At 23.7% G+C, this 57,671-nt stretch carries 57 protein-coding genes and 2 pseudogenes (2 of these 59 running past the window's edge); 45 read left to right on the forward strand and 14 right to left on the reverse strand.

Annotation, left to right across the window (positions count from 1 at the left end; translation table 4 throughout):
- Positions 1-414, forward strand: partial view of a ribonuclease HII gene (locus tag AAHM95_RS08375; protein ID WP_342274633.1) — the 3' portion only. It extends 204 nt beyond the left edge of the window; 414 of the gene's 618 nt are visible here — the last part of the coding sequence; the start codon falls outside the window, past its left edge; its stop codon occupies positions 412-414.
- Here AAHM95_RS08375 and AAHM95_RS08380 read toward each other — a convergent pair.
- Positions 407-982 carry a hypothetical protein gene (locus tag AAHM95_RS08380; RefSeq protein WP_338974998.1) on the reverse strand — a complete coding sequence of 192 codons (576 nt, stop codon included), beginning with the start codon at positions 980-982 and terminating at the stop codon, positions 407-409. The genes AAHM95_RS08375 and AAHM95_RS08380 overlap by 8 nt on opposite strands.
- Positions 983-1,289: 307 nt before the next feature.
- Here AAHM95_RS08380 and AAHM95_RS08385 point away from each other — a divergent pair, with 307 nt between their 5' ends.
- Positions 1,290-2,093 (forward strand): hypothetical protein, encoded by an 804-nt coding sequence (locus tag AAHM95_RS08385; RefSeq protein WP_342274634.1) that lies wholly within the window; start codon positions 1,290-1,292, stop codon positions 2,091-2,093.
- Between the two features lie 117 nt (positions 2,094-2,210).
- On the opposite strand, the gene AAHM95_RS08390 is transcribed toward AAHM95_RS08385, so the two are convergent.
- Positions 2,211-3,140, reverse strand: coding sequence for a hypothetical protein (locus AAHM95_RS08390; protein WP_342274635.1), 930 nt, complete (start codon positions 3,138-3,140; stop codon positions 2,211-2,213).
- A 385-nt stretch (positions 3,141-3,525) separates the two neighbouring features.
- On the opposite strand from AAHM95_RS08390, the gene AAHM95_RS08395 reads away from it, so the two are divergent.
- Positions 3,526-3,990, forward strand: coding sequence for a hypothetical protein (locus AAHM95_RS08395; RefSeq protein WP_342274636.1), 465 nt, complete (start codon positions 3,526-3,528; stop codon positions 3,988-3,990).
- A 74-nt stretch (positions 3,991-4,064) separates the two neighbouring features.
- Here AAHM95_RS08395 and AAHM95_RS08400 read toward each other — a convergent pair whose 3' ends face one another.
- Positions 4,065-5,558 carry a YfcC family protein gene (locus AAHM95_RS08400; RefSeq protein WP_252319388.1) on the reverse strand — a complete coding sequence of 498 codons (1,494 nt, stop codon included), beginning with the start codon at positions 5,556-5,558 and terminating at the stop codon, positions 4,065-4,067.
- Between the two features lie 342 nt (positions 5,559-5,900).
- Between AAHM95_RS08400 and AAHM95_RS08405 the strand changes: the two genes are divergently transcribed.
- From AAHM95_RS08405 to AAHM95_RS08420, 4 genes are all read left to right on the forward strand, one after another.
- Entirely contained in the window at positions 5,901-7,661 is a 1,761-nt protein-coding gene (locus AAHM95_RS08405) for an APC family permease (RefSeq protein ID WP_342274637.1), read from the forward strand.
- A gap of 256 nt (positions 7,662-7,917) precedes the next feature.
- The gene (locus AAHM95_RS08410) at positions 7,918-8,757 is read left to right on the forward strand and encodes a hypothetical protein (RefSeq protein ID WP_342274638.1); all 840 of its coding nucleotides are present in this window, start codon (positions 7,918-7,920) and stop codon (positions 8,755-8,757) included.
- Positions 8,758-8,972: 215 nt separating this feature from the next.
- Positions 8,973-9,845 carry a hypothetical protein gene (locus AAHM95_RS08415; RefSeq protein ID WP_342274639.1) on the forward strand — a complete coding sequence of 291 codons (873 nt, stop codon included), beginning with the start codon at positions 8,973-8,975 and terminating at the stop codon, positions 9,843-9,845.
- A gap of 186 nt (positions 9,846-10,031) precedes the next feature.
- Positions 10,032-10,496, forward strand: a complete 465-nt coding sequence (locus AAHM95_RS08420) for a hypothetical protein (RefSeq protein ID WP_338976152.1) — start codon at positions 10,032-10,034, stop codon at positions 10,494-10,496.
- A gap of 73 nt (positions 10,497-10,569) precedes the next feature.
- On the opposite strand, the gene AAHM95_RS08425 is transcribed toward AAHM95_RS08420, so the two are convergent.
- Positions 10,570-10,962, reverse strand: a complete 393-nt coding sequence (locus AAHM95_RS08425) for a hypothetical protein (protein WP_342274640.1) — start codon at positions 10,960-10,962, stop codon at positions 10,570-10,572.
- A gap of 133 nt (positions 10,963-11,095) precedes the next feature.
- Here AAHM95_RS08425 and AAHM95_RS08430 point away from each other — a divergent pair.
- Positions 11,096-12,213 (forward strand): IS3 family transposase gene (locus tag AAHM95_RS08430; protein WP_338975281.1). Its coding sequence is split into 2 segments (ribosomal slippage): positions 11,096-11,366 and positions 11,366-12,213, totalling 1,119 coding nucleotides; the frame shifts between segments, so codons are not numbered across the junction.
- Between the two features lie 454 nt (positions 12,214-12,667).
- Here AAHM95_RS08430 and AAHM95_RS08435 read toward each other — a convergent pair.
- Positions 12,668-13,902: pseudogene (locus AAHM95_RS08435) on the reverse strand (ISNCY family transposase).
- A gap of 163 nt (positions 13,903-14,065) precedes the next feature.
- Positions 14,066-15,181, reverse strand: a complete 1,116-nt coding sequence (gene mnmA, locus AAHM95_RS08445) for a tRNA 2-thiouridine(34) synthase MnmA (protein WP_342274642.1) — start codon at positions 15,179-15,181, stop codon at positions 14,066-14,068.
- 195 nt (positions 15,182-15,376) lie between these two features.
- On the opposite strand from mnmA, the gene AAHM95_RS08450 reads away from it, so the two are divergent.
- Positions 15,377-15,802, forward strand: coding sequence for a hypothetical protein (locus tag AAHM95_RS08450; RefSeq protein WP_342274643.1), 426 nt, complete (start codon positions 15,377-15,379; stop codon positions 15,800-15,802).
- On the opposite strand, the pseudogene AAHM95_RS08455 reads toward AAHM95_RS08450, so the two are convergent.
- A pseudogene (locus tag AAHM95_RS08455) lies at positions 15,758-16,875 on the reverse strand (IS3 family transposase). The gene AAHM95_RS08450 and the pseudogene AAHM95_RS08455 sit on opposite strands and share 45 nt — an antisense overlap.
- Positions 16,876-17,509: 634 nt before the next feature.
- Between AAHM95_RS08455 and AAHM95_RS08460 the strand changes: the two are divergent.
- The 20 genes from AAHM95_RS08460 to AAHM95_RS08555 all read left to right on the forward strand — a co-directional run bounded on the left by AAHM95_RS08460 (position 17,510) and on the right by AAHM95_RS08555 (position 32,306).
- Entirely contained in the window at positions 17,510-18,022 is a 513-nt protein-coding gene (locus AAHM95_RS08460; protein ID WP_338979028.1) for a hypothetical protein, read from the forward strand.
- Positions 18,023-18,230: 208 nt separating this feature from the next.
- Complete coding sequence (locus AAHM95_RS08465; RefSeq protein ID WP_338975224.1) at positions 18,231-18,392, forward strand: hypothetical protein; 162 nt, start codon at positions 18,231-18,233, stop codon at positions 18,390-18,392.
- A gap of 8 nt (positions 18,393-18,400) precedes the next feature.
- Positions 18,401-18,874, forward strand: coding sequence for a hypothetical protein (locus AAHM95_RS08470; protein ID WP_338975223.1), 474 nt, complete (start codon positions 18,401-18,403; stop codon positions 18,872-18,874).
- On the forward strand, positions 18,828-19,121 hold the full coding sequence (locus AAHM95_RS08475; RefSeq protein ID WP_338975222.1) for a hypothetical protein: 294 nt from the start codon (positions 18,828-18,830) through the stop codon (positions 19,119-19,121). Before AAHM95_RS08470 ends, AAHM95_RS08475 begins: the two co-directional genes overlap by 47 nt.
- A gap of 3 nt (positions 19,122-19,124) precedes the next feature.
- The gene (locus AAHM95_RS08480) at positions 19,125-19,283 is read left to right on the forward strand and encodes a hypothetical protein (protein ID WP_342273952.1); all 159 of its coding nucleotides are present in this window, start codon (positions 19,125-19,127) and stop codon (positions 19,281-19,283) included.
- A 1-nt stretch (position 19,284) separates the two neighbouring features.
- Positions 19,285-19,428 (forward strand): hypothetical protein, encoded by a 144-nt coding sequence (locus AAHM95_RS08485; RefSeq protein WP_342273888.1) that lies wholly within the window; start codon positions 19,285-19,287, stop codon positions 19,426-19,428.
- On the forward strand, positions 19,415-19,732 hold the full coding sequence (locus tag AAHM95_RS08490) for a hypothetical protein (protein WP_342273889.1): 318 nt from the start codon (positions 19,415-19,417) through the stop codon (positions 19,730-19,732). The genes AAHM95_RS08485 and AAHM95_RS08490 overlap by 14 nt, the downstream gene beginning before the upstream one ends.
- Positions 19,725-20,000, forward strand: coding sequence for a hypothetical protein (locus AAHM95_RS08495; protein ID WP_342273890.1), 276 nt, complete (start codon positions 19,725-19,727; stop codon positions 19,998-20,000). The genes AAHM95_RS08490 and AAHM95_RS08495 overlap by 8 nt, the downstream gene beginning before the upstream one ends.
- Entirely contained in the window at positions 19,969-20,730 is a 762-nt protein-coding gene (locus AAHM95_RS08500; protein ID WP_342273891.1) for a hypothetical protein, read from the forward strand. Before AAHM95_RS08495 ends, AAHM95_RS08500 begins: the two co-directional genes overlap by 32 nt.
- Before the next feature lie 16 nt (positions 20,731-20,746).
- A complete protein-coding gene (locus tag AAHM95_RS08505; RefSeq protein ID WP_174480523.1) occupies positions 20,747-20,905 on the forward strand; it encodes a hypothetical protein in 159 nt (52 codons plus the stop codon).
- Positions 20,906-20,939: 34 nt separating this feature from the next.
- The gene (locus AAHM95_RS08510; RefSeq protein ID WP_338975562.1) at positions 20,940-21,128 is read left to right on the forward strand and encodes a hypothetical protein; all 189 of its coding nucleotides are present in this window, start codon (positions 20,940-20,942) and stop codon (positions 21,126-21,128) included.
- Between the two features lie 13 nt (positions 21,129-21,141).
- Positions 21,142-21,519 (forward strand): hypothetical protein, encoded by a 378-nt coding sequence (locus AAHM95_RS08515; protein ID WP_338975557.1) that lies wholly within the window; start codon positions 21,142-21,144, stop codon positions 21,517-21,519.
- 17 nt (positions 21,520-21,536) lie between these two features.
- Positions 21,537-22,721: a hypothetical protein gene (locus AAHM95_RS08520; protein ID WP_342273892.1), complete on the forward strand. Its 1,185-nt coding sequence runs from the start codon at positions 21,537-21,539 to the stop codon at positions 22,719-22,721.
- 14 nt (positions 22,722-22,735) lie between these two features.
- Positions 22,736-24,454: a hypothetical protein gene (locus tag AAHM95_RS08525; protein ID WP_342274644.1), complete on the forward strand. Its 1,719-nt coding sequence runs from the start codon at positions 22,736-22,738 to the stop codon at positions 24,452-24,454.
- 3 nt (positions 24,455-24,457) lie between these two features.
- Positions 24,458-26,320, forward strand: coding sequence for a hypothetical protein (locus AAHM95_RS08530; RefSeq protein WP_342274645.1), 1,863 nt, complete (start codon positions 24,458-24,460; stop codon positions 26,318-26,320).
- Between the two features lie 39 nt (positions 26,321-26,359).
- Positions 26,360-27,477, forward strand: a protein-coding gene (locus AAHM95_RS08535) for an IS3 family transposase (RefSeq protein ID WP_338975281.1) whose coding sequence is annotated in 2 segments (ribosomal slippage) — positions 26,360-26,630 and positions 26,630-27,477 — 1,119 coding nt in all. Because the reading frame shifts where the segments join, the coding sequence is not laid out codon by codon here.
- A gap of 284 nt (positions 27,478-27,761) precedes the next feature.
- A complete protein-coding gene (locus AAHM95_RS08540; RefSeq protein ID WP_338977759.1) occupies positions 27,762-27,884 on the forward strand; it encodes a hypothetical protein in 123 nt (40 codons plus the stop codon).
- An 18-nt stretch (positions 27,885-27,902) separates the two neighbouring features.
- Positions 27,903-29,144 carry a hypothetical protein gene (locus AAHM95_RS08545; protein ID WP_338975553.1) on the forward strand — a complete coding sequence of 414 codons (1,242 nt, stop codon included), beginning with the start codon at positions 27,903-27,905 and terminating at the stop codon, positions 29,142-29,144.
- Positions 29,095-31,107 carry a hypothetical protein gene (locus tag AAHM95_RS08550; RefSeq protein WP_342273791.1) on the forward strand — a complete coding sequence of 671 codons (2,013 nt, stop codon included), beginning with the start codon at positions 29,095-29,097 and terminating at the stop codon, positions 31,105-31,107. The genes AAHM95_RS08545 and AAHM95_RS08550 overlap by 50 nt, the downstream gene beginning before the upstream one ends.
- Before the next feature lie 81 nt (positions 31,108-31,188).
- A protein-coding gene (locus tag AAHM95_RS08555) for an IS3 family transposase (protein WP_342274002.1) occupies positions 31,189-32,306 on the forward strand; the annotation gives its coding sequence in 2 pieces (ribosomal slippage) (positions 31,189-31,459 and positions 31,459-32,306; 1,119 coding nt in all).
- A 24-nt stretch (positions 32,307-32,330) separates the two neighbouring features.
- Here the strand turns inward: AAHM95_RS08555 and AAHM95_RS08560 are convergent.
- The 3 genes from AAHM95_RS08560 to AAHM95_RS08570 all read right to left on the reverse strand — a co-directional run bounded on the left by AAHM95_RS08560 (position 32,331) and on the right by AAHM95_RS08570 (position 34,525).
- Positions 32,331-32,573, reverse strand: coding sequence for a hypothetical protein (locus AAHM95_RS08560; RefSeq protein ID WP_281749131.1), 243 nt, complete (start codon positions 32,571-32,573; stop codon positions 32,331-32,333).
- Entirely contained in the window at positions 32,534-32,668 is a 135-nt protein-coding gene (locus AAHM95_RS08565) for a hypothetical protein (protein ID WP_342273790.1), read from the reverse strand. Before AAHM95_RS08565 ends, AAHM95_RS08560 begins: the two co-directional genes overlap by 40 nt.
- A gap of 150 nt (positions 32,669-32,818) precedes the next feature.
- Complete coding sequence (locus tag AAHM95_RS08570) at positions 32,819-34,525, reverse strand: hypothetical protein (protein ID WP_342274646.1); 1,707 nt, start codon at positions 34,523-34,525, stop codon at positions 32,819-32,821.
- A gap of 72 nt (positions 34,526-34,597) precedes the next feature.
- Between AAHM95_RS08570 and AAHM95_RS08575 the strand changes: the two genes are divergently transcribed.
- Complete coding sequence (locus tag AAHM95_RS08575; protein ID WP_338975594.1) at positions 34,598-35,758, forward strand: Mbov_0401 family ICE element transposase-like protein; 1,161 nt, start codon at positions 34,598-34,600, stop codon at positions 35,756-35,758.
- Between the two features lie 189 nt (positions 35,759-35,947).
- Positions 35,948-36,613 carry an IS3 family transposase gene (locus AAHM95_RS08580; protein WP_342274647.1) on the forward strand — a complete coding sequence of 222 codons (666 nt, stop codon included), beginning with the start codon at positions 35,948-35,950 and terminating at the stop codon, positions 36,611-36,613.
- A gap of 43 nt (positions 36,614-36,656) precedes the next feature.
- Here the strand turns inward: AAHM95_RS08580 and AAHM95_RS08585 are convergent, their stop codons facing one another.
- The 3 genes from AAHM95_RS08585 to AAHM95_RS08595 all read right to left on the reverse strand — a co-directional run bounded on the left by AAHM95_RS08585 (position 36,657) and on the right by AAHM95_RS08595 (position 40,700).
- A complete protein-coding gene (locus AAHM95_RS08585; protein ID WP_342274648.1) occupies positions 36,657-38,018 on the reverse strand; it encodes a Sapep family Mn(2+)-dependent dipeptidase in 1,362 nt (453 codons plus the stop codon).
- A gap of 26 nt (positions 38,019-38,044) precedes the next feature.
- Positions 38,045-39,055: a hypothetical protein gene (locus AAHM95_RS08590; protein WP_338976159.1), complete on the reverse strand. Its 1,011-nt coding sequence runs from the start codon at positions 39,053-39,055 to the stop codon at positions 38,045-38,047.
- A gap of 94 nt (positions 39,056-39,149) precedes the next feature.
- Positions 39,150-40,700, reverse strand: a complete 1,551-nt coding sequence (locus tag AAHM95_RS08595; RefSeq protein WP_342274649.1) for a TLC domain-containing protein — start codon at positions 40,698-40,700, stop codon at positions 39,150-39,152.
- Positions 40,701-41,214: 514 nt separating this feature from the next.
- Here AAHM95_RS08595 and AAHM95_RS08600 point away from each other — a divergent pair.
- The 11 genes from AAHM95_RS08600 (at position 41,215) to AAHM95_RS08650 (ending at position 52,859) form a co-directional block, all read left to right on the forward strand.
- Positions 41,215-41,817 carry a hypothetical protein gene (locus AAHM95_RS08600; RefSeq protein ID WP_342274650.1) on the forward strand — a complete coding sequence of 201 codons (603 nt, stop codon included), beginning with the start codon at positions 41,215-41,217 and terminating at the stop codon, positions 41,815-41,817.
- A 749-nt stretch (positions 41,818-42,566) separates the two neighbouring features.
- The gene (locus AAHM95_RS08605; RefSeq protein ID WP_342274651.1) at positions 42,567-43,208 is read left to right on the forward strand and encodes a hypothetical protein; all 642 of its coding nucleotides are present in this window, start codon (positions 42,567-42,569) and stop codon (positions 43,206-43,208) included.
- Positions 43,209-43,389: 181 nt separating this feature from the next.
- Positions 43,390-44,601, forward strand: coding sequence for an AEC family transporter (locus AAHM95_RS08610; protein ID WP_342274652.1), 1,212 nt, complete (start codon positions 43,390-43,392; stop codon positions 44,599-44,601).
- 29 nt (positions 44,602-44,630) lie between these two features.
- The gene (locus AAHM95_RS08615) at positions 44,631-45,635 is read left to right on the forward strand and encodes an NAD(P)-dependent oxidoreductase (protein WP_338977719.1); all 1,005 of its coding nucleotides are present in this window, start codon (positions 44,631-44,633) and stop codon (positions 45,633-45,635) included.
- Between the two features lie 182 nt (positions 45,636-45,817).
- Positions 45,818-46,213 (forward strand): hypothetical protein, encoded by a 396-nt coding sequence (locus AAHM95_RS08620; protein WP_338975021.1) that lies wholly within the window; start codon positions 45,818-45,820, stop codon positions 46,211-46,213.
- Positions 46,214-46,564: 351 nt separating this feature from the next.
- Positions 46,565-47,098 carry a helix-turn-helix domain-containing protein gene (locus AAHM95_RS08625; RefSeq protein ID WP_174481534.1) on the forward strand — a complete coding sequence of 178 codons (534 nt, stop codon included), beginning with the start codon at positions 46,565-46,567 and terminating at the stop codon, positions 47,096-47,098.
- Between the two features lie 20 nt (positions 47,099-47,118).
- Positions 47,119-48,171 carry a spermidine/putrescine ABC transporter ATP-binding protein gene (gene potA, locus AAHM95_RS08630; protein WP_286640486.1) on the forward strand — a complete coding sequence of 351 codons (1,053 nt, stop codon included), beginning with the start codon at positions 47,119-47,121 and terminating at the stop codon, positions 48,169-48,171.
- Positions 48,172-48,359: 188 nt separating this feature from the next.
- Complete coding sequence (gene potB / locus AAHM95_RS08635; RefSeq protein ID WP_342274653.1) at positions 48,360-49,277, forward strand: spermidine/putrescine ABC transporter permease; 918 nt, start codon at positions 48,360-48,362, stop codon at positions 49,275-49,277.
- Positions 49,277-51,679 carry an extracellular solute-binding protein gene (locus tag AAHM95_RS08640; RefSeq protein ID WP_342274654.1) on the forward strand — a complete coding sequence of 801 codons (2,403 nt, stop codon included), beginning with the start codon at positions 49,277-49,279 and terminating at the stop codon, positions 51,677-51,679. Before potB ends, AAHM95_RS08640 begins: the two co-directional genes overlap by 1 nt.
- 88 nt (positions 51,680-51,767) lie before the next feature.
- A complete protein-coding gene (locus tag AAHM95_RS08645; RefSeq protein ID WP_252319983.1) occupies positions 51,768-52,052 on the forward strand; it encodes an HNH endonuclease signature motif containing protein in 285 nt (94 codons plus the stop codon).
- Between the two features lie 399 nt (positions 52,053-52,451).
- The gene (locus AAHM95_RS08650) at positions 52,452-52,859 is read left to right on the forward strand and encodes a hypothetical protein (protein WP_342273977.1); all 408 of its coding nucleotides are present in this window, start codon (positions 52,452-52,454) and stop codon (positions 52,857-52,859) included.
- Between the two features lie 156 nt (positions 52,860-53,015).
- Here AAHM95_RS08650 and AAHM95_RS08655 read toward each other — a convergent pair whose 3' ends face one another.
- Complete coding sequence (locus AAHM95_RS08655) at positions 53,016-54,263, reverse strand: ISNCY family transposase (RefSeq protein WP_342274655.1); 1,248 nt, start codon at positions 54,261-54,263, stop codon at positions 53,016-53,018.
- A 400-nt stretch (positions 54,264-54,663) separates the two neighbouring features.
- On the opposite strand from AAHM95_RS08655, the gene AAHM95_RS08660 reads away from it, so the two are divergent.
- The 3 genes in view from AAHM95_RS08660 to AAHM95_RS08670 are tightly spaced (at most 34 nt apart) and all read left to right on the forward strand, a layout consistent with a single transcriptional unit that may run on beyond the window.
- Entirely contained in the window at positions 54,664-56,655 is a 1,992-nt protein-coding gene (locus AAHM95_RS08660) for a hypothetical protein (RefSeq protein ID WP_342274656.1), read from the forward strand.
- A gap of 17 nt (positions 56,656-56,672) precedes the next feature.
- Positions 56,673-57,398: a hypothetical protein gene (locus tag AAHM95_RS08665; protein ID WP_342274657.1), complete on the forward strand. Its 726-nt coding sequence runs from the start codon at positions 56,673-56,675 to the stop codon at positions 57,396-57,398.
- 34 nt (positions 57,399-57,432) lie between these two features.
- On the forward strand, positions 57,433-57,671 hold the 5' end (the start) of the coding sequence (locus tag AAHM95_RS08670; RefSeq protein WP_342274658.1) for a hypothetical protein. The gene runs 331 nt beyond the window's last position; 239 of the gene's 570 nt are visible here — the first part of the coding sequence; the start codon lies at positions 57,433-57,435; the stop codon falls past the right edge of the window.

Here is a 57,671-nt window from a genome sequence, read left to right on the forward strand (position 1 = left end):
GATAATGCACTAACAGTTGCTGTTAGTATTAAAAGTCATCAATTTGTTAATATTCATAATCCTAAGCAGACTAGTATTTTAGCAATGATAGAAGCATTTAATAAATTAAAAATAGTACCTGATGTGTGTTTAGTTGATTTTGAAAAACCACAATTTCCTAATTTTCTAGGAAAAGTTGAAGCAATAGTTAAAGGTGATCAAAAATCACTTAATATTGCTAGCGCTTCGATTATTGCTAAAGTAGTAAGAGATAAAATTATGATTAATTATGATACTAAATATCCTAATTATGGGTTTAAAAATCATAAAGGGTATTATACAAAAAATCATCAGATAGCATTACAAAATTATGGTATTTGTGATATTCATCGTATTAGTTGTGCGCCCGTTAAAAAATATAGTGGGATTATATAATAGAGAAACTTTTATTATTACAATTATTTATTGGTAATAAGTTATTATCTAATTTATTTATATCTGTTGCTAATAATTTATTATTTTGAATATTAAAAATTTCTTTAATTGGTTTAGTTCCTTGATTTATTAAAATATTTTTAAATGATTGAAGGCCATGTTTTTGTAAATTCTTTTCTAATTGGCTTGTAGGTGTTTTAATATTATAGGCAACTTCTAAATAAAAGAATCTTTTTTGAAAGTCATGGTCAAAATCTTGATATTTTTTATAGATTTTTTCTATTTTATTTATTATATTTTTATTTAATATTTTTTGAAAGGCATTATTGTTAATAATGTCTTTGCTAATATTTTCTAATAAATAGTGTAGTGGAAATAATTCAGTAGAATAACTAGTAACATTTTTATATGGTAATAATAAGTCATTGATTATTTCTTTTTTAATATTGTATTTTTGTCTAATTTTATTAGAAGTTTTAATTATATTTATTTTAAAACAAAATTTATTATCTTTATTATCAATTACTAACATAGTTGAAAATATTTCTTTATATATTTTTTTTAACATTTTATTTTTCCTTTTTTATTTGGATATTTAATTTAATAAAAATCCTAATATAGAAAAATAGCTATATTAGATATATACATTTATTAAATTAAAATAATTATATCTAAAAATATGAAATAATACTATTTATTTTTTATTATTGCTTTTCTTCATAATTATGGACAAATCTTATTGAGATTTTTAATTTAATTTTTTTGAAATAAACTTATATGTTTATTAAATTTTCTAGTTCTGTTATAATTAAACTATATTAATTTAAAGTAAAATAGTTTTTAATTTATAATTTAAGATAGTCAGGGGAATTATAATGACAAAGAAATTCGGTTATAATTTACTAACATTTGTATATTTTTCAAATCAACGTCGCGGTACTGCTAAATTAGTTTTGAAAAAAAGTACATGTAAACATATTATTAAAATTTACAAGAAAAATAAAAATTTACAAATAAGTGATAAGGTAAGATTATTATCTAATTTTTTAAGTAGTAATATTGTTTCTAAAATTTCAGCTTTAGCAGAAGAATCTTCAATACCATATACTTTGATTGATGAAATAGTTTTTGTTATTCTTGAACAATGAGAACTATTTTTACAATGAAGTAAAAAAATAACAAATGCTCTTATTATTACTGTTAATAAAAATCTAGAATTTAGCGCTGATTGAGTAGGTAATGAGAATATTTTTGCAGAGTTAATAACCGAATATACTATTAATTATAAAGAATTAGGAATGAATACCATTATTTTTAATAATGGTTTTTCTTACGAAAGAGATGGTATTAAGTATAGTGATAATGGTATTGCTAAAATTATTTTAACACCATTTTTATGAAAACAATTAGATAAATTAAATAATAGTTTTGAGATATCGCAATATTTAAGGAATGAACAAATATTTTGTTATCTTTCTTTAGAACCAAATTCTGATAAAATTTTAAATTATGCTTTTGAACAATTGGCAGTTTTAATTTTTAATAATAAAAAATATGTTAATGATGCTTTTCTTAAGTTTAAAGTAGGTGTTGTTTTAGAATTTGAAGCAGTAGTGCATGAACAATTTCAATTAAAACAAATCTCAGCAATGAAAATTAATAGCGAAGAATTAAAATAATATATATTATTTTGAAGTAAAAATTAAGGTAATACTAGTCTAGTATTACCTTAATTAATATATTTTAGAAAAGTTGAATAATAATTTTATGCTAATCATATCATTATTATTTTACTATTAATTGTTTATTCTTATTATTATTGTTGACTTTAAAGAAATAGTTTCTTGGTTTTTTACTAAAGCAATAGAAAGTGTTAGTTCATCTCCGTCTGTTAAATTATTTGGACGAGGTATTCCTGTTCTTTCAAAATTTATAACATTAAATTTTGCTTTTCAACCAACCAATTGTTCAAAGTTATTAAATTTAATAGCTTTTTCAGTTCTGCTTTTGCTTATTAATGGTACTTCTGTTTTATCTTTTAATCATTTATTAACAGTTTCTTCTAATTTATAACCCGCTTGGAAATACTCAATAGAACTTCCTTCATAAACAAATTCATTATAACTTAACTTAGCAAGAGTATCACTTGCAAAAATATTAAATAAAGCATCAGTTCCAGTCATTACTTTTACTGTATATTTATCCCCTAAATTTGTTTTACCATCTTCTTTAAAGAATTGTAAATTATATGTCCCATCACCAACTACAAGTTTTTCATCATCATTTGGTTCTACAAATTTACTAGTAGAAACTTTTATATTAGATATTTTATTTTTAATTTTAGCAACTTCCGCTGCATCAAAAGTACCATCTTCAGGTGTTCTTTCTGATGTTAATTTCTGTTGTAAAACAGATTTTAAAAAATAGAAACTGTCTTTATCTTTAGCTTTGGCTTGACCAGTAGTTGCCTCTTTTTCTAATAATTTAGTAACCAAAATATCGGAATTATCAATTCAGAAAAAGGATGTATCTTTTTCTCAATTAAGTCTAATAGTTTTTAAACCGTTTCCTTCATCATTTGTTAAACCTAAATTTATTGATACTTGATCTAGTAATATTTTTACCTGATCTTCTTTGTTGTTACCACAAGCTATAACAGTAGTTACTGGTACTGTTGTTATGACACTAGCACCTAATAACTTTAATAAAGTTCTCATATTCCTCATTTTTCTCTTAACCTCCTCAGTTAAATCTAGAATAGATGTGAGAAATTATCTTCAATAATCTTATGTAAAACATATTATTTTAAATAACTCACTAACACTATTATAATACATAAAAAAAATTTTATTTTTTTTTTACACCTTTAAGAGTGTATTTGTAAATTATTAATAGTAAAATTAAATAAAAAAAACACTTATAATTTTAATTTTTAATATATTTTTATTATATTAAAAATTAAAATTATATTAGTATTTATTGTTATAAAGTAATATCTGAAAAAAATAAAAATAATAAAGTATAATATTTCTATAAATAAAAAAATATAAGTTTTTGACCTATTGTTTAAGTTTTAAGCAAGTAGGTTTTTTATTTTGAAAGGGGAAAAATATGAATTTAAAATCTTTACTATCTGAAATAAAATTTGATTATAAAGAAATTATAGAAATTTTTAGAAAAATAGCAGCAAAAAAGGAAAATATTAAATCATTATGAGATGAATTAAGTAAGTATAAACAGCAATTACAGAAAGAAAAAAGTGATGATAATATTAACCAAAAATTATTAATTATTTATAAAGTTTCTGCTTTTGTTGAAGAAATGTTGTTAAATTCTTATCAATCAACAGAATATGATCCTGCTACTGGAAAAATAATTAAAGACAGTAAAATGAGTGAAAATTTTGTAAATGATTGAAATAATATTAATAAAATATTAGAACAAATTTTTTTACCAGAAGATGAAGTTGTAGAAATTTCAGAATTAGCAGATGATCAATTAAGTCTACTAAATAATGAACAAACGCAAACAAATCGTGAAAGTGAATGTTTTCCCAAATACTGTTTAATTTTATAAAAATGAAATAAAAAATAAAAAAACTTTTCTCTAATTAGAGAAAAGTTTTAATTAACATAGTGCTTTAAATTCTACTAAAATATTGATTGAGGTAATAAAGTTCCAATACTTAACATTATTAAGGCAAAGACAGTAATACCAATAGTATATGGTCAAATTGCTCGATAAAAACTTGTTAGGGGAACTTTAGCAATGGCAAGTCCTGCCATCATTACACCTGCACTTGGTGCAAATAAATTAATTCAACCACTAGCCATAACAAAAGTAGTAATCATTCCTGAACCTAATCCTAAAGGAATTACTATTTTTGAAACAATAGGGAAAACGGCTTTTGCAAATCCTGATGTTGAAGGAATAACAAAGGCAATCAAAAGAAAAGCAAAAAAACCAATAATAACAATAGCAAATCTTGGTAATTTATCAATACTTTGCAATTGTCCAACAACAACATGTTGCATTCCTGAATGTTGTAATGATCAGCCAATTCCACCAGCAACAGCAATTATTAAAGCAACACCTAATAATTCTGAAGAACCACTAATAAAATTACGAACATATTGTTCTTCGCCTTTTCAATCAATTGCTGCAATGATAATTGAAACAAAGAAAAATAAGAAAGCTAACATTTCAATGTTTCAGTCACCAAATGCATTAATTTGACTTGTGAAATATGGAAAATATTTAATTAATGTATTGTGAAAATCATCAAAAATAGTTGTTCCTGTAATTTTACCTCATGGAATAATACAAAGCACCATAATTAAAAATGTTAATCCAAATAGTGCTAAAATAATTTTACGACGTTTAGTAAATTCAGGTATTTCTTCTTTATTAATAAATTCTTCATGATGCTCGCTATGTAAGTGAAAAACAACTGATTTTTCAGGATTACGTTTAACACGGATTGCATATCACATAACAAAAGCAATAGTACCGATAGTTGCTAAAAATCAACAAATTAAACGTCAGATGATTCCATCACCAGGATTTAAACCACTAGCTTGTGAAGCTGTAGCAATAGCAAAGGGATTAAGTGTTGAAAACATAACACCAACACCAGCACCCAATAAAATCATTAATACAGCTGTAACAACATCAAAACCAGCAGCTAACATTGCTGGAATAATAATTAAATAGTAAGGAATAGTTTCTTCACACATTCCTTCAACTGTTCCACCAATCGATAGGATAGTCATAATTGAAGGAATAATTCAAATTTCTTTTCCGTTTAGACGTTTAACTAAACGACCAATTCCTGCATCTAGTGCACCTGATTTCATAACTATGCCAATATATCCACCAATTACTAAAACAAAAACAATAATATCACTGCTACCAATGAAACCTTTAATTGGAGCCAAAAATAAGTCCATGATACCTAATGGCCCACCGTCTTGTCAAGGGTTATCGGTGCTTACAGGCTTTGATTCATCTTCTAATCATTTACCTGTTGTTCCTGGAATCCAAGAAATAATGATAATTAGAGCAATAATAAAGAATAAGACTGTAATTGCTGTTGGCATTTTAAATGGAAATAAACGAAATTTTTTCTTTTTGGTAATTCCCATATATGATTAATACCTCCTTCTTTATTTTTTTAAAAGTATTATTATATAATACACTATTTATCATGTAGAATAAAAGATGTTTAAGCTTATTTTTTAAAATAACTTATTAAAAAAGTAGTATTTTTATTTAAGTAACACTATTATAATAATAGTTTTTAAAAAAATGTTATTTTTTTATTAGTATTATTTGAAAATTTAATTAAATATTAGTAGTATTTTAAAATAAAATTAGTTATTATAAATTACATATATTTTTTTATTTTTTTGATTTTATTGACTATTTTATTAATTAATGAAATCACTTTAAAGGTATATAATTATTATAATTGAAAGGAGAATATTATGTTAAAACTTTTTAAGAAAAAAGAAAGGACAAATCATAAATTAACTTTATCAGAATTAGTCTGGTTTGGTTTTAATTATACTGTTGGAATTACTTTTACTGCTAACTTTGCAATTTTAATTAATAAAGATAGTTTAAATTTAGGTTCTCATATGATTTGAATTTTTTTAGTAGAAGGATTAATTGCAGGAACTTGTGCTTGAGCTTTTTCAAGACTTTCAAGAGTACATCCGGGTAATAATGGTGCTGCTTATATTTATGTTAGAAGTAGTTATGGTCGCTTCTGAGGTTGATTAATTTCTTTTTTACAGTATGCTACTTTACCTGTTATAGTTAGTTCACAAATTGTATCAATGATTAGAATTAACTTTACTGATCCATCTTCTTTTTTATATGCTAATTGAGGAGTATGACAACATTTAGGATTAGATTTGATTGGAATTCTAATTTATGGTTTAGCTTCTTGTGTATTATTTTTAGGAATGGCTGCATTTAAAAAATTTGTGAATATTTCTAGTTATTTAAAATGAGGAACAACTTTTTTATTAATCATAGCAACTATTATATTATTTGTGATGGCAGGAACTTCAAATTGAGATATGACTACTTCTCATCAACAATTAACTGCCAATAACTTTTCACAAGCTTTTGTCATGTGTTTCTTTTTCTTTTTAGGATTTGAAACCTATTCAACAATTGGTAAAAATGTTAGAAATCCTGAAAAAAATATTAGTCGTTCATTAGTTATTGTTATGATTTTATCTACTATTTTTTATATGGCAGTAACAATTCTTATGATTGGTGCTGTTGCTGGCAATTTTTCAGATAATCCCAACTTAAGTATTTTTAAAATTTTAGGTGATAAAGCTCATGCACAATGATTAGGAATAATTGGTATCCTTGTAATGTTAATTTGTACTATTTCATTAAAGTCTAATGCTGGAATGCAAAATGCTTTATATAGTGGTGCTATTTTAGAACCATTATCTGTTGAAGGGTATATTTCACCTAAATATAAAGAATTATCAAAAGATAACATTCCGTTTAAAGCTTCTAGATTAAATTTAATTATTACTTTTTCTTCAGCTTTTGTATGATTAATTTTACCTGATATTATTGGAGTAATAGTTGATACGTTACATCCTGTTTATAAGGATGGACAATTAGTTTTAAGTTCGATTGTTAATTATGGAACATTAACTGCTGAAGCCGGTATTATTATGGTTATTATTTATGTTTTTGTACTTTCCATTGCAATTAAACTGTCTATAGAAAAGAAATTGAAAAAAAATATTTTTGAAATTATTATTTGACTTGCAGCAACACTTTTCTTAGTTTGACAATTTGAAGAATGATTAAGATCTTTAATCAATAGTTTAATTTCAGGAGCAAATCTTATTGGTAAAGGTGGAACTGATACTACAAAAGGAATATCTGATATAACTTCTAATGTTTTACAATTAGTTTATTTAATTGCTAGCATTGCATTTGCTCTAATTTGATACTTTGCTTATTATAAACCAATGCAAAGAAAAAGAGCACTTACAAATCCTAAATTACAAGAAGAATTGGATAGCGAATTTAGAGTGAAAGATGATTGACCTTTTGTTGCAAAAAATCTACAAAATGAAATTGAAAATTATTTAGTACGTAATGTTTTAATTAATGGTGATGATAAAAACCCTAATTATATAATTGCTAAAAATGTACGTAAAGAATTATTGATGTCAGAAGGCGAATGGCGTGAAGATGAAGAATAAAAAAAGTTTAAAAATGTATTAGTTATAATAACTAATACATTTTTAGTATTTATTATTTTTGACAAATTTTTATAGTAATATTAAAGGTGTTAATAATGAATATTTTTTTATATTATTATAAAGTATATTGATGGTAGAAAGTAAAATATGATGTATAATGTTAATTGGATTCATTTCAATATTATGTTTAGAAGTAATTCTAAATTGTGGTTATTGTATTTGTAGTTCAAAAGTCATATTATTGGAGGTACTATATATGAATATGAAAAATATATTAAGATTAATGGGTGCATTAACATTAACAACAGCAGCTACTACTTCAGTTGTTGCTTGTGGTGATAAAGCTGGTGTAGCCATGAACGTAGAAGTATCAAAACAATTAGGGTTAACAGATGATAAAGGAGAAGGTGTACAAGCAGCTTCACTTGATACAACTGTCAAGGATAATGTTACTTGAACTGTTGATGCTTTAAAAACACCAATTAAAGCTAGTGCATTATTAGGAGAAGATAATAAAGCTGCTAATCAAGCATGTGCTGATTTTCTTACTGGTAAATTAAAACAAACAGCTACAGATGGAAAATTTAATAAAGAAGAATTAGAAAAAATTACTGGTGCAGTTACTGATTTTAAACCAGAATTAGCTAAAATGGATGATGGTAAAGATTATGCTATTACTGGTGGTACTTTTAATTTCCAATTTAAAAAAGGTGAAGAGGCACTTGGTGATGTTTATGGTATTAAGTTAAAAGCTGATAAAACAAAAGGTGTTATTGCTGCTGCTCTTACTACAATAGCTGCTGAAATTAAAATAGTAGATACTGATGTTACTACAAATCAAAAAATTATGTTTGTAGATGGTACTATAATTCCAGAAACTGCAAAAAAACCAGGAGAACCAATACAAATTAAAGGAGAATCAGATCAAGTAAAACAGTTTACTGCTTTAAATACTCTAACTGCTTTAAAAATTGGGGCAAATTTAGGAACAATTACTGCTGCTGGTGATGCTTGAGCTGCTGGTGATAAATTAGAAATAACTTATAAAACTGGTGATGTTACTTTTGAAGCAAAAACTGAATTAACACTTGCATAATTTTATAAAATAAAAATAATATTAATACTCCTTTTAAATTAAAAGGAGTATTTTATTTTACAAAATGTTTATTTTTTTCATATTTTTAAACATTATAAACATATAAATATTGGATAACTTATTATATGATATTATATTTGGAAAAAAGTAACTAAGTTGTTAATTTATAGTTATTATAATAAGTTTAAATAATATTATTGGAGGTATATGTGAATATGAAAAATATATTAAGATTAATGGGTGCCCTTGCATTAACAGCAGGAGCAACTCCTTCAGTTGTTGCATGCGGTAATAATGGTTCAAATATTCCTAATAATCCGCAATTAAATGGCAAATATGCAGAATTATTAGGATGATATAGTGATGAAAATACAAGTATAATTGATGAAGTAATAAATTTTGATAATCTTGGAACTTGTATTATCACTACTGACTCTACTAATCTTATTAAAGATAAGTTGTTTAAAGAAAAGTTATTAGTTGAAGGTTCTACTGATGGTAAATGGAAAGCAAAAAATACTGATTCTGCAACCTTTTTAAGGGAATTGGGATTTACATCTGGTAATCAAGATAATGATTATTCAGAACCCGATGTTGATGCTATTACCAATTTAATTGTAACAATTAAAACTGCTGCTCCAGGTGAAATATCAGTTGCTGACACAACTGACTTTAAAGTAGCGGATGGTATTTGTCAAATTGATATTATGAGTAGCAAAACTGCTGCTAAGCTTGTTAAATCTTATAATATTAATATAAAGGCAGCAAATTTAAATGTTTCAAAGGTAATAACAAGTAATATTATAAAAGAACCTTTAAATGATTTAAAACTAACTGCTGATCAAGGATTCAAGGTCGATCAGCCAACTTCTGGTTTTAAATTAAAGTTTACTGATGAATTAAACAAAACAAAGTTTGAGTCTTTACTTAAAGTATTAAATACATCTTTTACAAATCATTTTTTTAGTTCACCTACCGGCACAGAAGAAATAAAAACTTTTAATGATGGTGAACCCGCATTTTTACAGTTACATTTTGATAGTGTTATTCTTGCACAAAAAATGGCTGTTGGAACTCCAGGCAAATAATAAATTTTCTAATTAATATAAATTAAATTTAAATCTATAATAAAATAATATATTTTATTATAGATTTACTTTATTTCTAAATAATTTAGTTGTAAAATTAAATAAGAACTAATACTTGATTTCTTAAATCTCTTTTCATTTATTTAAATTGAAAAAGGATTTATTTTATTTAAAGGTGGTAATCAAATGGCAAACAAATCATATTATGTTAATGATAACAATCAATTAAAAAATTATAAATTAGAAAAATATAAAATTGATAATGATTTAAAAATTTTATATAAAGTAACAACAACTTATAATGATACTGAACCTAAAATTTTAAAAGCATTACCAATTGAAGAGTTGGATAATAATACTATTGATTCTTTTTTTATGTTGATCAAACAAAATCAATGTGATAATTTTGCTGTGTATTATGAAAATAATTATGATATTAAAAAAATTAATGATTTGATTAGTAATCAAGAACTAAATTTTACATTTGAACAATTAGATTTTTTAAAGCAATTTTTTATTAGTATTAAAAATGTTGCTATTACTATATTTGATATGCGTATTAAGCCAATTATAAATAATACTATTGATAGTAATAGTAGTAATAATGGTATTAGTAATACTTTTCAATCTAAACCACGAATTTTAAATTAATATTTTTTTACAATTTAATTTTAGAAAAAAATATCACAATAAAAACTAAATATTACTTAATTATAATTAGGTTTTACTGATTAAATATTCCCATATTATCATTTTTATCTCATGATCCAATTCTATTTGTAATAATTTTTATACCTTGACCTTGTGATAAAGTTTTAAAAAATTGATTAATTTCTTCAAAATGTTCAATTATTATTGAAATTGCTGTAGTATAATCTGATTCTAAAATACTACCAGCAAACCCAGTCTCATCTTTTTTAGTAAAATCAATAATAATGTTATAAAATAATTTTTGAAAATTACTTTGATTTTCATCATTATATATTTGTTCCATATTCAAAAAAATATCATAACTAATTTTTATAATTATTGAATCGTGAGCAGCAAAACGATACGTTACTTGAAATTGATTTTCATCATTGAATGTTTGTTTATTACAAATTTCTTTAAAATTCATTTCATTAGCTAAGCATTTATAAGGATAATTTTTTTTAGCTAATACATAAATATTATCTGGATGGGTTACACTTTATTGGACACTAATTACATAGACAAGTGAACAAATTAGTTAAAAGAAAGGAATTATAATTATGGTCACTATTAACTCATATTCAGATGAATTTAAAAAACAAATAGTAGCTTTATATCAAAGTGGCAAATCAGTATCTTGCCTTGTTAAAGAATACAATGTTACAAGAGCAGCTACTTACAATTGAATTAAGCAATTTACTAATTCAGGTAGTTTTAAAACTAAAGATAATCTTTCAGATTTAGAAAAACAATTAATTCAAGCAAATAAAGAATTAAAACAGTTACGAATGGAAATTGATATTTTAAAGCAAGCAGCACTAATAATAGGCAGAAAGTAGAGATTATTGCAAATAATAAATCTAAATATAAAATTCGCACAATGTGTCATTTTTTAAAACTCTCTAAATCAACATATTATTTTAATTTAAAGAAAAAAAATAAAATTCAAAATAATATTTATGAACAAGCTGTTATTAGTGCTTTTAAAGAAAATAAAGAAGTTTATGGTACTAGAAGATTAAAAGTCATACTAGCAAACCAAGAAATTTATTTATCACGCAGAAAAATTAAAGAAATTATGAATAAGCATAATTTAATATCAAAATACACTAAATTATCATTCAAAAATTATCATAATAAAGTCAATGATAGTCAAATAACCAATCTTGTTAATAGAAACTTTAATAATAGAATTAAAAATGAAGTTATTGTTAGTGATTTAACTTATGTTCAAGTTAATGGTAAATGAAACTATATTTGCCTATTAATCGACCTATTTAACCGCGAAATTATTGGACATAGTGTTGGAGTTAAAAAAGATGCATCATTAGTATATCAAGCATTTATGCAATCAAATCACTGTTTAAAAGATATTGAAATATTTCATACTGATCGCGGTAATGAATTCAATAATAAAACTATTGATAAACTTTTATTAGCTTTCAACATAACTCGATCTTTAAGCAAAAAAGGATGTCCTTATGACAATGCTGTTGCTGAAGCAACTTTTAAAACTTTCAAAATTGAATTTATTAATGATAAAAATTTTACATCATTAATCCAATTAAAATTAGAATTATTTGATTACATCAATTGATATAACAACATAAGAATTCACAGTACTCTAAACTACCTAACTCCAATTAGTTATCAAAAACAAATGTCTACCAAAAAATAGTCCTAAAAAGGGTTGCCATTCCATAGAAAAACTAGAAATATATCTAAAAACATTAAATGAAAATTTAAAAAAGAAATATAAAATAATTCCATATATTGAAAAATTAAATATATATGATTTAGAAGATAAAATCGAATCAAAAGGACAAAAAAGGGTTGATAATGTAGGAAAATATTTAAAATTAAAATCAAGTTTAGATTATGATTTTGATTCAATTTTTGAACAATGAAAACGCAGTGCAAACAGTGAAAATCAACCTTTAACAAGTGGATATAAACCAAGCTCACCACAGATGTAAAAGGGGAAGATATTGCATTTGCAATATCTTTATATCTTTAAAATTGATTTTAAGACACCAAATTTGCTCATATACAAATGTTTTAAAATTTTATATGGTTTAGTATTAATAAAATAAATCTCTTCTAAAATATGTTTTTTTACTTTTAATTAAAAATTATTGATATCCATATCTTCAAGGATGGTCTTTATTTGGTATATAAACTTTTTTAGTTTTTATCAAATCTTCTTTAATAATTGGTTTTAATGCTATTTCTTTTAGTTCATATATTTTATTATTATAACTAAGATAGAATTCATTAATAAATGATTTAAGTACAATTACATCAGTTCTAGGTTGTATATATTGAACTTTGTTATTTTTATAAGGAAAATATTTTTTACCATAATATGTTATAGTTGAACCACTATCTGTTTTTCTTTTACAAAATCTTGAAAGATAAACATTTATTTCATTTTGTGTAGGAGCTTTAACCATAGCAGATTTATTATCATCAATAGGAAAAGCAAACTGATTATTAAAAATGTTTATATATGTTTTAAGAAATTTATTACCATCTTCTAAATTTTTAATTTTATTAAGTCGTAATTCACTAATTAAGCGACTTTGAAGTGTTCCAAATAATCGTTCAATTCTGCCTTTAGCTTGTGGAATTGAGGTTCTAATTACTTCAACACCTAAATCATTACAGCATTTTTGAAATTGAGTATAAGTGTCATTTTCTGTGTTTATTTTACCTGAATCAATTTTTTTCTTATATCCAAAAACTGTTCTATTATCAGTATAAAATATCTTTGGTATGCCATATTTAGTTAAAATTTGATAAAAAACATTATAATAACCATCTAATGTCTCTTGGTGATCAAATCATAGTCCAACAATATTTCCTGTAGCATCATCAATTGCAGCATGTAAAAATGCTTTTGGTTTATCGTTACCAAATCAATGATGATTACTTGCATCCATTTGAATTAATTCACCAAAATTTGTTCTACGATTTCTTGTGGGATGCAAGTTATTTTTTTTATTCTTATGTCTTTTTGGTGAAGTGATTTTTTCTTGAATTAATAGATTATAAACTGTAATATATGCAATTTTAGTGTTTTCTTCATTAATTAATTTTTCCTGAAAATGTTGAAAATTAAAATTATAATATTTTGTTTTATATAAGTTTATAATTTTATTTTTGTTGCCTTATTAGAAATTTTATTGCGAGATTTATGAATAAAACCAACTTTACCTTCTTTATTAAAAATTTGAATTAATTGGTTAATTCTTCTAATAGTTAGGTTAAGTTTATTTTTGGCTTGATGTTTAGATAATTTATTAATAACAATGTCATTTATAATTTTGTATTTATATTTTTCTTTCATAGTCATGCTTCTTTCCATTTTTATTACCAAGTATATTTAACTTCACTTTTTGAGAAATTTTCACTCGATAACTAATAGGAAATTATCACTAAATAATGACATAGTAATTTTTGAATCTTGAAAATTATAAAAAAATATGTAATTAAAATTTTATTATTTATATTAGTTTTTTAATAATTGATTAGCGAAATATTTGGTCAATAACTCCACCACCAAGACAAATATCACCATCATAAAAAACAGCGGTTTGACCAGGCGTAATAGCGCGTATCTTTTCTGAAAATTCAACCTTAATTTCATCATTATTAATAAAATTAATAATAACAGCAACATCAGATTGACGATAGCGAAATTTTGCATTACATTTTAAAGAGTTTTTTAATGTACTATTATTAATTCAATTCAATGATTTAACAGTACAACCGCTATTCATTAGTCATTTATTTTCATTATCATTAGCAACATAAAGGATATTATTAGTAACATCTTTTTCAACAACAAAATACGGAACTTTCATTCCTGAAAGATTAATACCTTTTCTTTGGCCAAGTGTATAGTAGTAAACACCATTGTGATTACCAATAGTAGTTTTGGTATTAATATCAACAATTTTGCCCGGATTAGCTGGTAAATAATTTGTTAAAAATGTTTGAAAATTACGATTACCAATAAAACATATGCCAGTAGAATCTTTTTTTGTTGCTGTTGGTAAATTATATATTTTTGCTAATTCCCTAACTTCAGTTTTAGTTTTATTACCTAAAGGAAATAAACTATATTTTAATTGTTTTTGTGTTAATTGACATAAAAAATAACTTTGATCCTTATTATCATCAATTCCTTTTAATAACTGATATTGTTTAGTAATTGGGTTGTAGTTAATTCGTGCATAGTGCCCCATTGCAATATAATCTACTTGTAAATTTTTTTGTGCATATTTTAAAAAAGCATCGAATTTAATATATTTGTTACATAAAATATCGGGATTGGGAGTACGGCTTTTTTTAAATTCTTCAAGAAAATAAGTAAAAACATTATCTCAATATTCCTTAACAAAATCAATTCTTTCTAATTTAATATTTAATTTTTGGCAAACAGCTAAAGCATCAAGATAATCTTGTTCTTGTGGACAAATATCTTGATTATTGTTACCTTGTAAATCATTATTTAAAAGTGAATCTCAATTACGCATAAAAAGACCAATAACTTCATGGCCTTCTGCTTGTAAAAGTGCTGCTGTTACTGATGAATCAACTCCACCACTCATACCAACAACAATGCGTTTTTTTTCTGTCATTTTATTACTCCTTAGTACTTTTCATAAATGCTTAATAATTGTAACAAATATATAATAAATACCCAAATAAATATTTTTAAATTATTGAATTTACATATTGATTATTAAGTGATAATCCTTTATACTAATGTTAAAACACATAAAAGCAATTTAACAAAATATGGTTTATAACCACTTTTGTAAAGTTTGTTACTAATGTGTTTTTTATGTTTTAATAAAGAAATAGAGAGAAGAGAAAAAATGCCACAAGAAGAAGAGTTATTAATAAATAATGATATAGATAGTAATATAGAAGCAAATACTATTAATAATAGTTGAAGTAGTTTAATATGATCAGATACTAAAAAAATAATTGGAACAGCTGGTTTATTAACAGCAGCAGTTGGTTTGAAAACTGTACAACGAGTATTTCAGGTAGCAGTTACTAGTATTGGATCATTTGATTGAAATAAAGTAAATCCTTTAAATAATTTAGTTGATTTTGGAGTAACTCCAGTACAATTGGTAATTAGTACACAAGCAATGAATTTATGAAAATGGGGAGCAGAAAAAATGGAATGGCAACCCTTTTTAGGACTATTTTTTGGTAGACATTTGTTTTTGATAACTAATTGGAGTTAGGTAGTTTAGAGTACTGTGAATTCTTATGTTGTTATATCAATTGATGTAATCAAATAATTCTAATTTTAATTAGATTAATGATGTAAAATTTTTATCATTAATAAATTCAATTTTGAAAGTTTTAAAGGTTGCTTCAGCAACAGCATTGTCATAAGGACATCCTTTTTTGCTTAAAGATCGAGTTATGTTGAAAGCTAATAAAAGTTTATCAATAGTTTTATTATTGAATTCATTACCGCGATCAGTATGAAATATTTCAATATCTTTTAAACAGTGATTTGATTGCATAAATGCTTGATATACTAATGATGCATCTTTTTTAACTCCAACACTATGTCCAATAATTTCGCGGTTAAATAGGTCGATTAATAGGCAAATATAGTTTCATTTACCATTAACTTGAACATAAGTTAAATCACTAACAATAACTTCATTTTTAATTCTATTATTAAAGTTTCTATTAACAAGATTGGTTATTTGACTATCATTGACTTTATTATGATAATTTTTGAATGATAATTTAGTGTATTTTGATATTAAATTATGCTTATTCATAATTTCTTTAATTTTTCTGCGTGATAAATAAATTTCTTGGTTTGCTAGTATGACTTTTAATCTTCTAGTACCATAAACTTCTTTATTTTCTTTAAAAGCACTAATAACAGCTTGTTCATAAATATTATTTTGAATTTTATTTTTTTTCTTTAAATTAAAATAATATGTTGATTTAGAGAGTTTTAAAAAATGACACATTGTGCGAATTTTATATTTAGATTTATTATTTGCAATAATCTCTACTTTCTGCCTATTATTAGTGCTGCTTGCTTTAAAATATCAATTTCCATTCGTAACTGTTTTAATTCTTTATTTGCTTGAATTAATTGTTTTTCTAAATCTGAAAGATTATCTTTAGTTTTAAAACTACCTGAATTAGTAAATTGCTTAATTCAATTGTAAGTAGCTGCTCTTGTAACATTGTATTCTTTAACAAGGCAAGATACTGATTTGCCACTTTGATATAAAGCTACTATTTGTTTTTTAAATTCATCTGAATATGAGTTAATAGTGACCATAATTATAATTCCTTTCTTTTAACTAATTTGTTCACTTGTCTATGTAATTAGTGTCCAATAAAGTGTAACCCATCCAAATCTTCTTTAACGCTATTATCAACACGTGTTAGGGAACTAAAAAAGTGAACTACAACACAGTTGTTAAAAATAGTAGCTAGAACATGTGGACTTGCATGGATAAATAAAAAGTGGAGTGATACCTAATAAAATATACTAACCATTTAATGGTAATTCTTGGGGTGGGAGCGAATTGGAAACTAGTATATATAGACCTGTTGTAGGGACCTATTGTATTAATTCTATTCTTTATTTAACCAACCTTGCCACTCCCCAGTGAGCAAGTGTTGGTTTTATTTTTTATTTTTTTTGAAAAATTTTTTTGGGCGAGAAAATAAATTTCAAACTTGTAAAAAAAATTGAGCGGTGCCGGTTCAATTAAAATATTAATTTATTAAACATAAATTAAATAAATATTGAATCGAATGCCTCAATGTTTTTTAAAATTTCACAATTTATTTTTGAGCCCAGAATTTCTGGAATGAATAAAACTAATAATAGTATTATTAATAATTTAAAAATCAAAATATATGTCCTTTATGCTAGAAGCAACAGGACATATTAGGAAAGGATTATTATGCAAATAGAATTTAAAAAAGAACAAATTGTTAAAGATAAACCACAATCTATTCTTATTGATTATGTTGAATATAAATTATCACTTCCAAAATGAATGATTAAAAATAATTCTTTTATTGTTGATAATAATTACACATATTGGGTTTTTAATTCTGAAAATATTAAAAGAGAATTAAATGGTGATGAATTAACAAAATTATTAGAACCATATATTTCTGAACAGAAAATAACTGTTAATAAACCAGAAACACCCAAAGAATATTATCTTAATGATATAAAACTTGAACCATTAACATTTTATGAACAGCATAATAGTTGATTTATTGGTGAAATAACTGATAGTAAAACAAAGATTACTAATCCTTGTTTTAAATATAATGTTACATGAGAAGAAAACAGAAAAGGTTTTAAACTAAATAATCCATATAACCATAATGATTTGTCAATTAATTATATAGTCACTTCTTATAAACATATTTCAACTCATAATGAAAAGATATTTTATTTATAAAGAAAAAAACTATGAATAATAAAAATAAAAAATGTGAATTAAGAGTTTGTATGGATAAAGTTTGAAAAGAATGTATTAATAATTCTACTAAAACTATTAAATATAAAAATTGACCAATACCTTATTTAATATGTGACAGTTGTTATAACAAAATACCTAAATACCTTAAACAAACAGCAAAAATAATTGAAAAGGGATGATTTACATAATGGAAAAAAAGATTATTGAATATAAAGTAGGATTAATCAAACAAATTGATAGTTTACAAAAAAATAATTTAGTTTGTGGACATAAAGAGTTTATCGAAGAATGTAAATATTGCTGAAGTAATTGTGATTTAGAAATTATTAAAACAATTGTTAGAGGTTAATTTGATTAATGCAATATGACTTAATTATTGGAATTGACCCTGCTGGTATTGGTAGTAATGGAATTATTATATACTCAAATGAAACTAATAATATTGTTTTTAATGAAACATTTAAAACTAAAACAGTTTTAAAAAGCAAAAATCTATTTAAAGAATACTTTTTATTAATTAAAAAACATTTTGATAATAAAAAAATATTAGTTATTGTAGAAAATTTCTTTTTAAATTCAAAACAATTATTAACAAATCCATTAGCAACTCCTAAAATTATTGGTGCTTTAATAGTATTAGCAGAAGATGTTATGAATTGAGATTATTTAGAAAGTGAACCAAAAAATAAAAACAAAATAGAAAATTATAAAGGAAATATAAAATTAACAAAACATGAACAAGATGCATATAAGCATATTAAATATTATTTAAGGAATTATAAAAATGAAAGAGAAAGCCAATTATGTCAAATTAACAGTAAAACTGAGTAACACTATTGAAACAAAATATTACGAAAAAGGTAATAAAGAATTATATTATAGTGTTCGAGGTCAATGAAATGGATTAAACTATGTTACTTTAATTTTTAACAACCCAAAATTTTATAGACGCTGTATTTTATTAAACAAAAACGATGAAATTATTGTAACTGGTCAAATTTTTAACACTTTAAATATTCCTAAAAATCGTGCATTTTGTTCAATAAATGTTAAATGATTTAAAAAATGAAAAGAGTAAAAAATGATATTATGAAAAATTTTATTAATAATACCAATATTAATAACAAGCATAACACTAATAATATTTTTAATATTTATTAGTAAAGAATTAAAAAATGAATATAAAGTATTAAAAATATTAAGTGAAATTGCTAATCAAATTAAAAATAAGGAGAAATAATATGAAATATGAAGATAAATGTTCTATGTGCAATAAAGTAAAAGAAAACTTTTTATCCAATACCTGTAATAGTTGTTGATTAGAATCAGTTAATAAATGAAATAGAAGAAGTTGAAGAAATTTAGGAGACATTGATAATCAATAAAGAAAATATACCATGTTGTTTTAGTGAAGTTAATGAACTTGGTAAACATATAACAAATTGTAATAATTTACCAACAAAATTAGATAAAGATAATGTTCAAGTAAGATATTTTTGTGATAAACATATGATAAAAGTTGAAAATATAAGAAGAAAAATTGTCCAAAAATATATTAATGAATATAAAGAAAAATTAATTTTAGATATCGATGAAATTATAAATGATAAAAATCCACATAGAACTTATACAGAATATGTCTTTTCTTTAAAAGAAAGAATTGAAAATGGAGAATTTGATAATGATTAAATTAAAAGATTTATTTGGTGAAGATAAAATAGAAATATTTTCACCAAATCCCAAAGATTTAACAGATAGTAATGATATAAAAGCATTGATTTTATGAAAATATCCCAATGTCATTGCTAAATATTTAATTGTTTCTCAACCACATGCTAATACTGCAATTTTAGTTGGAGATAACTTTAATTATCAAGGTTGAATAGAAGTTTTTATTAAACAGAAAGTAGAAGGAGTAGAAGAAAATGCCAAATGACATAACTGTACAATCAAGTAATTACACTTTATTAAAATTAATAAGAACTGGAGCAAGTCCATTATTTGGTATGATAGGAACTTCTGCATACTATGGTCAACTTATTGGTAATCCAATATTAGGTAGTATAAATGCTTTATTATTTTCTAAAAAATTAGGAATTGATATATGAAATTTAAATCAAATGCCAAATTTAAAAAGTAAACTATTAAATTCAAGTAAAAAAATAGCATTAGGATTAGGAACAATTGGTTTAGCAAATTATAGTAAATTTACTGAAACAATAAATCCTATCACCCCAACTACAACCACTACAGAAACTCCGCCATGACCAGCATTAACATTATCAGTAACTAACAATAATGTTAATGACCAATCTTTAATGGATTGAGATACTTATATATCTTTAAATTCATATGGTATTGCAAATTTGGTTGCTGGAATTACAGAATTAATACCAAGTAAATTTGAAACTATACGTAAAATAGCAAATATGGCAACTGGTGGTTGTTTGATTAGTAGTGGTGTTGCTATGGGTATTAATAATGATTTTATGAATGCTTATGCAGTTCCGACTATTATTGCTGGTGCATCTGAAATTATCCATAATTTACTACCAATGGAAACAACTAATCATGTTGAAGAAATGCAAGAAACAACATTTACTAGTGAAAATGCAAGATTAATTAATGATGTTGTAGATAGAATATCACCAGTATATAGACCAACTACATATTATGACAGTTTATAAAGGAGGTGAGTAATTTATGAATAAAGAAAAATTAATTGAATATTATAATCACGAAATAAAAATACATAAAGAAAGGATGGAACAATTAAATAAAGAAATTTCTTTATTAGTAACTATTATAAGTAATTATCAGTCAATGGTTGAAAGAATTAATGGTGGTCAATTTGACGAATAATTAAAAAATAAATAATTGAAAGGAAAATATTGAAATGAAAGAATTATTGCATGAATTAATCATTATTGGAACAAGTGTAGGAACATTAATTTGCAGAGAATTAATTGTTTGATTTAAACGATTTATTACAACTCCAAAACATGTTCGAGCAAATAATAAAGTAATAAAACATCAAAAAAAATTAGCAAAATTAAATGAAAAAATTAATAAAGAAAATAAATAAAGGTGTAATGTAAATGTTAGAAAATGAAACTAATGTTCAAGAAACAACTGAACCTTTAACTGAAAATAATGATTTGCAAAAAGAACAAGAAACTAAGATTGTTGAATTAGAAAATAAGTTAAATAAACTTAATGAAGAAATTAAAGAAAAAGAAATGCTTAATATATTTAAAAAATATCAAGTTAAAAAAGAATTTTATGATTTTTTAAAATTTAAAACAAGTAATATAGAAAATTCAAAAGTAGAAGACACTATTAAAAAAATGATTAAAGAACAACCAGTATTTAAAGAACCAATTAATACAGGTGGTAAACAAGAAACAATATTAACAAATCAATCGAATTCAATAAAAAGTAGTTTATTGGATTATAAAAAGAAAAATAATTTATAACAGAAAGGAAAATAAAAATGGCAATTAATATTCAAACAAACTTAAATAATACAGAAAAACTAGTTGAAGCACCAGAATTTATTGAATTTTTCAAACAATCAAATAGTCCATGAGCAAACTTTTTTCCTATTGAAATAGTTAATTCTACTAAAATAGAATTTATTATTAAAGTTCCAAAAGACCCATCAATTAAAGTTATTGCATGAAATGATAAAAGTCAAAGAATAGATGTAACTTATGCACAAACTGATACTATTCCAAAAATAATTGAAAAATTATATGTTGCTGGTGAAACTATTGCAGCAATTGACTTAAATGCTGAAAATGGACAAAATTTATTAGAAAGTATGCAATATGAAGTCGCTAATGATTTAGCAGATAAATTAGCAACTGATGATATACAAGTAATTAGCGATAACGGAACTAAAGTAATAATTAGTGACACATCACCAACAGGGCATATACAGGCAATGTTATCTGCTTGAAATACTTTATTTCAATTAAGAAATAGTGCAAATTGTCGTTTCTTTATTACAAATAATCTTTATGATACTATTGTTTATTTGGCTAATAATAAAGGTTTAATTACAGATAACCAAATTGCTCAACAACTAAGATTAAATGGTAATGATTTATATATAAAAGGTGTATTATGTCAAATTGTAATGGATGATTATATGACATTTACTGATAGTGAAAATAAAAAACAAATTATACCTTTTATTTTAGCAACATCAAGAGCAATGAAAAGATATATGTTACAACAAACAATTGTTTATGTTCAAGAAATTGCTGATGGCAAACTTGGTAGAGCATATAAAGTTGGTGGTGAAGTACTAGGTCAATTAATTCCTTATATGTCAAAAAAAGAAACAACATCACGTTGAATGCTATGTGGAATTATTACTAAAACAGATTTAAGTAGTAAACTTACAATTTTAACAACTGATATTACTGCTAATACGAATAGAAAAAATCAATTACTAGATACAGCAATAAAAAATGCAAGAGAAATTACTGGTTTGAATCCAGCATTAGATTTAGTACATGCAAATATTAAATATTTTAGTGATGCACAAGGCAAAACTGATGTAAGTAATCAAAATCAAAAAGCAGGAGATTTATATGTAATTATTACTGCAGATATTAATGATGCAAATTATCAAGGTTCAACAAATCCTATAAAAATAACTCTTAAATAATAAGGACATTAATTATGCCTATTGGTACAGCAAATACAGCCACACTCTTAAAAATAAATAAACCCAAACATACTAGAATTAGTCAACAACAAGAACATAAAAGTTTATGATGAGAAATTTTAGAAATGATTGGTGTACAAGTTATAGCAGTAGTACTTGCTCCTTTTACTGGTGGTTTAAGTGAAGATTTAGCACTTGGATTAGGTGCAAGTGATTTAATTGCTAGTATTAGTGCTATTGGTGTAGAATTTTTAACTGATTTTACTATTAATCAAGTTTATGATTATTTAAAAGGAAATGTAACACCATTAAATACTTTTTTTAATATATTACCAGCATTTGCTGGACTTAATAAAATTAGTCGTGGTTATCGTACAACTAAATTTATTAAGTTAGCACAAAAAACTAAAACATTAGAACAAGTTGGTATTAAAGAAGCAAAAAACTTACAAGAAATTATTAGTCAAGTAAGTGGAAAAGAAATTTTAACAGATAAAATTATTGGTAATAAACGTTATTTAATGAAGTATAGTTTTACTCCTAATCGTGAAACAGTATTACGAGATTTAGGATATGTTGCTGAAAGACAATATAAGAATAATTTTCAAAAACTAGAAACAGAAAAATTAATGGAACACTTATTATTACAAAATACATTAATAAAATTAAGTCCACAATTAACTCCTAAATTTAAAATTAAAGATATTGAAAAAGCAAATAACTTTTTAAAAAAATTTAATACTGATTTAAAAGAAGTATTAAAAATGAATCAACATGATTGATTAAATTTAGTTCATACAATACATACAGAAAATAGATATGGAAAAACTTTAATTTTAGATTTACAAAAAATTCGTGCTAATGCTATTAAATTTAATTTTAAAAATAATGTTATTCATCAACTTGTTTTAAAAGCAAATCAAACTTTTAAATATTTTGATATTAGATTTTATTTAAAAAAAGGTTTAAATAAATTTTGAAAAGATACACCATATTTTGAAAAAATACGAGAAAGTATATATAAATTACAAGAAAAATTTGAAAAGTTAGAAAAACAAGTATTTGAAAAAATTCAGAAATTAAAAGAAAAAGCAACTGATTTATTTACTAGTGCAGAAAAAAGAGCAATTAAACATGCACAATTAATTCCATTAAATTCACCAGTATTTATGGGTTGTAAAATTCAACCTTTGTCATTAGATAAATGTGCAATTACTATTTATCATCGCAATCCTAAATATAAACCAATTACAGTTGTTGATAGTATTCTTAAAGCAAAAACTTTTGTTACTCAAATACATCCATTCCATTGATATCGTTGATATAGTGGTTGATACATTGGTTATGGAGTTAATCAAAATAAATGATTAAAAGCAATAGCATTTGCTCCACCAGTGGTGCAACAAGTAATTAGAGATAGTTTTAAAGTATATAGAGAAATATTTAGAACTATTAGAACTTATCATAAAGTAGTAAATGTTATTAATAATCCTATTGAAAATATTAACAAATCATTTAAAAATGTTGGTTTAAAATTTAGTGTTAATACTTTATTTGGTACTGGATTATTACATCATTTAGAAAAGTTTGCATATAGTCAAGTTGTAACAAAAAGTAAGAAAAAAATAAAAAAAGGTAAAAATAAAATACAAAAAGAAATTGAACATATAACACATAAAAAAACAAAAAAACATACTCATCATTATAAACAAGCATTTTTTAAGGAATGATAAATTATGATTAATAAACTTTGAACTGATGTCAGTCTTGAAAATTATAATAACTGATATCCATTAACTGGAAAAATTACAGAAACTCCACAACAATATATACAAACATGACCAAATATTAATGATTGATTTATAACTTTTGCTATTCGCGCGCAAAATGATATTAATGCTTATCTTGATTTTATTTTATCTAAATTTCCTTTTGATAGTTTTAAAGATGAATTAATTAAAGAAACATTAAGAGATATGGTTTATGTTATGGTTGAACATTGAGTATTTAATCGTACACCAATTGAATTTAATGTTGATGCTACTATTCAATTTAATAATGGTAATCAATTTAGTGCAAATAGTACTCCTACAATTAATGTTTGAGATTTAGCACCTAGTAGAATGAAAATATGAGCAAGATTAACAGAATTAAAACAAATATTTTCAAGTTATAATAATGATGAAATAGATGTTGAAAAAATTGACTTAAAAGCATTTTATACTAGAAATCAAGTTGATGAATTAATTAAAGAACAAAAAGAATTTACATTATTAAAACAAATTAAATTATATGATGATTTAGTTGATGATAATGAAAATGAAATATATAGAGGTCCTGTTAGTAAATTTGTTAATAAAGGTTATGTTGCAACTGGTTATGATAAAGAAACTGAAACAATGATTTTAGATTGACCAGATGAAATTGGAACATTACCACCAGAAGCATTACAAAATAATCCGCAAATTGGTGATTTTACTCATTCACCAACTTGTGATTTTTCTGCTAAACAACAAAAACGAATTACTACTAATGAAAATGAAATTACCAAATTAAATAGTGAATTAACTAAAACAAATGAAAACATTGATGATATCAAAAATAATTGATTTAATATTGAAACTAGTCCTTTATGAAAAAAAGTTGAAAATAATAATATAGAAATGTTGAAATGATATTTTATTAAAATCAGTTATCATTATTCAACAGAAAATAACTTTATGAAATTTTATAAAATAATTAAAATTTATTTAAATAATATTTTTCATGAATTTGAATTGTTAAATGTTGATTCCATGACTTATAAAGAACAAATACAAAATAAAAATATTTTAAATATTGGAACTATTTACTATGACAATAGAAATAAAAAATTTAGTGGTGGAGGTAATTCCTATCCTGAACGTGGAAAAATTAATTTAATTGGTGATATACAAGAAATATATCAATATCAAGGAATAGATACACCAACTGAATTTATAACAGAAGAAAGTACTGAACATGATTATTACACAAAACTAGAAACTAATAATTTATTAGATAAAAAGCAAAATATCAATGATGATGCTTTACAAACAGTTTCTAAACAAATCGTTCCTGCAATTAATGAAATCAATAATAAAATTCCTAATTTATCTGATTATTATAAAAAAGAAGAAGTAGATAAAAAATTAGAAGATGTAAAATCACAATTTCCTATTGCATTTCAAATAAATGCTATTAGTGCAGAAATTCCTAATTTAGAAACTACTGATAAAACTATTGCCGGTGCTATTAATGAATTAAAAGAAAAAATAAAAGATAAAAAATTTTCAAATGATTATTTTAAATATAAAACTGAAACAAATGAAATTGCATTAAATAATGAAGAAAATTCATTACTTTGTAAAGATTTATTAGAAAATAATGAATATAAATTATTAAAAACTCAAAATAAAAAATTATTACAAGCAATTAATGAAATATTAGAAAAACAACCACAACCCAGTCCAAGTGGTTCAAATTGAAAAGAAGTAGGTAAAGTCGTAGTAGATAAAAATAATATTACACATATAGAATATATTGGATGGGTTACACTTTATTGGACACTAATTACATAGACAAGTGAACAAATTAGTTAAAAGAAAGGAATTATAATTATGGTCACTATTAACTCATATTCAGATGAATTTAAAAAACAAATAGTAGCTTTATATCAAAGTGGCAAATCAGTATCTTGCCTTGTTAAAGAATACAATGTTACAAGAGCAGCTACTTACAATTGAATTAAGCAATTTACTAATTCAGGTAGTTTTAAAACTAAAGATAATCTTTCAGATTTAGAAAAACAATTAATTCAAGCAAATAAAGAATTAAAACAGTTACGAATGGAAATTGATATTTTAAAGCAAGCAGCACTAATAATAGGCAGAAAGTAGAGATTATTGCAAATAATAAATCTAAATATAAAATTCGCACAATGTGTCATTTTTTAAAACTCTCTAAATCAACATATTATTTTAATTTAAAGAAAAAAAATAAAATTCAAAATAATATTTATGAACAAGCTGTTATTAGTGCTTTTAAAGAAAATAAAGAAGTTTATGGTACTAGAAGATTAAAAGTCATACTAGCAAACCAAGAAATTTATTTATCACGCAGAAAAATTAAAGAAATTATGAATAAGCATAATTTAATATCAAAATACACTAAATTATCATTCAAAAATTATCATAATAAAGTCAATGATAGTCAAATAACCAATCTTGTTAATAGAAACTTTAATAATAGAATTAAAAATGAAGTTATTGTTAGTGATTTAACTTATGTTCAAGTTAATGGTAAATGAAACTATATTTGCCTATTAATCGACCTATTTAACCGCGAAATTATTGGACATAGTGTTGGAGTTAAAAAAGATGCATCATTAGTATATCAAGCATTTATGCAATCAAATCACTGTTTAAAAGATATTGAAATATTTCATACTGATCGCGGTAATGAATTCAATAATAAAACTATTGATAAACTTTTATTAGCTTTCAACATAACTCGATCTTTAAGCAAAAAAGGATGTCCTTATGACAATGCTGTTGCTGAAGCAACTTTTAAAACTTTCAAAATTGAATTTATTAATGATAAAAATTTTACATCATTAATCCAATTAAAATTAGAATTATTTGATTACATCAATTGATATAACAACATAAGAATTCACAGTACTCTAAACTACCTAACTCCAATTAGTTATCAAAAACAAATGTCTACCAAAAAATAGTCCTAAAAAGGGTTGCCATTCCAATATATTTAAAGATAAAACACATTATAGAATATATTATAGTTTTGGTGATTATACTAGTAAAGAAAATAATAAAAATTATAGTTGACAAATAATTAATTTTTATTATCAATTAGATACAAATGTTTTAAAAAGTAGTTTATGAATATCAAATAATAATGTTAATGCGGATACTGAAATTAATATTTATAATAATAGAATAATGTGGGGTATGGGTAGAGATTATATTTTTAAAAAATTAGAAGAATTACAGGAATAATATTATGTTTTTTAAAATTATAAAAATTATTTTAGGTTTAATAGGAGTAATTTTATCATCAGCAACAGCAGGTTTAATTATATTTATTATTATAAAAATTGTATTAAAAATTAATCAAATATTTTAAAAAAAGGTGGTGAATATTATGTTAAGTCTATTTAAAAGAAAAGAAAAAAGTAATATTAGTGATAATCAAAATGAAAAAGTAAAATTTTTAACTAATAAAAATAAAAGTACTCATGCTTCAATTTTAAATTATTTTGGTTTTAATGATTTTAACCATGAAACTTATTTCACTGATTTTGTAGCAGAAAATAATGCTAATTTATATAATGCTCCATTAGATATTAATAATGAAACTATTAAACAATATTTAATTCAACAAGAATTTTACAGAAAAAATTGAAATTCAATTTTTAAATTAAGTAAATTAGGAATTAGTGCTTATTTAATTTATATTGCTAATGATGACTTATATTTTCAAGTAGTAGATATACAACAAAGAGTTTATGATATTACTGGTAAATTAATTGAATGTACTATTTTTTATGATAGTTATGAACAAAATGCACAAATGGTAAGATTATTTGAAGTTTATACATTAAATAATGAACAAATAACTATTAATCGTGCAATTTATAGTATTAGTGATAATAAAAAACAATTTCCATTAGATTTTAAATCATTCATTAATAACCCTAATTTAGCACAAGAACAAACACTAAATATTAACTATATACCAATAGCAATTATGAGAAATAAAGCAAATGAGCTAGCAGATTGTAATAAAGTAATGGATAAAATTAAAGCATTAGATGTTATTTATGAACAAATTGTTTTAGATACTATTTTAAACTCACCTAAATTTATATTTAGTCAAACTTATGGCAATGTTCAATCTTTAATAGAAGACGCAGTAAGAACATTAGTTACTAAAAATTACATATTTAAAAGCGGTGGAGATAATAATGAACAAAACGAAAATATCAATATGACAAATAGTAATTTTAAAGGTAAAAATTTAACTGATATATATGATTGAAATGTTAATGAAATATTTAAACGTTGTGGTATTCATATACCAAGTCAAAAGAAATCAGCACAACAATCAGTTCCCGAAAGTACAGCAGTAAATATTTCAACTATTAATTATATTGAACAAAAATTATGACAATTTAATATTGATATTCTTAAATTTATTCAAATATTAGTAAGTGTAGATAAAGATTTATTAAATAGTAAAACATTTAATATTAATGATGATCAAGAAATTAATAATTTAACAGTTAAATTAAAATTATTTAATCCCGAAAATAACCAATTAATAGGAGAGAACAATGGAAAACAACAACAAACCACAAACGAAATTTCCACAGAAACAAACTAAACTTAATCAAGCAGAAGTAGAAAATGATTATTTAATTGATAACATTCCTTATGACTTTACTAATATGATGCGTGCTACTAGTGACCCAGATATTAATAGAGCATATGATGAATTTAAAAAAAGAACGATATATATTTATGAAATTGAACGTTTATTTAAAAATAATGAAAATAATAGTTTAAAATTTTCAGCAAATACTATTAAAATAGGTTTTATTGATATTGATAAAGTATTAAAAACTACTGCTGTTGAAACATCTGATTTTACTATGCAATTAAATCAAAGAGCAAGTACTAATATTAATGATAATACAATTGAATATAGTATGACTGATATTAAAAATTTAATATTTCAAGAAATAAATTTATTAAATCAATTTAAGTTATATGCTGTATCTATTAATGAACCTTTAACTGAAAATAATATTGATAATTTATATATCATTAATAATTATTCACAACCTTATCAAAATCCAAAAACAAGAAGTACTAAAAGTATAACTATTATTAAAATTAAAGATTTTAAAACAAGAGATGGTTATCCAATTATTATTAAATTACAAAAACCATTAGATAAAGATACCAAAGTAACTGGTTTAAAAATTAAAGCACCTAGAAGCATGATTTTTGGCAATATAAAGGTACTTGGTGAAGTTGACAATATGGAAGTATACCCAAAGTTATTTGTTAAAGATAAGATAGCATTTCCGCTATTATCAATGCCTATTGAAACTCAACCAAAAGTTAGAATATTACAACAATGATTTAGTGAACAAATATTACCTTGAAACTTAGCAAAACAATTTATTGGAGAAGAAAAATCAGTTTTAGATTTAATTGCTATTGGTGGAGGGACTGAAACAAGAAAAGAAATTATTAATAATGCAAGAGTAACAAATGCTAAATTAGGTTATGATGTTTCTAAAAATTTAAAAGTATGACCATTATCAGATGAAATAGAATTAAAAGATAAAAAATTAGAGTCATGATTTTTAGTAGGTAACTATAATTTATTTATTTCTACAACAAATAAATTTTATGATGTAGAAATTGAAATAAATGATAAACCACCAATTGATAGTTTACAACAGTTATTATTAGATATGCTAAGTTACACATATAACTATAATAGAAATTTTGATGGCGCAGATTATGATGATAAAAATGAAATAGCAAAATTACGTAATAAATTCTTAGGTCAAAAACCTGATGAAGTTATTACTAATTTATTTAGAAAATGAGAACTTGATTATCCAAATTACATAAATTTGCAACAAGTTAAAATATTTAAACAAGTATTTATTATGTTATCAAAGTATATTTATTCAACATTATCAATAAATAAAGGTCTAAATGATGATAATAAAATTTTATTACCTTATTATTTTGAATTAAAATCAAATCCTATACATTCTAATAAGGATAATAGTTGAAAATATAAAGATGTAAAAGTAATACTAAAATCTGAATATTTTGATTTTACAGATATGAATAATATTAAATTAAAAAATAATGATATTAGTCAAAATGAATTATTTAAACTTGATGATAATCAATTTAATTGATTATCTATTACAAATGAATTAGAAAGCAATAATATTCCGTCATTAATTCCAGCAGATTGAACATTAGGAAATGGCGAATATGGAAAATACTTTACAAGAGTAATTATTAGTAACAATAAAATTGAGAATGCTTTAAATTTATATGGTTCAAATAAATCTCAATTATTTTCTAAATTAGAATTTTATGAAGAGATATTACAAATTGATAATAAAAATGAATTTGAATTGCAAATTAAAAATCCAATTAATAATTTAAATCGGATTGAAATTAGTGGAATATTTGGTGCTGGTAATTATTATTTAATTTTAATAACTGACAAACAAGAAATAAACTTAACTAATATTAATTTATTTGACAAATATAATGAAAATATTTCTTATATTAATTTAGAAATTTAAATGTTTGGATGGGTTACACTTTATTGGACACTAATTACATAGACAAGTGAACAAATTAGTTAAAAGAAAGGAATTATAATTATGGTCACTATTAACTCATATTCAGATGAATTTAAAAAACAAATAGTAGCTTTATATCAAAGTGGCAAATCAGTATCTTGCCTTGTTAAAGAATACAATGTTACAAGAGCAGCTACTTACAATTGAATTAAGCAATTTACTAATTCAAGTAGTTTTAAAACTAAAGATAATCTTTCAGATTTAGAAAAACAATTAATTCAAGCAAATAAAGAATTAAAACAGTTACGAATGGAAATTGATATTTTAAAGCAAGCAGCACTAATAATAGGCAGAAAGTAGAGATTATTGCAAATAATAAATCTAAATATAAAATTCGCACAATGTGTCATTTTTTAAAACTCTCTAAATCAACATATTATTTTAATTTAAAGAAAAAAAATAAAATTCAAAATAATATTTATGAACAAGCTGTTATTAGTGCTTTTAAAGAAAATAAAGAAGTTTATGGTACTAGAAGATTAAAAGTCATACTAGCAAACCAAGAAATTTATTTATCACGCAGAAAAATTAAAGAAATTATGAATAAGCATAATTTAATATCAAAATACACTAAATTATCATTCAAAAATTATCATAATAAAGTCAATGATAGTCAAATAACCAATCTTGTTAATAGAAACTTTAATAATAGAATTAAAAATGAAGTTATTGTTAGTGATTTAACTTATGTTCAAGTTAATGGTAAATGAAACTATATTTGCCTATTAATCGACCTATTTAACCGCGAAATTATTGGACATAGTGTTGGAGTTAAAAAAGATGCATCATTAGTATATCAAGCATTTATGCAATCAAATCACTGTTTAAAAGATATTGAAATATTTCATACTGATCGCGGTAATGAATTCAATAATAAAACTATTGATAAACTTTTATTAGCTTTCAACATAACTCGATCTTTAAGCAAAAAAGGATGTCCTTATGACAATGCTGTTGCTGAAGCAACTTTTAAAACTTTCAAAATTGAATTTATTAATGATAAAAATTTTACATCATTAATCCAATTAAAATTAGAATTATTTGATTACATCAATTGATATAACAACATAAGAATTCACAGTACTCTAAACTACCTAACTCCAATTAGTTATCAAAAACAAATGTCTACCAAAAAATAGTCCTAAAAAGGGTTGCCATTCCAGTTATTTATTAAAATAACCATATGGATAATTGCCATCTCATGGTATATCTATTCTTTCAATAGTATCTCCACCATTATAAAATTTTGTTTTTTTAGGATTATCAGCAAAGTATATTTTAAATTCACTTTTTATAGAAACTGAAATACCATGAATGTCAGACATTCATATTTTCTGAACACCCATTATAGGTTTTTTATATGAATTTAAATAATATTTAAGTCCACTAAGATTATGGGTAAGCACCCCCCCATGATTAATCCTATTGTTCCAGTTGTAGCACCAGTTAGTGCTAATGCTAATGTTATTTTACTTAAATTTGCTTTTATTCATGTTTTCATATTAAATTACTCCTTTTTTCCTTGATTTTACTTATAAATTGTACTATTTTTGATTATTTTTACAAGTACGTTTTTAAACGCAAAATAACGCCTAAATAAAAGGCGTTTATTTTGTGATACCTATACTATTAATGATATTGTAGTTGTTTATTATATGGCAAATGTGAAGATGCTTTTTTTCACAGTAGCATTATTTTTACCCCTAATTACATTTTTATATGGATACAATGCATAAAATAATCCATCATACGGGTCTTGATACATATTTTTATCAGGAATGTTAGTTTTGGTTTGGTCATAACGTAATTCTTCTAAACATTGAGTAGTCTTTGGTAAATCATCTTTATTTGCATAAAAGTTTCCATAACTCATAATGTTTCTCATTCAAACTACTCTATTAGTTAATCCTGCTTCTTGATTTAAATTTGAAGCATGTTTAATAGCAGTTTGTGTGATTAAAATAGTATTATGTTCATCTATTAATTTTTGATTTAATCAATCAATGGCAGTTCGTGCTTTATCATCATAAAAATAAATTGCTTGTTCAAAATTTTCAAAATTATCAATTAATCCTAAAATTTCATTAACATAAGCATTAATTTTTTCATTTTCATTTATAAAATCATTTGGAGTAACTACTAATTCACAAATAATATAAGCATCATAATAACCAGTATTATTATATTCTTTAAAACCCACTACTATAAATACAGTATGGTCTTTATGACCAGTTGCTCAATCCACACCAACTGAATAAAAATCAAATTTATACATATCTTTTTTTGAATTATAAAATTCTTTTAAATCATATCGTTGTCAGCACTTTACAGTTTTTTGAAATGGGAAAATTGTTACATCACTATCTAAAAATTCAAAACCATAAAAAACAGTATTAAATTCATCAGGATTACTTTTTTTCATTTCTAATAATGTTCTTTTTTGAATATCTGGTAATTTATTTCAAAATGGTTGAATAGTAAATCTTAAAACAAATAAACCTAAACCACTAAACATATCTTGATTTTCATAATAAATTTTGCCATTTTTTTTAAGATTTTCCATCACTTTATCATTTAATGGTAAAAATGGCGTACAGTATTTTAAATAAAATGGATGATATTTATCATAAGGATTACATGTAAAAGTAATAAAGAAACTTTTATAAAAATAGCGAGTAATTTTTTTTCCAAAATTAGGACTATATATATTTTTATCAATAAACGTTCAACTTCATTCTTTAATAGGTTCTTTTGATACTTTAATACGATTACTTCTAAACATAGAGTTTTGTAAACGTTCATATCGATATGTTAATTGCTTTTCTGTTAGTGTTTCTTTTTCTTCTGCCATAATAATTTCATCTGTTCTTGAACCTAAAAAACTTGAACCACCGGCTTCTTTTCCAAAAATCTTATTACCATTAGCATAACCAATAAAGTCAATTTGTTGATTATTAGGAAAAATAATACATCCACCATCCTTAGTTATTTTTCATTTAATACCATGTGGATTATTAGGTAATAAATTAATATTATATGTATCTAATAAAACTTGACAAACATTCATTAAAGCACCAATTGTAGTTTCACTATGAGTATTTTCATATCTTCTTACTTCTTGAACACTACTATCACTAAAATTACAACATATAAATAAATCAAATGCTAAACAATTTCAAGTTTTTCTTGTTCCACGTGCTGTTGGTACAAAACGATAAAAACAATTGGTAGTAAAATATTCTGCTCATTCATCACCAACAAATTCTTTAAAAATATCCCAACTAAAACCATAATTATTATCACTAAAATTAAGATTATATTTTTTATTTAATTGTACATAACTAGTGATAAAAGCCATATTTACTCCTTATTTTTAAAAAAAATTAAACTTAAATTATTAACAAATAAAATTTTGAAAGGAACATTAAAAATGTTTATATTACCATTTGTAAATCATTTTGATTGAGACAAACACAATTTTAATCAAGATGAATTAAATTTACAACAAACAGAAGAATTATTTAAAAAAATAGATGATTATTTATGAAATGCATGTGATAAATCTGTATATAAGTCATATAGATTTAGAAAAAGAAAATTAAAAACAAAAAAAGGTTTATTAACTTATAAACGACGTATTTGTACATATTATAACCCAAAAACACAAAAAATGGAATTTCTTTCATTGTTAGATAATTATCTTGGTGTTAAAAAATATAGTAAACTTGCACCTAATGTTATTAAACAAATTTTGAAATATTTTGCAGATGGTAAAAAGTATCATGATGTTTGTGATACTTTTATTGAAGGTTTAATAAGTAATAGTACAGTTTGTAGAACATATAAAAAGTTTCAATTACCAAAAGCCAATATCCTCAAAATACCATTACAACCATATCAAAATTTATATGTAAATATTGATGATGGACATAGAAAATTTAAGTTTAATGAAAAACATAATACTAAAAATTGTAAAAAATGTTCAATGAGATTATTAGTATTTTGTACTGGTAAAAAGAAGAATGGAAAATTAATTAATAAAAGAGCTGTATGTAAAATTAGAGTATCAAAAACAGAAATTGGTGCTGAAAAAACTGCCAAATTAATTGAAAAATATGGTAATTTATTTTTTGAAAATTTTGACCAAGCAAATTTAATAGTTTGTGGAGATAGTGCAAAATGAATTAGAAAAACTGCTACAATTTTAAATGCTAAATTTATTTTAGATAAATTCCATGCTTTTCATGTTTTATTTCTTGGCATAATGGCTGGAAGAAGAAAAAATAAAATTGCTAAATTACACTATCAAAATGCAATAAATTTATTTTCCAAAGGTCAATATTATGAATTAATTGATTTTTTACAATCATTGACTTTACAATATAAAAAATTAAAAGTTGGTTATTTTGTTAATGCAAAAGATGGCGTATTAAATCAAGCATTAGTTGAAAATATTGGTTGCTTTACTGAAACTAATATTAAACAAATTTTAAAGCATATGATTGGTGATAGAACTTATAACATTGATATGTATACCAAAATGGTTAATTTTAAATGTTATCAAATAAATACAGCAATACAATTATTATAAATTAACCATTTCAATTTAAAGATAACTAAAAATAAAATAAAACTTATTAAAGTAAAATTTAATAAGAATTTTTGAGTTATAAAAGTAAGTATTATTGTTGACTAATATTTTACAAGTGTTAAGATTAACATACAATTGCATATTGAAGTCTAAATTATTCTCGTCTAATCTTATAATTTAAAGACAAATTTGAATATTATTGACAACATCGGTACGCTCCCAATTTATTTATCACGCAGAAAAATTAAAGAAATTATGAATAAGCATAATTTAATATCAAAATACACTAAATTATCATTCAAAAATTATCATAATAAAGTCAATGATAGTCAAATAACCAATCTTGTTAATAGAAACTTTAATAATAGAATTAAAAATGAAGTTATTGTTAGTGATTTAACTTATGTTCAAGTTAATGGTAAATGAAACTATATTTGCCTATTAATCGACCTATTTAACCGCGAAATTATTGGACATAGTGTTGGAGTTAAAAAAGATGCATCATTAGTATATCAAGCATTTATGCAATCAAATCACTGTTTAAAAGATATTGAAATATTTCATACTGATCGCGGTAATGAATTCAATAATAAAACTATTGATAAACTTTTATTAGCTTTCAACATAACTCGATCTTTAAGCAAAAAAGGATGTCCTTATGACAATGCTGTTGCTGAAGCAACTTTTAAAACTTTCAAAATTGAATTTATTAATGATAAAAATTTTACATCATTAATCCAATTAAAATTAGAATTATTTGATTACATCAATTGATATAACAACATAAGAATTCACAGTACTCTAAACTACCTAACTCCAGTTAGTTATCAAAAACAAATGTCTACCAAAAAATAGTCCTAAAAAGGGTTGCCATTCCAATAAACTATTCTAACTTTTTTTATAATTTACCAATTTCTAAACTTCCCAGTGTACTAATAGCACGTACATAAATTAACATTGATTTTCATAATTCGTCAACTTTAATACATTCATTATATTGATGTTCAGTTGAGTTAGTATGATCAAATATTGCACCAAATGCTACACAATTTGGCATTGCTCTAGCATAAGTTCCACCACCAATTGCAATTGGTTTTGCTTTTTTATCACCAGTAACTTCTTGATAAATTTCCATTAATTTAATAACAATTGTTGATTCTTGTGGCATATATAATGGTTTATCATAATGTTGTTGTTTTATTGTTAAATTATAAGGTTTTAATATTTTTGTTAATCTATTTAAAATTTCTTGTAAATCAGTTTTAACTGGAATACGGATATTACATCCTAATTTTGAATTTTTGCTATTAATTTCAACGATGCCAACATTAATAGTAAAACTTCCAGATTCATCATCTAAATCATCAAAATATTTTGTTAAAGCAGTATCTTCTTGTAAAATATCACCAACAAATTTAATTAGATTGTGTTCAACTTTAAGTTCATTTAAAATTAATAAACTTCTTAATCCTGCATTAATTCCTTCATCTGGTCGTGACCCATGTGCTGGTTTACCATGAATGGTAATTTGTTGATTATTATTTTCAATTCGATAGTTCTTATTTTTCCCAATTTTAACAAATGATTCAATATCAACACCATTAATATTACTAGTAGAACAAGTGACATTGTAAGCATCACCTGCATTAATAACAATGGATTTATGACCTATACCAATAATATCTAAGTTAATAATTCCTTTTTCAGCATATACTAGCGGAAACATACCATCAGGAGTAAAACCAAAAGTTGGAGTACCTTCTTGCTTCATATATGTGTTAATTGAATCTCATGTTGTTTCTTCAGTTAAACCAAAGATAACTCTAATTCGACGATTTGGTTGATAACCATGATCTTTTAAATATTTTAAACAGTATAGAATAATAATTGTTGGACCTTTATCATCTAATACACCTCGTCCATATAAAATATCATTAATAATTTCTGGCGAAAAAGGTGAAATTTTTCATTCTTCTAAATTACCTGGTGGTACAACATCAAGATGACCTAATATGGCAAATATTTCTTTACCCTCACCATATTCTAAATATCCATATTTATTGTTTTTGTCACGATAAGTTTTAAAACCTAATTCTTGCCCTAAATTAATAGCATAATCTAATACTTCTTTAACACCAGGCCCATAAGGTGCTGTTGTTGTGGGTGGTTGAGCATATGATTGAATTTTAACAATTTCTTTTATTTTTGTTAGTGCTTGCGGAAAATATTTTTCTTTTAACAATTTTTCATTGAATTTCATATTTATTCACTCCTTGATATATAAATTTAAATAGTAGTATTAGTTATAATATCAACTATTAAATCATTTAACAATAATCAGGAACTATTTGTGCAAGATAAATGATTATTTTTTATTTTTATTTGTTTATTTTTGATTAATTTACTAATCAGTGGCTGCTCTAGAATGTTATCACTTTTGTTAAATTTTATTCCCTTTTTTAGTAATAAACCTTGTATTAATTTTTGGATTAAAATTTCATTTGTTGATAAGATACTATTTTTTTGATTGTTATTATTAATGTTATTGCTATTAGTAATTATTATTGCTTTATCTTCTGTTTTAATATATGAAACAGCATTTGGACCAATTCCATAATAGTTTTCTAATAAACAATATGCAATAATATATTTTGATTGATTATTAGTATTTTTACTATAACTATAGTATTCATAGTTATCATATTTGTGTTTTTTTAAGAAATTATTAATGTATCTTTTAATAGTAAGATTTTGTTTGTGATTATAACTATCATAGCTAATATGAGGTGTTTTTAATTGCATACATATTTGTAAATCATTATTAACATCAATTACTGTTTGATGAGGAAGATTATATTTTAAATCAATTGAGAAATTATTAATTTTTAAGTTAATAGCATCATTAATAATTTTTATACTTTGTTGATAATTAAATTTGTTATTTAATTGATTTTGAAAACTAATTATTTTTCAAATTAAACGATTAATTTGAAATTTGGAAAATAATTGTAGAGTTGTGAAATTAGTATTATTAATAGTACATTCAAAGTTGTATTCTTTGATAGTGGTTGTCAATGGTTTAAGTAGTATTAATAATTGTTCTAAAAAAATAATTGGTAAAACTGACTTATTTTTGTTAGCAAGATAAATTGTTTTTAAGTTTAATTGGTATTTATTTATTATATTTGTTAATTCTTTTTTAATACTTTCTATAAAATAAGAATAGTTAGTATTTACTTCATGTTTAAAATTAGGTATTTCTATATATAAATGTTCAATAGTAGTTTGTGTATTCATAAATAAATGATACTATATTTATTTTAAATTACTATTAAATATTAAATATAATAAAAAAGATTTATTTTAAAATAAATCTTTTTTATTATATTTATTATGTTCTTGCTTTTCAATGTTGTTCTTTCGCAATATTTTTATTTCCTTTTGAAGAAATTTTAGTTTTTCAAGAAGGGTAATTTTCACCTTTACTTTTTGCATTAACAATATTCATTGGATCTAGATTATATAATTCAGTTGTTCCTTGTTGACTAGTAGGACGATGTAGAACAATAGTTCAAGAGTAAGTTTCTAAGTTATCTGCTGCGCTATAATCAGTGGTAAATGAATCACGAAACATTCAAGCACCACTATAATCTTTACGATATAATTTATCACTAACACCATCAATTATTTCCGCTTTTTCTCAAACAGCTTCAATTTGTTCTAATGTTCAATGGTGAGTAGTAACTTTTTGCACTTCGATTGTTTCTTTTTTTGTTTTTGTGTTTGTTTTCTCTATTATTGGTTGTGTTTCTTCAACAGTTATTGTTGTTGCTTGTTCATTAAAATTAGATGTTTCAGATTCAGAATAACTACTGTCTTTAACATCAAAACCACCTTGATTTTTTGGTTGGTAATTAGTTTCGGTATTAATATTACTTTCTGTTGTTGGTGATTTTGAATATATTGTTGTATCTTCTACACTTGTTTTTTCAACTGTTGGTTCTGAATATATTGTTATATTTTCAATATTATCATTTATTTCTTCTTCATTTGTAATAGATTCGGATTTAAGATTAGTAAGAGTACCTGGTGTTGGTGAAACAGTTTCGGCATGATAGGCACCTTGCGTTGGTGTTTGTGATAGTTCATGATTAGTATAATGGACAGTTGCTGTTGAAGGGTTAGTGATTATTTTTTCTTGTGTTAGATCTTGCTTAAGAACAGTATTGTTAGTTTCTTGGTTTGCTATTTGTTGTTCTTCATTATTTTGAGTTACTGGTATTGGTACGATGTTAGGAAGCGTTATCGTATCATCAACTTCTTGTTTTGCTATTACTGTTTCTTGTTTTGCTTTTGGTTTAGCAATAGGCATTAATAGTGTATTTGATTTGTATTTAGAGGTAATATTAATAATTAATCAAAGACTGTGGATTAATAAAAGTATTGCAAATAGCTCAGCCAACATTCATGGTAAAAAAGTTATTAGAAAGTTACCAGTTGTATTTATTATTTCGCCGTCTTTTTTATTAGCTAAGAAAGTAAAAGTTTTAAATCTAAAAATAAAAAATACAATAAGAAAGATAACAAATATTGCTGAAAAAATAAAACTTATTAAACAAAAAAGTGCTGATACACTATTTTTAGTTTTTAAAAAAATAAAAGGTACGACTACTAATGCTAAAGATAAACCAGAAACTATGAAAACAATAATACTTATTATATTGAAACTAATTTGTAAATTAGAATTAGGCTGTTGTGGATTATTGAATCATTTAATATAGTTATCAACTGCATCTCGACCAATAGTTGCTCATAAAGCCCAACCTATCATTAAACTTGTAGTAATTAGAAGACCATTAATAAGAATTGTTAATTTGCTATATAGACCAATACGATAAATTTTTGGTTCTTTCATTGAACTAGAATTTATTTCCTCTATCATAAAAATACCCCAATCTATTTTTAATATACTTACTCTTTTTATAATTATATCAAATTAAAAATTAAGATAGTGTCGTGTAATTAATTGGACTGGAAAAATGAATAATATTAATATATTATTCTAATTAATATTGGTTTTTTTAAATAAAATGAAAGTCTTTTTATTAAGATTATAATATTTACTTACATTTTATAGTGTTAATAAAATTAGTAACAAGCATATTTATTGATAGACTAAAAAAATAAACTATAATTTTAATTACTAATTTAATAAAGTTAATTCCTAATATAGAAATTTATCTATATTAGGAATTTTTATTAAATTAAAGTTTTAGAGAAAAGGAAGATAAAAAGATATGTTAAATAAAACAGTAAAATAAATAAAAATAATAATTTTCGAATAACTATGTTATTTAAATAATGAATTTATTAATAGTTAAAATATTAGGCATTAATGGAGAACTTGGTCATATAATAAAATTAAATAAGATTATTAATTTGAATGGAGAAAATTTATGAATAAAGAAAAAAGTCAAACAAAGATTAGTCATTTAGATAGATTAAAGTTAAAAACATCACCTAATAAAAAAGCGGCTGCGTTAAAAATACTTTGAGTAGCAGCAACACAAGTATTTCGTAAAGAATTAACAACAGAAATAACTATTTCAAAGCAATTATTAGGATTAGAAAAAGAATGTTTACAATCAGTAGTATTGAACTGTATTAATAAAGATTCTAAGCAAATAATTTGAACTAAAAATATTTCTTTACCCCTTGATGAACTATGTTTATCATTTGGCATGTATAAATTAAGTGTTACTTTGAAAAATCCAAATAAAGAGGAATCTAATTATTCTGGTTTATTAAATACAAATGATAAATCTGAAGAAACAATAGTATATGAATTACTATTTGATGGAAAATGATTTAAAATAAATGATATTGAAAGTTCCAATATAAATTTTGCAGAAAGATTAAAATACAAAATTAATGAATTAGAAAGTAATTTAGAATGTGATAGTGATTTTGATGACATTGAAAAAAAAGATATCAATGCAATTGATTTACAAACTCAATCATCAACAGTTAAATCTAAATTAAATTTACCAAACTTGTAAAAAATATTAAAAAGTTTATTGCATAATTTTAAAACTTTAGCAAAAATAAGTGTAAACTAAATAAACCTATTGTTTTTTATTTTTAAAATAATGGGTTTTTATTTAAATAAGGGGGAATCAAAATGAGTTTACAAACAAAAACTATTATTGAAGAAGAATTAAGAAATGTAGCAGATTTAACATAATTTACTAAAAATTTTATTAGGTGTCATCAAAATTGACATCATGGTGAAACATGTAAATTTGAAAATCATTTTGATGAAAAAGATAAAAAATGTTTTCAATTTAGAACAATTATTAAGAAACAAAATGAAGATTATTTTATTTATGATGAAATAATAAAAAGAGAAGATAAAACCTTTTTTTTATTAAGATTATATGATGATAAAAGAAAAAAAGTTTGAGAATTATTAATTTATTTTGAAAAAAATGAAATTGTTCAACAAATTAGACATTTACGTTATAAGCAATTTTTAAATGAAATTAAAAATAATGCAAAGCTTATAAAAAAAGAATCTAAACATACAACTATCATTAGAACACCATTTTTAGAATTTGTAAGAACTATTACAAATCAAAAACAAGATAATATTACAGAAGAAGTACAAGATAAATATTGAATTTTTAAAAGGTTTATATGAAAGATTTTTCATGGTTTAATATTTTTTATTGCGTGGGGTGCCACATCTCCTATTGCTAAAATAATTATCACACCAATAATTAGTACATTTGTTGTGTCAAGTGCTATTATGGGTTGATTACCTTTTACTATTGCTGGTATTGTTGCTGGTATTTGTTACAAAATTTTATGTGAATGTGCTAAAAAATTAAGACCAGTAATGTCTTTAATTGTAAAAGACAAGTATCAACTTGAATTAGAACAAAAAATAAAAGAACTAGAAAATAGATCAAATAATTTAGAAGAAGAAGTTCAATATTTAAAAGACATATCTTTAAATTCAAAAGAAGTAATAGAAGAAAGAATTTTAAACTGTTTGCTACAAACTAGAGAAAAAAATGAATCAAAAACTTTTGAAACTTGCAAAAAAGAATTAAATCGAAAATTTAAAAGAAATAAATTTTCAAAAAAATATTACCAATCAATCAATAAATGAAACGAAAAATGACAAGAAAATATTGCATTTTCAAAATATTTAGAACCTAAACATATAAAAAAAATAAAAGATGTTTTTACTGAAAATAAAAAAGAAAAGTATCAAATTGAATCCGAAGAAAAAACAAAAGAAATATGATCAGAATTTCAAGAATGAAAAAATAAACTAAAAGAGTTAGAAAAAGAAACTAGTGAAACTAGAGTAAATGGATTTATTCCAGAAGAAGATAATAGACAAAAATCACCAGCTAGAACTATGAAAAGAATGGGTCTGTAACTTTAAAAAAATATTACAACTTTAATTTACCAAATTTATTACTCTATACACAATATTGAAAATTTGGTAAATTAGTTTTATTTTTTATTTGAAAGTTATATAATAACACATAAGTAGTTACAAAATACTTAGATTTTAGAGAAAGGAGAAAGTATTAAAGAAGGGAGAAATAGAAAGAAATATGCAATTTTATTTACAAGCTGATGTTGGTCAAGCTGTTATAAATACATTAAAAGCTTGAGAATTTTGAAGTGCAATTTTAGCAACGATATTTGTAATTTTTTTAGGTTGATTTTTAACGAAGAGAGGGACATTTAAAAAAGACTGAGAAGCGGTTTTAATTAAAATTGTTATGGTTGTTGGTTTACCATCTTTAGCTTTTGATGGTTTTATGACAAATACAACAACAGAGCAAGTTAAAACGCAAGTTGCAATTTTACTAGTTGGTTTTTTATTCTATATGATACTGGGAATAGTTGCTAAATATTTTTATATTAAATATGATAAGGATATTCAAGATACATTAGCAATGTGTACTGTATTTGCTTCAACAACATTTTTTGGAATTCCTGTAGTAACAGCACTATTTGATAATGGAGCTGCCACCTTACCGGCTAATATTTTTAATATTCCATATCGAATATTTTTATATTCATTAGGGTTTATTGTAATGAGCAAACCTATTAAAGCAGCAGTAGTAACAAAAGGACAAACTGGTGCTGATTTTATTGTTGATACAAAACTAAATACTGATGGATATGCACAAATTAAATCAGAAATGAAAGTAATAAAAAGAGAAAATTTAATAAAGAATGTAAAGCAGATTTTTTTAAATCCAATTTTAATTGCAACTATGGTTGGATTTATTTTTTGAGTTACACAATTAATTCCTGGAATTGCTATTGTTCCTGATCAAAATGATATTACTAGTGGTCAATATTTTTCACCATTATGATTAGATAATACATTTCCACCATTGTTTAAAGTAACAAAAACTTTAGAGGCATTATGTACGCCATTAGCATGATTGGCAATTGGAATTACTTTAGCAAAAGGTAATTTTAAAGATGCTGCACAAGATAAAAAAGTATGATTTGGAATGGTAATGAAAATTATTTTTGCACCATTATTTGGATTAGCATTAGTTTGTGCAGTTGCGGCAATTGGAAAAGAAACTGGAGCATGAAAATTAGATACTTTTGGATTAGGCGTTATTGTAATCATGTTAGCAGCCCCCCCAGCATCAGTTATTGTTGCCTATTCAATTGCTTATAAAAAACAGCCATTGTTAACAAGTAATTTAACATTAATTGCTACATTATTTTCAATTATTTTATTACCATTTTGAGTAATTATTACTACAGCGATTGGCGCAACACCGTTATTTAGTTAAAATATAAACAAAAGAAAGGGAATAAAAATATGGCAAAAAAAATTAAAATGGTTTGTTATGGTGTTCGTAAAACAGAAAAGCTTTTTTTTGAAACATTAAATAAAAATTATGGATATGATTTAACGTTAATTGAAGAGTATTTAACAAAGGATAATATTGAAACGGCAAAGGGACATGAAGCAGTAATGGTTCGTGCTAATTGTGACTGTTATGAGCAAAATTTATTAAAAATGAAAGAATATGGCGTTAAATATTTATTAACTAGAACTGTTGGTTATAATCATATTGATTTAAAAAAAGCTCATGAATTAGGTTTTGAAATGGCATATGTACCTGGTTATTCGCCAAATGCTGTTAGTGAATTAGCAGTAAGTATGGGAAACGGCTTACTTCGAAATTTATTTTATAGTGCTAATCATCAACAAAATCATAATTTTAAAATTGATGATTTTATGTTTGCCAAAGAAATTCGTAATTCAACAATAGGTATTATTGGAACTGGCCGTATTGGTTATCAAGCAGCTAAGGCATGACATGGAATGGGAGCAAAGGTATTGGGATATGATATTTATGAAAGTGATCAAGCAAAAAGTATTCTAACTTATTGTGATTTAAAAACTTTACTTAAAGAATCGGATTTAATTTCATTACATTGTCCATATATTAAAGAAGAAAATTATCATTTAGTTGACAAGAGTTTTTTAGCAAAAATGAAGCCTGGATCAGTTTTAATTAATGTAGCTCGTGGTGAATTAATGGATTTACAAGCAGTTTATGATGCAGTTAAAAGTGGTCATTTAAAAGGTGTTGGTTTGGATGTTTTAGAAAATGAAAGCAAAGTTTTTTTCAAAGATTTTGCTGGAAAACCAACTCCCGATAATATTACAAATAAATTATTATCATTATATCCGCGTATTATTGTGACACCACATATTGGATCGTATACTGATGAAGCTATTAAAAATATGATTGAAATTACTTATGAAAATTTAAAAGTAATTTTATCTGGTCAAGAATGTAAAAATAAAATTTAATTTAATAATTGATTATAGTTATTTTACATACTGTATATGAAAAAGGTAATATAAATTTTAAAATATACTGATCTATTATGTTATAATAACATCAAACTTAATATAAGTTTTTTACCTATTTACTTTAAAATAAAGTAAATAGGTTTTTTATTCTAAATTTCAAATAAGAAAGATTAAAAGATATGTCCATTATAGAAAAAAGAGAAAAATTAAATAATAAAGTAAAAAATAATGTTACTCCCATTGAACTTATTGCAGTGGGTGCTGCAGCGGGTAGCACTATTGGAGTTATTACTGGTGCTGCAAAAGTTGTTGGTATTGGTGTTGCGGCTGTTAATTTAGTTGCTTCTACGGTTGCTAATGTTGCTACTAATGTGGCCTCTATTACTTGTGCAGCCGGAGGAGTTGCTATTCTTGGTGCTCCTACTATTATTGGTTTAGTTGCTGGGGGAGTTGCTGTTGGTGCCATTAGTGGTGCTATCGGTGGTGGTTTTGAAATAACTCAAATGTTAGCAAAAAAAGATGATGAAAAACAAGAAGAGCAAAAATTAGATTTTGAAGATTCAAAAAAATTATAAATTCAAATTTAGAAAATTTATATTCTTCAACAAGTGTATACAATTCTAATACATCAACAATGTAAAAGGTAATTTATTAAAACATATCAATTTCTTCTTTACTAAAAAATAAAATATATTTTTTAAATTTATTACTTTAAAATAAAGTAATAAATTTTATTTTAATTTTATAGTAGAAAAATGAAAAAATTATTCTTTTTATTACACATTTTTACACTAATAATTTTATATTTATTTTATTTTTTAAAAATAAAATAAATAATTGTTTTTTTAAAAAAATATTATATAATTTTATTTGTATTATTTAACTTAAAGTTTAGTATAAATAAACAAAAGGAGAAAATAATCAATATGAAAATTGGAAGAAAGTTAAAAACTTTAAGATTGAAACACAATTTAACTATGGAAGAGTTAGGGAAACGTTGTGATTTATCAAAGGGATTTATTAGTCAGTTAGAGCATGATGTTTCTTCACCCAGTATTGAAACACTAAAAAGTATTTTAGACATTTTTGATTGTCCATTATCAACCTTTTTTGCTGGTGAAGTAAAAGAAAAAATAGTTTTTAAATCACAAGATGTTACTGTTAGTGACGAAGAAGATTATCAAATAAAATGAATTATTCCTAATGCTCAAAAATTAACATTAGAACCAGTAATTTTAACTTTAAAACCATTTGGTAATTCAAATAAAATTCCGCCATTTCAAGGTCAGATCTTTGGATATGTATTAAGTGGAACAGTATTTGTTCATTATGGTGCAACGAGAGTAAAAGCAGTAGCTAATGAAGCATTTTATATTAAAGGTAATGAAAAACATTATTTAGAAAATCCCAATAATTCAATTGCAACTATTTTATGAGTTTCAAATCCACCAATTTTTTAAACCATTTAAAGGAGGAAATTATGAGTGTAAATATTTTAGAATTACGTAATATTACCAAAGAATATGATGGTAAAGTTGTTTTAAAAGGAATTAGTTTAAATATTCATGAAGGTGAATTTCTTACCATTCTTGGTCCTAGTGGTTGTGGAAAAACAACATTATTAAGGATTATTGCTGGTTTTGAACAACCAAACAATGGTCAATTATTGTTTAAAGGTAAGGATTTAACTAAAATTCCAATTCATAAAAGAGAAATAAATACTATTTTTCAAAATTATGCTTTATTTCCACATTTAAATGTTTTTGATAATATTGCTTATGGTTTAAAGTTAAGAAAAATTGATCGTGAAAAAATCAAAAAAGAAGTTAAAAAAGCTTTAGATTTGGTTAAATTAAATGGTATGGAAGATAAAGATGTTAATGATTTATCTGGTGGTCAAAAACAAAGAGTAGCAGTAGCTAGAGCATTAGTTCTTAATCCTAAAATTTTATTATTAGATGAACCTTTTGCTGCTTTGGATTTGAAATTACGTCAACAAATGCAAGTAGAATTAAAAAAAATTCAAGAAGAAATTAATATTACTTTTATCTTTATTACTCATGATCAAGAAGAAGCATTTATTATGTCAGATCGGGTAGTTGTTTTAAATCAAGGTCAAATTCAACAAATTGGGACACCACAAGATATTTACAATGAGCCTGAAAATAAATGAACATCACAGTTTGTTGGTAGCTCGAATGTTATTGAAAATGGTGTATTTGTTAATGATTATTGTGTTCGTTTTGACGGTAAAAAATTTGCATGCTCTGATACTGGTTTTGGTGAACAAGAACGTAATATTGATATTGTTATTCGACCAGAAGATATTGATTTAGTTAATGCAGGTAGTGGTTTTTTTGATGGAACTATTAAAACTATTGCTTTTAAAGGATTATTATGAGAAATTGAAATTATTGCTAATAAACGCAAATGGATAGTTCATACTACTGATAATTTTGAAGTAGGTAACCGTGTTGGTTTAAAATGAAATGTTGAAGATATTCATGTTATGTGAAAGGAAATTGAAGAGTAAAATGAAAAATTTGTTTAAACGTAATATTAAAACACAAATTTTAAAATCACAAGATATGTTAGTTAATAATTCAAATCCAGAAAAAATTATTGATAATCAAAATAAAAAAAAAGTATAGATTTAAAAAATGGTTTAAACTTAAAAAAAATAATGTTTCTTTACAAGAGGTAGCAAAAAATAAATCGAAAATGAAACGAGTAAAAAAGAAAAAAGCATTGTTATGTTGAAAAAAAACAAACCAAAAAATAAGTTTTATTAAAAATAAAATCAAAGATAAATCAGTAAATTTTGGTTTTAAATCATGAGTTACGCTTGCTTATCCATATTTATTGGTGATGGTAATTTTAATTGTATTGCCATTATTAATTGTAATTTTATATTCAATTATTAAAGCAACTAATAATGCTTGAATATTTCGTTTTACATTTAGTAATTTTAATGATTTTTTTAAAGAAAATAGTTATGTTATGGTTTTATTACGTTCAATTGGTTATTCATTTGTTGCCACTTTAATTGCTGTTATTTTTGGTTATCCCATTGCTTATATTATGGCTTTTATGTCCACAAAAATTGCTTCAAAAAATATTTGGGTTTTAGTTACTTTACCAATTTGAATTAACATTTTATTACGTACAATTGGATTACAAATTATTTTTAGTATTTTAGGTCCTAATGTTTTATTAGGAACTCCAATTGGTATTATTTTAGCAATGGTTTATATGTTTATGCCTTTCGTTATTTTACCAATTTATAATTCTTTAGAAAAAACAGATCGCAATTTATTAGAAGCAAGTCAAGATTTAGGAGCTTCTAAGATGAAAACATTTTGAAAAGTTACCTTTCGTTTTTCAGTGCCTGGTATTGTTTCTGGTTTTACTTTAATGATGTTAAGTGCTATGACTTCACTAGTAGTAGTTAAATATATTGGTGAAGGAAAAACTATTTTAATTGCAAATATTATTGAATCATATTTTTATCGTGGTGCTAATTTTGCTTATGGTGCTGCTATTTCTGTTATTTTAGGTATTATTGTTTTAATTATTATTTTTACTTTAAAAGCGATTGGTAGTTGAGCTACTGGTAAAAAAATAGGAGGTATTAATTAATGAGATCTTTTTTTAAAAATAGTTATTTAGCTATTATCTTTTTATTATTTTATACTCCAATTTTAGTTTTAATGATATTCTCTTTTAATGGTGGCGATTCAGTTCGCAGTTGAAATTCTTGATCATTGCAACCTTATTACGATTTATTTCAACAAAGTGAACTTTGAGAATCGGTTAGTGTAACATTAATTGTTGCTTTTATTTCTACTTTTGTTGCTGTTATTATTGGTACGTTTGCTGCTTTGGGTTTAAGTAAAACAAAAAAAATAACACGTAATATTACTTTAGGGATTACTAATATTCCTTTAGTTAATGCTGATATTGTTACTGCTGTTTCTTTAATGTTATTATTTATGGCATTTGGTTTTAGTTTTGGTCTTGGAACATTAATTTTCGCTCATATTTCTTTTAATATTCCTTATGTTATTATTACTGTTTTACCAAAAATTAGATCAATAAATATGTCACAATTAGAAGCAAGTCAAGATTTAGGAGCGACCCCTTGATATACGCTACGTAAAATTGTATTACCAACAATTAAACCGGCAATAATTGCCGGTGCAGCTATTGCGTTTGCTATGAGTTTTGATGATTTTTTAATTTCTTATTTTACTGGCGGTAATACTTCTAACGTTTCAACTTTTATTTATTCTTTAAAACGAATTAAGCCTTATATTAATGCTTTTTCAACAATAATTATTTTATTAATTGCAGTACTTATTATTTCTTGAAATACTTATATTCTTTGCAAAAAACAAATTAAACAACGTAATGAAAAAATTGATAAAGGTATTTATCATGATAAAAAAATTATTAAAACTGAGAAGTTGTTAACTAAATATTATTTACAATTAAATGGTTTTAACTATAAAAAGGTTAAGAGTAAAGGTAGAAAGCGTAAATCATTATATAGTGATGGTAATTTTGAAATTGTAACTGAGCAAGATATTATTAAAATTCAAGATTATATTAAAAATCACCCGAAACTTATTAATCAAATTTCTAAACTTGAAGCAAAACTTGAGATGGAATCAATTTGAATTGAACATATAAAGAATAAGATTAAAAAAAAGAAAGAGTTAAAAGAAGAACGCTCAAAATTAAGAAGAGAGAAGTATCGTTTTTTACTATGACCGTGAAAATTAATTATGATTAGTATCATCTTATTATCAAGTTTTATTAGTTTGGGTGCTTTCTACATTTATACTAATGTTTATGATTTATCAATTGCTAATTGAGGCGAATATATGAATCCCAATATTTTAAAAGAATTTGAAAATAAATATCAAGTTAAAATAAAATATTCAACTTTTGATGATAATGAATCATTGTATGCTAAATTGTATACTACTAGTTATGATGTAATGGTTCCTAGTGATTATATGGTGGCTAAATTAGCAAGTGAAGATAGACTTTTTCCAATTGCATCAAAAAATTCTGCAGGTGATATTGAATATGATAGTAGAATTGATTTTAATCCCAAAGAAGATATAAATCATGATTTATATGAATTAATGAATAATTATCGAGTTGAAAATAGTGATGGAATTTTAAATAAATTTGGTTTAAATAGTTATAGTATTCCTTATTTTTGAGGTGATGTTGTATTAGTAATTAATACTACTAATACAAATAATCTTAGTGATCTTGGTATTAAAGCTGATGGTTCAAATGTTCAATGAAGTGTTTTAACAAATGCTGCAAAATTGGGTAAACGTATCGTTTTAAATGATGATATGCATAACTTATTTATGACTGCGCTTACTGATTTACACTATAAAAATAAATGAGGAGAAAATACTGGTTCAGGTCAATATAATCAAGTAGGAAATGAATTTTCTGATAATATTAATGCTCATAGTCCAATTGAAATTAAAGATGCAAGTGATTGGTTAGAACCAGTTATCAAAAATAAAAATACAAAATTATTAAATGATGATATTGTTGATGAAATTAGTAATGAAAATAAGTGGGATGTAGCAATGATGTATAACGGTGATTTATTATCTGCAATTGCTGATGATCCTGCTTCTTATAATGGTAAGTACCTTGTTGTTAGACCATATATGGGGACTAATGTTTGAAATGATGATATGGTAATTAGTAAAGATTCTCCTCATAAAGATTTAGCTTTTAAATTTATTAATTATATAATGCAAAAACAAACACAAGTTGATTTAAGTAGTGAATTTGGTTATACCTCACCTTTACAAGCAGCTATGGATGAAGTTAGTACTAATTTTTCAGCAGAAATTTGAAAGCATGTATATATTCCAAAAAATGGTCAATTACCTGATCCATTAGATCCAAGTAAGCATCATGAAGGATATTTTAACGGTTTATATACTCGTAGTTTTGACCCACAAATGCAAACTGCTTATAATAGATTATTAGCACGTTAATAAAATAAATTGTAATATTAAGTTTAAAAAAATATAAAAAAATATTGTAACTTATAGTATAATTTAATACGAAAGGGGTTAATTCATTGTGGCACGTCGTAAAAAGTGAGAAAAAGAAGACAAAGAAAAAATATGAAACTATTCTATTCAAAAAATGGAGAAATATTTTAAAGGATTATCTGAATTTTGAACATTGAATGTGCAAGCTCCTTGTCCGTGATGTTGTTTGCCAATGATAAAAGGTGCTTATCAAGGTGAACAACCAACTTCAGCATTTGCTTGAAATATTGATCACATTGATGGTGATCCAAATAATAATAGTTTAGAAAATTTACAACCAATGCATGTTGAATGTAATATTAAAAAAAATTAATCATAAATTAAAAATTCAATGACTATTTAATTCAATCATTGAATTTTTAATTTAATTTTTATCTTAATTAAGAAAAATTATTTTGAAAATTATTTTACTATTAGTGTTCTTTTTAATTAAAAATATTCAATCTTTTTTTAAAAAGAATATGTCAATATCGAGTGAAAATTTCCCAAAAATATTTTTTAAAAAATAAATTATTTTGAAAAGTTATACTGTTAAATAAACATAAATTCCAAATAAATTCTTTTCTAGATAAAAATAGAAATAAAGTTTTTTAATTTTTTAAAATTTTTTGTATAATTAATTTATACAAAAAATTATATAAGTTTTTAACTCATTATTTTATCTTAAAATAAATGAGTTTTTTTATTATTTATTCAAAGGAGAAAAGAAAAAATGTTTAAAGTTAAACCTAATTCACCAGTTTATGAATTTTATTATTCTGAAATAAAAAAATTAGAGGGTAAAATTAAAGATAATAAAGAATTAGATAATATAATAAATACTGAAAAAAATCTTAAAGAAGAAATAGAAAAACTAGAAATATATCTAAAAACATTAAATGAAAATTTAAAAAAGAAATATAAAATAATTCCATATATTGAAAAATTAAATATATATGATTTAGAAGATAAAATCGAATCAAAAGGACAAAAAAGGGTTGATAATGTAGGAAAATATTTAAAATTAAAATCAAGTTTAGATTATGATTTTGATTCAATTTTTGAACAATGAAAACGCAGTGCAAACAGTGAAAATCAACCTTTAACAAGTGGATATAAACCAAGCTCACCACAGATGTAAAAGGGGAAGATATTGCATTTGCAATATCTTTATATCTTTAAAATTGATTTTAAGACACCAAATTTGCTCATATACAAATGTTTTAAAATTTTATATGGTTTAGTATTAATAAAATAAATCTCTTCTAAAATATGTTTTTTTACTTTTAATTAAAAATTATTGATATCCATATCTTCAAGGATGGTCTTTATTTGGTATATAAACTTTTTTAGTTTTTATCAAATCTTCTTTAATAATTGGTTTTAATGCTATTTCTTTTAGTTCATATATTTTATTATTATAACTAAGATAGAATTCATTAATAAATGATTTAAGTACAATTACATCAGTTCTAGGTTGTATATATTGAACTTTGTTATTTTTATAAGGAAAATATTTTTTACCATAATATGTTATAGTTGAACCACTATCTGTTTTTCTTTTACAAAATCTTGAAAGATAAACATTTATTTCATTTTGTGTAGGAGCTTTAACCATAGCAGATTTATTATCATCAATAGGAAAAGCAAACTGATTATTAAAAATGTTTATATATGTTTTAAGAAATTTATTACCATCTTCTAAATTTTTAATTTTATTAAGTCGTAATTCACTAATTAAGCGACTTTGAAGTGTTCCAAATAATCGTTCAATTCTGCCTTTAGCTTGTGGAATTGAGGTTCTAATTACTTCAACACCTAAATCATTACAGCATTTTTGAAATTGAGTATAAGTATCATTTTCTGTGTTTATTTTACCTGAATCAATTTTTTTCTTATATCCAAAAACTGTTCTATTATCAGTATAAAATATCTTTGGTATGCCATATTTAGTTAAAATTTGATAAAAAACATTATAATAACCATCTAATGTCTCTTGGTGATCAAATCATAGTCCAACAATATTTCCTGTAGCATCATCAATTGCAGCATGTAAAAATGCTTTTGGTTTATCGTTACCAAATCAATGATGATTACTTGCATCTATTTGAATTAATTCACCAAAATTTGTTCTACGATTTCTTGTGGGATGCAAGTTATTTTTTTTATTCTTATGTCTTTTTGGTGAAGTGATTTTTTCTTGAATTAATAGATTATAAACTGTACTATATGCAATTTTAGTGTTTTCTTCATTAATTAATTTTTCCTGAAAATGTTGAAAATTAAAATTATAATATTTTGTTTTATATAAGTTTATAATTTTATTTTTAATTTCTATTTTTGTTGCCTTATTAGAAATTTTATTGCGAGATTTATGAATAAAACCAACTTTACCTTCTTTATTAAAAATTTGAATTAATTGGTTAATTCTTCTAATAGTTAGGTTAAGTTTATTTTTGGCTTGATGTTTAGATAATTTATTAATAACAATGTCATTTATAATTTTGTATTTATATTTTTCTTTCATAGTCATGCTTCTTTCCATTTTTATTACCAAGTATATTTAACTTCACTTTTTGAGAAATTTTCACTCGATAACTAATAGGAAATTATCACTAAATAATGACATTTTTTAAAAAGAATATTGTCTTTTTTTATAATAAGTGTAATATTATTTTTAAGGACAGAGTATTTCTTTCCTTATAATTTTAATAGGTGTATAGCAAAGTTTATATAATTATTAAAATTATTAATATTAAAATATAAAAACTAAATTTAATTGGTTTACTTTAAACCTTAGTTTTATTTTATTAAAACTAAGGTTTAAACTATTTTAATATTTTTTCCTATTTTAATATTTTAGTTAAAAATAGCAAGTTAAAGCGTTAAGCTATATTTTTCACTTTAGATTATTTAAAAAATAATGCTAGGAAAGGATTGTTAAAATGAAATATAAAATAAATAGTAATAGCCCGAGTAAAGATATGGTTAATCAGGATAAACATAAAAAAATAAAAACAGGATCTAATTCAATATATACAATTAATGTTAAAAAAAATAAGAAGAAAAGAATCTTATTATTTTCGTTGTATTTATTAGCATTTGGTTCTACAACAGTTACTACAATATTACTCTTACATACTACTGCTGCTTTCAATAATTCTGAATTTAATCCTAATTCTAATAATAAATTATGAGATGATTATTATCAAAAACATCATCGTAACTCTAAACCTATTAGTTTAAATTCTACTATTGCTTATTTTAGTAAATCAACAAATATTGTTAATTTTAATGTTATTGAAAATGCTGCTGATAATGGTAATATTGATTTTACAAATGTTTTAAGTAGTATTGATAATAATTTACAAAAAACTGATCCTAAAATTGAAAGTGATATTGATAATGATAATTCAAATTTATTACCAATTAATTTTTTCTTAAATGCTAATTATAATCCATCAGTTAAGTTTACTGTTGGTAAGGATAAAAAACCGATAACTAATACTTCTTTTATTTTGCCAAAGAACTTTAATGAGTCTAAAAGTTATGTTTTAAATTGAACAACTAATGATCAAGCATCAATTTTTGGTATTGAAAATACTAACATTAATATCGAAATTAATATTAATATTATAAATCAAGTTGCAATTAATATTGCTAGTTTACCAGTTAACTTTCCTGATAAAATTATTAATATTACTAATCCTGAAAATGCTACTATTGATTCAATAAAAGATAAATGATTAATTCCAACAATTCAAGATCAATTTGCAACAACTTTAAGTAAAGCATTAAATGTACCCAAAAAAGAAATTAAACCTAGTTATTACAAAATTGAATTTCAAAATGGTTCAGAATCACAAAACTTTACTAAAAGTGTTCCTGTTCAATTTTCAATTACATCTTTAGATAATAATCCTTGAAACTTTACAGGAAAAAAAGATGATTGCACTATAAATGTTAAAAATGATATTGCTGATTTAAGTAGTATGAAAGAATTAACTAATGAAATTGAAGCACAATATAATAATGATAAAGATAATAAAAACTTTCAAATTACTTTAGATAATCAAAAAGATAAAAATGGTAACTATATTAATGCTGATGTTAGTTTATCAGAAGATAATCTTAAATTTATTAATGATCAAATTATTAAAGGTGTTCAAACAATTTGTCAAAATTATTTCCAAAAAAATTATTCAGATCTTAATATTGAAGATAGTGATTATACAATATCAACAAATTTAAAAGTTGGTGATAATATCTTTAATAATAAGTTAGGTAAAAATATTGAAATAAAAATAACTGCTAGTCCTAATGATCATAAATTAACAAAAAGTTTAGATAGCATTAAGGCAATTGTTCATGGTCATAATAAAAATAATATTACTGGTAATTATTATTCACCAAAAGATTTTGCATTAAAAGGTATTTGATTAAAAGATGGTCAAGATGCAAATATTTTACAAGAAGGTCAACATTTTTATGAACAAGATAATTTATTAGGTAATTGAATTACTAATAAAGATAGTTTATTAAATACAATTAATAACAATTCTTATCGTCCAGTTGAGAATGCATTTACTGGACAGTTCACTATGAATTATTTATTAGATGGTGACACAAAACCAAGTGGTATGTCAGTTGATATTAGTAAAGATATTAAAGTTGGTAAGGTAAATAATTTCTGAGATTTAATTACTCAAACAAAAAGTATTTTTCTAGAAACCGATGTTGCAGTAACAACAAAATCGGGTTGAGAGTTAAATAATGTAAAACTAGTATTTACTGACATCGAAACACAACCAACTAAAGATAATACACTTTATACTCTTGATTTATCAGAAAGATTTGCTGGCAAAACTATTAGTGATCGTGCTACTTTAACATTCCCTGATTTTAATTTTAATTTTAATTACCAGTTAGTAAGTTAAAAAAAGGAAAAACTAATATGAAACAATTACTAATCATTTTAAGTACATTAACAACATTAACTTTAACAAGTGGTAGTATTATTAATACTATTGATGATACTAGTACTACCATTAATAAATTATTAGCAAATAAATCATCAATAAGTGATTCTGTAACTTCATTATTTAATAATCAATATGGTTATTTAAGTAGTAGTGATTGAATTACTAATCAAATAGATAATAACTATTATAGTTATGATACTAGTCATGCTAATTATTTATTAAGTGATGGTAAGACATCAGCACGAACATTATTTACTGTTGATAATAAAGGTGAATTAGTTTATAAAAAGGATGCTGTAATACCACCAAAAGATAAAGTCGAAGTTGATGCTACTAAACAAGAAATGATTACTCATAAAAAAATTACCACAGTTAAAGATAAATATAATCTATATAGTAAAAGTGAATATTCTCATACATATTTTAGTGGTGATAATACTGATTGACAATATATTCAATTTGGTGGAGTTGAAAAACATATTGATATTTCACAACAAGTAGGTGCTGATAAAGTTGAACATAGCAATAGTTTAAGTGAAACATTAGGTTTATATTATATTGCAAAAGCAGCACGTGAAAATAAAATTAGTAAAGTAGTAGCTGTTAATTTAGGAACATATTTTATGAGTCAAACAAGTATTAAAGATAGTTTTAATAAAGATTTAACTAGTAAAATTATTAATTTAATTAGTTACTAATAATAATATTTTTAATTTTATATATGATTCACCAATGAACGTAAATGATAAAAATTATTCAATCAATTATATTTGTGATAGTAATAATAATATAATTTCTATTTATTATACAAAATGAAATAATGATAATCTTGTTTCAAATATCAATGTTAAAACTTATGAAAGTTATAGTGGAAATAATGATTATGGTATGTGATATTATGGACCTACAACTGTTATTAGTAATTTTACGCAAGATGGTAAGATTGCTAGCTGAAAAGATTTTATTACTAT

The sequence above is a fragment of the Spiroplasma endosymbiont of Phycita roborella genome (assembly GCF_964031195.1).
GTDB classification, from domain to species: domain Bacteria; phylum Bacillota_I; class Bacilli_A; order Mycoplasmatales; family VBWQ01; genus Spiroplasma_E; species Spiroplasma_E ixodetis_A.